The 57547-nt window shown below is 45.0% G+C and carries 57 protein-coding genes and 1 tRNA gene (1 of these 58 cut by a window edge); 19 read left to right on the top strand and 39 right to left on the bottom strand.

The genetic code is table 11. From position 1 onward, the window contains the following. The 8 genes from ureC to NDI42_RS05985 form a co-directional block, all read right to left on the bottom strand. On the bottom strand, window positions 1-481 hold the start of the coding sequence (ureC, locus tag NDI42_RS06020) for an urease subunit alpha (protein WP_190460276.1). 1250 nt of this gene lie to the left of the window's left edge; 481 of the gene's 1731 nt are visible here — the first part of the coding sequence; it begins with the start codon at window positions 479-481; its stop codon lies off the left edge, out of view. Window positions 482-586: 105 nt separating this feature from the next. Next, entirely contained in the window at window positions 587-892 is a 306-nt protein-coding gene (locus tag NDI42_RS06015) for an urease subunit beta (protein WP_190460274.1), read from the bottom strand. A 38-nt stretch (window positions 893-930) separates the two neighbouring features. Then, window positions 931-2622 carry a CHASE3 domain-containing protein gene (locus tag NDI42_RS06010; protein WP_242017873.1) on the bottom strand — a complete coding sequence of 564 codons (1692 nt, stop codon included), beginning with the start codon at window positions 2620-2622 and terminating at the stop codon, window positions 931-933. Window positions 2623-3253: 631 nt separating this feature from the next. Continuing rightward, window positions 3254-4036 (bottom strand): class I SAM-dependent methyltransferase, encoded by a 783-nt coding sequence (locus tag NDI42_RS06005; protein ID WP_190460272.1) that lies wholly within the window; start codon window positions 4034-4036, stop codon window positions 3254-3256. A gap of 9 nt (window positions 4037-4045) precedes the next feature. Beyond that, window positions 4046-4348 carry an urease subunit gamma gene (gene ureA, locus NDI42_RS06000; protein ID WP_190460270.1) on the bottom strand — a complete coding sequence of 101 codons (303 nt, stop codon included), beginning with the start codon at window positions 4346-4348 and terminating at the stop codon, window positions 4046-4048. Window positions 4349-4396: 48 nt separating this feature from the next. Continuing rightward, window positions 4397-5221: an urease accessory protein UreD gene (locus NDI42_RS05995; protein ID WP_190460268.1), complete on the bottom strand. Its 825-nt coding sequence runs from the start codon at window positions 5219-5221 to the stop codon at window positions 4397-4399. 34 nt (window positions 5222-5255) lie between these two features. Next, window positions 5256-7367, bottom strand: a complete 2112-nt coding sequence (locus NDI42_RS05990) for an ATP-binding protein (RefSeq protein WP_199311475.1) — start codon at window positions 7365-7367, stop codon at window positions 5256-5258. Next, window positions 7328-7510 (bottom strand): hypothetical protein, encoded by a 183-nt coding sequence (locus NDI42_RS05985; protein ID WP_348231378.1) that lies wholly within the window; start codon window positions 7508-7510, stop codon window positions 7328-7330. Before NDI42_RS05985 ends, NDI42_RS05990 begins: the two co-directional genes overlap by 40 nt. 481 nt (window positions 7511-7991) lie before the next feature. Here NDI42_RS05985 and fmdA point away from each other — a divergent pair, with 481 nt between their 5' ends. Together fmdA and NDI42_RS05975 are read left to right on the top strand one after the other, a co-directional pair. Continuing rightward, complete coding sequence (gene fmdA / locus NDI42_RS05980; protein WP_190460267.1) at window positions 7992-9179, top strand: formamidase; 1188 nt, start codon at window positions 7992-7994, stop codon at window positions 9177-9179. Between the two features lie 105 nt (window positions 9180-9284). Beyond that, window positions 9285-9560, top strand: a complete 276-nt coding sequence (locus NDI42_RS05975; protein ID WP_190460265.1) for an FmdB family zinc ribbon protein — start codon at window positions 9285-9287, stop codon at window positions 9558-9560. A gap of 25 nt (window positions 9561-9585) precedes the next feature. Here NDI42_RS05975 and NDI42_RS05970 read toward each other — a convergent pair whose 3' ends face one another. The 15 genes from NDI42_RS05970 to holA form a co-directional block, all read right to left on the bottom strand. Beyond that, the gene (locus tag NDI42_RS05970; RefSeq protein WP_190460263.1) at window positions 9586-9999 is read right to left on the bottom strand and encodes a hypothetical protein; all 414 of its coding nucleotides are present in this window, start codon (window positions 9997-9999) and stop codon (window positions 9586-9588) included. A 298-nt stretch (window positions 10000-10297) separates the two neighbouring features. Beyond that, window positions 10298-10867 (bottom strand): HdeD family acid-resistance protein, encoded by a 570-nt coding sequence (locus NDI42_RS05965; RefSeq protein ID WP_190460261.1) that lies wholly within the window; start codon window positions 10865-10867, stop codon window positions 10298-10300. A 212-nt stretch (window positions 10868-11079) separates the two neighbouring features. Continuing rightward, entirely contained in the window at window positions 11080-12417 is a 1338-nt protein-coding gene (locus NDI42_RS05960) for a GIY-YIG nuclease family protein (RefSeq protein ID WP_190460260.1), read from the bottom strand. Between the two features lie 144 nt (window positions 12418-12561). Next, window positions 12562-13125: a Uma2 family endonuclease gene (locus tag NDI42_RS05955; protein ID WP_190460258.1), complete on the bottom strand. Its 564-nt coding sequence runs from the start codon at window positions 13123-13125 to the stop codon at window positions 12562-12564. 92 nt (window positions 13126-13217) lie between these two features. After that, complete coding sequence (locus NDI42_RS05950; RefSeq protein WP_190460256.1) at window positions 13218-13760, bottom strand: Uma2 family endonuclease; 543 nt, start codon at window positions 13758-13760, stop codon at window positions 13218-13220. A 103-nt stretch (window positions 13761-13863) separates the two neighbouring features. Next, a complete protein-coding gene (gene urtE / locus NDI42_RS05945; RefSeq protein ID WP_190418630.1) occupies window positions 13864-14562 on the bottom strand; it encodes an urea ABC transporter ATP-binding subunit UrtE in 699 nt (232 codons plus the stop codon). An 18-nt stretch (window positions 14563-14580) separates the two neighbouring features. Further along, entirely contained in the window at window positions 14581-15330 is a 750-nt protein-coding gene (gene urtD, locus NDI42_RS05940; protein ID WP_190418632.1) for an urea ABC transporter ATP-binding protein UrtD, read from the bottom strand. Window positions 15331-15428: 98 nt separating this feature from the next. Beyond that, window positions 15429-16547, bottom strand: coding sequence for an urea ABC transporter permease subunit UrtC (urtC, locus tag NDI42_RS05935; RefSeq protein ID WP_190460254.1), 1119 nt, complete (start codon window positions 16545-16547; stop codon window positions 15429-15431). Between the two features lie 40 nt (window positions 16548-16587). Continuing rightward, window positions 16588-17748: an urea ABC transporter permease subunit UrtB gene (gene urtB / locus NDI42_RS05930; protein WP_190460252.1), complete on the bottom strand. Its 1161-nt coding sequence runs from the start codon at window positions 17746-17748 to the stop codon at window positions 16588-16590. A 410-nt stretch (window positions 17749-18158) separates the two neighbouring features. Then, on the bottom strand, window positions 18159-19487 hold the full coding sequence (urtA, locus tag NDI42_RS05925; protein ID WP_190460250.1) for an urea ABC transporter substrate-binding protein: 1329 nt from the start codon (window positions 19485-19487) through the stop codon (window positions 18159-18161). Between the two features lie 141 nt (window positions 19488-19628). Next, the gene (gene ureG, locus NDI42_RS05920) at window positions 19629-20246 is read right to left on the bottom strand and encodes an urease accessory protein UreG (protein WP_190460248.1); all 618 of its coding nucleotides are present in this window, start codon (window positions 20244-20246) and stop codon (window positions 19629-19631) included. 143 nt (window positions 20247-20389) lie between these two features. Further along, entirely contained in the window at window positions 20390-21055 is a 666-nt protein-coding gene (locus tag NDI42_RS05915; RefSeq protein ID WP_190460246.1) for an urease accessory protein UreF, read from the bottom strand. Between the two features lie 70 nt (window positions 21056-21125). Next, window positions 21126-21557, bottom strand: a complete 432-nt coding sequence (gene ureE / locus NDI42_RS05910) for an urease accessory protein UreE (protein ID WP_190460244.1) — start codon at window positions 21555-21557, stop codon at window positions 21126-21128. Between the two features lie 47 nt (window positions 21558-21604). After that, entirely contained in the window at window positions 21605-22087 is a 483-nt protein-coding gene (locus NDI42_RS05905; protein ID WP_190460242.1) for a DUF4168 domain-containing protein, read from the bottom strand. 218 nt (window positions 22088-22305) lie between these two features. Beyond that, the gene (gene holA / locus NDI42_RS05900; RefSeq protein ID WP_190460240.1) at window positions 22306-23286 is read right to left on the bottom strand and encodes a DNA polymerase III subunit delta; all 981 of its coding nucleotides are present in this window, start codon (window positions 23284-23286) and stop codon (window positions 22306-22308) included. 34 nt (window positions 23287-23320) lie between these two features. On the opposite strand from holA, the gene NDI42_RS05895 reads away from it, so the two are divergent. From NDI42_RS05895 to cbiE, 3 genes are all read left to right on the top strand, one after another. Continuing rightward, on the top strand, window positions 23321-24103 hold the full coding sequence (locus tag NDI42_RS05895) for a DUF1868 domain-containing protein (RefSeq protein ID WP_190460238.1): 783 nt from the start codon (window positions 23321-23323) through the stop codon (window positions 24101-24103). Between the two features lie 70 nt (window positions 24104-24173). Next, complete coding sequence (locus NDI42_RS05890) at window positions 24174-24791, top strand: cobalt-precorrin-8X methylmutase (RefSeq protein ID WP_190460236.1); 618 nt, start codon at window positions 24174-24176, stop codon at window positions 24789-24791. 114 nt (window positions 24792-24905) lie between these two features. Continuing rightward, entirely contained in the window at window positions 24906-26144 is a 1239-nt protein-coding gene (gene cbiE / locus NDI42_RS05885) for a precorrin-6y C5,15-methyltransferase (decarboxylating) subunit CbiE (protein WP_190460234.1), read from the top strand. A 309-nt stretch (window positions 26145-26453) separates the two neighbouring features. On the opposite strand, the gene NDI42_RS05880 is transcribed toward cbiE, so the two are convergent. Then, on the bottom strand, window positions 26454-27335 hold the full coding sequence (locus tag NDI42_RS05880; RefSeq protein ID WP_190460232.1) for a CPBP family intramembrane glutamic endopeptidase: 882 nt from the start codon (window positions 27333-27335) through the stop codon (window positions 26454-26456). 228 nt (window positions 27336-27563) lie between these two features. Next, window positions 27564-27995, bottom strand: coding sequence for an AbrB family transcriptional regulator (locus NDI42_RS05875; protein WP_190460230.1), 432 nt, complete (start codon window positions 27993-27995; stop codon window positions 27564-27566). A 451-nt stretch (window positions 27996-28446) separates the two neighbouring features. Here NDI42_RS05875 and NDI42_RS05870 point away from each other — a divergent pair, with 451 nt between their 5' ends. Together NDI42_RS05870 and NDI42_RS05865 are read left to right on the top strand one after the other, a co-directional pair. Next, window positions 28447-29487, top strand: a complete 1041-nt coding sequence (locus tag NDI42_RS05870) for a succinate dehydrogenase/fumarate reductase iron-sulfur subunit (RefSeq protein WP_190460228.1) — start codon at window positions 28447-28449, stop codon at window positions 29485-29487. A 10-nt stretch (window positions 29488-29497) separates the two neighbouring features. Continuing rightward, window positions 29498-29689, top strand: coding sequence for a chlorophyll a/b-binding protein (locus NDI42_RS05865; RefSeq protein ID WP_190460226.1), 192 nt, complete (start codon window positions 29498-29500; stop codon window positions 29687-29689). A 96-nt stretch (window positions 29690-29785) separates the two neighbouring features. Here the strand turns inward: NDI42_RS05865 and NDI42_RS05860 are convergent, their stop codons facing one another. From NDI42_RS05860 to NDI42_RS05835, 6 genes are all read right to left on the bottom strand, one after another. Then, window positions 29786-30976: a TRC40/GET3/ArsA family transport-energizing ATPase gene (locus tag NDI42_RS05860; protein ID WP_190460224.1), complete on the bottom strand. Its 1191-nt coding sequence runs from the start codon at window positions 30974-30976 to the stop codon at window positions 29786-29788. A gap of 165 nt (window positions 30977-31141) precedes the next feature. Next, window positions 31142-31546, bottom strand: a complete 405-nt coding sequence (locus tag NDI42_RS05855) for a C6orf136 family protein (protein WP_190460222.1) — start codon at window positions 31544-31546, stop codon at window positions 31142-31144. 123 nt (window positions 31547-31669) lie between these two features. Next, window positions 31670-32239: a hypothetical protein gene (locus NDI42_RS05850; protein WP_190460221.1), complete on the bottom strand. Its 570-nt coding sequence runs from the start codon at window positions 32237-32239 to the stop codon at window positions 31670-31672. A gap of 106 nt (window positions 32240-32345) precedes the next feature. Next, window positions 32346-33599: a DUF4912 domain-containing protein gene (locus NDI42_RS05845; RefSeq protein WP_190460219.1), complete on the bottom strand. Its 1254-nt coding sequence runs from the start codon at window positions 33597-33599 to the stop codon at window positions 32346-32348. Window positions 33600-34252: 653 nt separating this feature from the next. After that, entirely contained in the window at window positions 34253-35215 is a 963-nt protein-coding gene (locus NDI42_RS05840) for an AEC family transporter (protein WP_190460218.1), read from the bottom strand. A gap of 87 nt (window positions 35216-35302) precedes the next feature. Continuing rightward, entirely contained in the window at window positions 35303-37633 is a 2331-nt protein-coding gene (locus NDI42_RS05835) for an IMS domain-containing protein (protein WP_190460216.1), read from the bottom strand. Window positions 37634-37795: 162 nt separating this feature from the next. Between NDI42_RS05835 and pdhA the strand changes: the two genes are divergently transcribed. The 4 genes from pdhA (at window position 37796) to purF (ending at window position 43292) form a co-directional block, all read left to right on the top strand. Then, entirely contained in the window at window positions 37796-38827 is a 1032-nt protein-coding gene (pdhA, locus tag NDI42_RS05830; RefSeq protein ID WP_190460214.1) for a pyruvate dehydrogenase (acetyl-transferring) E1 component subunit alpha, read from the top strand. Between the two features lie 158 nt (window positions 38828-38985). Further along, on the top strand, window positions 38986-39069 hold the full coding sequence (locus tag NDI42_RS05825) for a DUF2887 domain-containing protein (RefSeq protein WP_348231382.1): 84 nt from the start codon (window positions 38986-38988) through the stop codon (window positions 39067-39069). A gap of 253 nt (window positions 39070-39322) precedes the next feature. Then, window positions 39323-41656, top strand: a complete 2334-nt coding sequence (purL, locus tag NDI42_RS05820) for a phosphoribosylformylglycinamidine synthase subunit PurL (protein WP_190460212.1) — start codon at window positions 39323-39325, stop codon at window positions 41654-41656. 145 nt (window positions 41657-41801) lie between these two features. Then, window positions 41802-43292, top strand: a complete 1491-nt coding sequence (purF, locus tag NDI42_RS05815) for an amidophosphoribosyltransferase (RefSeq protein ID WP_190460211.1) — start codon at window positions 41802-41804, stop codon at window positions 43290-43292. Between the two features lie 49 nt (window positions 43293-43341). On the opposite strand, the gene NDI42_RS05810 is transcribed toward purF, so the two are convergent. After that, window positions 43342-43953, bottom strand: a complete 612-nt coding sequence (locus tag NDI42_RS05810) for a chorismate lyase (protein ID WP_190460209.1) — start codon at window positions 43951-43953, stop codon at window positions 43342-43344. A 123-nt stretch (window positions 43954-44076) separates the two neighbouring features. Beyond that, window positions 44077-44157, bottom strand: a tRNA-Leu gene (locus tag NDI42_RS05805). Between the two features lie 190 nt (window positions 44158-44347). On the opposite strand from NDI42_RS05805, the gene accC reads away from it, so the two are divergent. Then, window positions 44348-45697, top strand: coding sequence for an acetyl-CoA carboxylase biotin carboxylase subunit (accC, locus tag NDI42_RS05800; protein ID WP_190460207.1), 1350 nt, complete (start codon window positions 44348-44350; stop codon window positions 45695-45697). A 43-nt stretch (window positions 45698-45740) separates the two neighbouring features. Here accC and NDI42_RS05795 read toward each other — a convergent pair whose 3' ends face one another. After that, on the bottom strand, window positions 45741-46025 hold the full coding sequence (locus tag NDI42_RS05795; protein WP_190460205.1) for a YggT family protein: 285 nt from the start codon (window positions 46023-46025) through the stop codon (window positions 45741-45743). Window positions 46026-46295: 270 nt separating this feature from the next. Here NDI42_RS05795 and psbX point away from each other — a divergent pair, with 270 nt between their 5' ends. Next, window positions 46296-46415, top strand: a complete 120-nt coding sequence (gene psbX, locus NDI42_RS05790; RefSeq protein ID WP_190410189.1) for a photosystem II reaction center X protein — start codon at window positions 46296-46298, stop codon at window positions 46413-46415. 101 nt (window positions 46416-46516) lie between these two features. Here the strand turns inward: psbX and NDI42_RS05785 are convergent, their stop codons facing one another. Then, window positions 46517-46645, bottom strand: coding sequence for a hypothetical protein (locus NDI42_RS05785; protein ID WP_348231377.1), 129 nt, complete (start codon window positions 46643-46645; stop codon window positions 46517-46519). A gap of 23 nt (window positions 46646-46668) precedes the next feature. Here NDI42_RS05785 and NDI42_RS05780 point away from each other — a divergent pair, with 23 nt between their 5' ends. The 5 genes from NDI42_RS05780 (at window position 46669) to NDI42_RS05760 (ending at window position 50856) form a co-directional block, all read left to right on the top strand. Beyond that, complete coding sequence (locus NDI42_RS05780) at window positions 46669-47646, top strand: Ycf66 family protein (RefSeq protein ID WP_190460203.1); 978 nt, start codon at window positions 46669-46671, stop codon at window positions 47644-47646. 103 nt (window positions 47647-47749) lie between these two features. Next, the gene (locus tag NDI42_RS05775) at window positions 47750-48295 is read left to right on the top strand and encodes a TolB family protein (RefSeq protein ID WP_190460415.1); all 546 of its coding nucleotides are present in this window, start codon (window positions 47750-47752) and stop codon (window positions 48293-48295) included. 141 nt (window positions 48296-48436) lie between these two features. Then, entirely contained in the window at window positions 48437-48958 is a 522-nt protein-coding gene (locus tag NDI42_RS05770) for a TolB family protein (protein WP_190460200.1), read from the top strand. Window positions 48959-49119: 161 nt separating this feature from the next. Continuing rightward, window positions 49120-49614, top strand: a complete 495-nt coding sequence (locus NDI42_RS05765; protein ID WP_347269394.1) for a TolB family protein — start codon at window positions 49120-49122, stop codon at window positions 49612-49614. 93 nt (window positions 49615-49707) lie between these two features. Beyond that, the gene (locus NDI42_RS05760) at window positions 49708-50856 is read left to right on the top strand and encodes a trypsin-like peptidase domain-containing protein (protein WP_190460198.1); all 1149 of its coding nucleotides are present in this window, start codon (window positions 49708-49710) and stop codon (window positions 50854-50856) included. Window positions 50857-50955: 99 nt separating this feature from the next. Here the strand turns inward: NDI42_RS05760 and dnaN are convergent, their stop codons facing one another. Then, window positions 50956-52155: a DNA polymerase III subunit beta gene (gene dnaN / locus NDI42_RS05755; protein ID WP_190460412.1), complete on the bottom strand. Its 1200-nt coding sequence runs from the start codon at window positions 52153-52155 to the stop codon at window positions 50956-50958. 446 nt (window positions 52156-52601) lie between these two features. Next, a complete protein-coding gene (gene dnaA / locus NDI42_RS05750; protein WP_190460196.1) occupies window positions 52602-53984 on the bottom strand; it encodes a chromosomal replication initiator protein DnaA in 1383 nt (460 codons plus the stop codon). A gap of 79 nt (window positions 53985-54063) precedes the next feature. Between dnaA and def the strand changes: the two genes are divergently transcribed. Continuing rightward, window positions 54064-54600, top strand: a complete 537-nt coding sequence (def, locus tag NDI42_RS05745) for a peptide deformylase (protein WP_190460194.1) — start codon at window positions 54064-54066, stop codon at window positions 54598-54600. A gap of 39 nt (window positions 54601-54639) precedes the next feature. Here def and argS read toward each other — a convergent pair whose 3' ends face one another. Beyond that, entirely contained in the window at window positions 54640-56397 is a 1758-nt protein-coding gene (argS, locus tag NDI42_RS05740; protein WP_190460192.1) for an arginine--tRNA ligase, read from the bottom strand. Continuing rightward, a complete protein-coding gene (nadC, locus tag NDI42_RS05735; protein WP_190460410.1) occupies window positions 56397-57311 on the bottom strand; it encodes a carboxylating nicotinate-nucleotide diphosphorylase in 915 nt (304 codons plus the stop codon). The genes argS and nadC overlap by 1 nt, the downstream gene beginning before the upstream one ends. Window positions 57312-57547 lie beyond the last annotated feature (236 nt).

Raw genomic sequence — 57547 nt, 5'->3', positions numbered from 1 at the left:
TACCGCCGCCGATCATGGTGGTGATGCCGGATGCGATCGCTACCTCAATTTGTTGCGGACAAATAAAGTGAATGTGGCTGTCAATTCCGCCAGCCGTGAGAATCATCCCCTCGCCAGCAAGTGCTTCGGTTCCGGGGCCAATAATAATATCTATGTTGTCTTGAATATAGGGATTTCCCGCTTTACCAATTTTGAAAATTCGCCCGTCTTTAATGCCAATATCGGCTTTAACAATTCCCCACCAATCTAGAATTAAGGCGTTGGTTATTACTAAATCTACAGCACCAGCAGCGTTAGAAATTGGGGATTGTCCCATCCCGTCTCTGATAACTTTGCCGCCGCCAAATTTCACTTCATCCCCGTAGGTGGTGAAGTCTTGTTCGACTTCGATAAATAATTCTGTGTCAGCGAGACGAACGCGATCGCCTACTGTGGGGCCAAAGGTTTCGGCGTAGGCGCGGCGATCCATGCGGTAACTCATGCTTCACTCCTTTTATTTTTAACACAAAGGTACAAGGGAGGTTAACGCAAAGGTACGCGGAGTTTCTTACCGATATCTTTGGCGTTACGAAAGCGTTTTATAAGTTTATAGCGAACCGTTGATTCTGGCATTGAAGCCGTAGACTTGACGGCTACCTGCAAAGGGTACTAATTCTACTTCTTTTTCATCTCCTGGTTCAAAGCGTACTGCTGTCCCGGCTGGGATATTAAGCCGCATTCCTTTGGTTTGTTCTCTATCAAATTCTAAGGCTTCATTTACTTCAAAAAAGTGATAATGGGAACCAATTTGAATCGGGCGATCGCCTGAATTAGCAATTATTACTCTGAAGGTGGGACGGCCTGCATTGAGTTCAATTTCTCCGTCTTGTACAATGATTTCACCTGGAATCATATTAAACTCCAATCACTTAAGGTTTTTTATTTGCAAAGCTACATGGACGACGTTTGTAAATGATGTAACGAGCTAATATCGTCAACAGATAAATTTGCCGGAGGTGTCACTGGGATTTCAATCCAGAATTCTGTACCTTGTCCAGGTTTGCTAAAACACTTTAGCTCCCCGCCATGCTTATTTACCACAATTTGGTAGCTAGTGGATAGCCCCAATCCCACCCCCTGTCCTACTGCTTTGGTTGTGAAAAACGGGTCAAATATGCGTCCTCTAATCTCTTCTGGTATTCCAGGCCCATTATCAATAATCCGAATCGCTACGCGATCGCCATCAGGGTCTCTATTAGCCTGATTCAATTGTGTATGAATCACGATTCGCCTGGGATGCTGCTTCATTTGGTCTGGGGAAAACTCCACCTCGTATTGCTCAACAGCATCAATCGCATTACTTAAAATATTCATAAACGCTTGGTTTAAGTATCCGGCGTAACACTCTACAAAGGGGAGTGTGCCATACTCTTTAACAATTTCAATAGAGGGACGCGAGGCGGTAGCGTTCAAACGATGCTGCAAAATTAGTAGGGTGCTGTCAATGCCTTGGTGGATATCAACAACTCTCCGAATAGTTTCATTTCGCCGGGAGAAGCTTTGCAATGACAAAACGATTTGTCGGATACGATTAGCACCAACTTTCATTGATATGAGAATTTTGGGTAAATCCTCGGCAAGGAATTCTAAATCAATTGCCTCTGCCAGCTCGATAATCTCAGGATTTGATTGGTCATAATAGCGCTGGTAGAGTTCCAAAAGGTCGAGTAAATCTTGGGTGTATTGAGCGACGTGGGATAAATTGCCGTGAATAAATGTAACTGGGTTGTTGATTTCATGAGCAACGCCTGCAATCATTTGACCGAGGCTGGACATCTTTTCTGTCTGAATTAGTTGGTCGGTTTGAAGCAGTCGAGCTTGAGCCTCTTGTAGTTCTTGCAAAGTTATATTAAGCTGTTCGGCTTGGTTTTGAGATGCGATCGCTCGTTCGCGTAAATCAGCTTCCCGAAATTTTAGTTCTCGATCGAGACGGTCAAACAGAAAAGCTGCTGTAATTGCGCCAATAATGCCAATGATGGCGGATAAACCCAGTGTCATCTGAGTGAGGCTCTGCTGGCGCTTTAAAAGCTGGTTGCGTTCTTTTAGCAGACGCTCTTCCTCTTCCTGAAAAATACTGATTTGCCGACGAGTCTCATCCATTAAGGATTTGCCTTGGAAAAGCAAGTTCTTCAGGGTAGATGGGGAGGTTGTTTCATCGTTGATAGCGTTAAGAGTGTTCTTTAACATCTCCATCCGTTGCTGCGCCTGAATTTCAATCTTCTGGAGTCGTTGACGCTGCTCTTTATACTTAACGCGATCGCTTAGTTTGTCCAATGATTTAGGAATAGTTGCGATCGCTGCTGAATAAGGTTCTAAAAATTCCGGCTGACGAGTGAGACTGTATCCTCGAATACCTGTTTCTGCATCCACCAAAGCATTGAGCAGGCGATGAGTTTCAAAACGTATCTGCTGCGCTTGTTGGACATGGTAATGAGCCTGCACTGTATTCTTTTGCAGCCATGACAACGGGCCAAGCGAAAAAAGCAGACAGCTCACGGGAATAGCCAGGATGATAGTTCCTCGGCAGCGAATTGGCAAATTGAGCCAGACAGAGCGCAACCCTCTAATTAGAAAAAAATTCATGGGTAATTATTCCGGTGCAGTATTCGATACGTAAAGAACAATACAAAAAATTGCCTTCCCTATTAGAAACTTTCCTAGCACCCTGCACAGATGTAACGCTAGAAGATTTCTAGCAAATAGGTATTATATGTGTTCTGACTAATTTAGTTTAGCGGTGAATGTTGCTTATGCGTTTACCCTATGTATCATTTCTGTAACACTTTTATCAGATATTCCTCCGTCAGCAGATTATTCCGGATTTTTTTCAAATCTCTGGGGTGAGAGCATTACTCGTATTTGCTACGCTTATTTCTACCGTCTCATAAGGCGCATTAATTTCCATTTACCCTTTTTTTACAAATATTCCCCTTGAAATCGCGTCAATTTACTATAGCAAGGCTAATTTATTTGTTAGCAATAACTTCTAAAAAACAGTTCTTAAATAATATGAAATTCAAGACAAAGCATTACCCCTGAAACGGTTCCAGTTTATGTCTACAAAAGTCAGTTGATTACCCCCTTTTCAGCAGGTTGGAGGTATGTTATGCGTAGACATCACAAAGGTGAATTTAACTAATATAATTTACTGAAAAATAGCTGGCATGTTTTTTTTGCTCAAACGCCACGCCCTCAACTTACCGCTACAAATTTTCTATATCGGTTTTTGAGCAGAAAGCATCATATGCGAACTCGTTAATTTTTCGCTTTTTCTAGCCTTGTAACTGTTATAAGTTTGGATATTTTTAAAACCTGTCTTTTGAACAAAATACAGCAACTCAGAAGGTTGAATTATGGCAAACTTACTAACTTCAACAAGGTCAACTATTTCTTCAGGATTGTCGTTAAAAATGTTAAACGTTTCTTCTTCTATATCATTGCTGAAAATATCTTCAGCAATAAAAATGCTATTATGAAAGTCTATAGAGTGATTCACGACTAGTTGAATTTTTTTGCCGTTGACAGTTGTTGTCCTCTTAATTTGTGGTTTAAAATTCTTAAGAATCCACAAAAAATTAGCCATAGCCAGGAACATAATACCCCCAGGTTTCAGCGATTGAAACATTCGCTGTAAGGCATCAATTCTGTCTTCAAGCTTTAGCAAGTAGTAAAAAGGGCCATTAATGGCGGCAATAATATCGAATTTTTTTTCTGCATCAATATCACCAAATCCACCAGGCTGTACGGTTACGTTTTCCCAAGATTCTGCTACTTGAGTAGCTTGGAAAAAATAATCTGGATCGGGTTCCATTCCTGTTGTTTCCCAGCCTAATTTGGCAAACTCAGGCAGCATTCGGCCTGGGCCACAGCCGATATCTAGAATTTGTGGCGGATTTGATACATTATAGGAAACAGCTAGCCATTGCAGAAACTCAACTATGGGAGCCGGATCTGTATAGTAGAAGGCTGAATATAAATCGCTTCTTAAATTACTCACAGACACCTTCTAAGAAATTGGATTGTGAACTGTAACCAGTTTTGTGCCATCAGGAAATGTTGCTTCCACCTGCACTTCATGCACCATTTCTGATACACCTTCCATCACATCTTCTCGCGTTAGCAGCGTTGTGCCATAACTCATTAAATCTGCAACAGTGCGTCCATCTCTGGCACCTTCCAAAATTGCCGCAGAAATATAGGCAATAGCTTCCGGATAATTCAACTTTAAGCCTCTTTCCTTGCGGCGTTCTGCTAACAAGGCAGCCGTAAAAATCAATAACTTGTCCTTTTCCTGTGGCGTGAGTTGCATTAATTTCCCTCAAACTCCTCTGCGTTCTCTATGCCTGAAGTGGTTCGTTCAAATCTGCCAAACTCTAGGTATACAGGCAGGACGTTCGCTAAAAGATAGACGCAGCAAATGCCAGATGTCTGTAAACCATTTTCGCACCTGGGCGGTAGAACTACCACGATAGCGACACAATAATCCAAGCGGTAGCCGGGTGACACCTGCTTGGTGGGGTTGTCCTTGCCACAAGTTTCGCGCCTTTTCTACAATTTCCGATGACACCGATTGTCCCACCCAAGCGAGACTGGCGACAACTGGCTGTCCTGCCAAGCCGTGAGGACTGTTGAAGATTTCTTCGCTTGCGGGTAGCCAAAGCCGTTCGATCCAGAGGGGGTGTCCTTGCTGCCAGATTTCGGTATGCGATCGCCACTCTCCAGAGCAAAATCTTTCTCCCCTAGCACTGCGACCAAACCGCGTAATCTCCCAACCGAGCCAGGTTGCTCCTAGAGCTAATTCTACTCTCAAGTCTTGTCGATAAATCGCACCATCAAAAATAATAGTTTCCTGCGGTAGCCACTCCACACCAGCACCAGCATTTACCTCAATTTCAATATTTTGTCTTGCCTGTAGCCCATTACTGCGATAAATTTTACCTGCGGCTGCTGTGGTGATTAAGGTTCGTGCATTGTCTTCGAGGTGCAAGTTGATGGATAAGCGATCGCCTCCCACAACTCCCCCAGCTGTATGCAAAATCACACTATGACAAACCTCTTCTCCTTCAGGATAAAACGGTCGCTGCACCTTCAGGGGCGCTTGATGTTGAGAGTGGATTAGCTGGGTAGTACCTCCCCGTTGAGCGTACACTAAGTTAAGTTTGCCATGCCATCCAGCGTTCATTGTTAATTGCTGATTGCTGATAGATTTAATATTATCAACTGTATTGTTTAATTTCCTGCGGTAACTCAATTACTACTTCTGTTCCCTGTCCTGGTTCAGAAATTATTTTAATTTTTCCTTGATGCTGTTCGATAATCTCATAGGAAACCGTTAATCCTAAACCTACGCCTTTGCCAACAGGTTTTGTTGTGAAGAATGGGTCAAACACCTTCGACTGAATTTTTAAAGGAATACCAGAACCGTTATCTTTGATTGTAATTAAGATTTGGTTTCTTTCCCCAACTTCCGTATTAATAGTAATTTGTTTATTAGGGTGGGGTTTGAGATTTTTTAATTCATCAATGGCATTGACAAGGATATTCATAAAGACCTGATTTAGCTGCGCCGGATAACATTCCACTAATGGCAAGTTACCGTATTGCTTAATCACTTCAATATTGAGACTGTCGCCTTCTATGCTGTCGCCTGAAGAATGTAAGCGATGCTGCAAAATCAGCAATGTGTTATCAATTCCCTCGTGAATATTAACACGCTTGATACCGGATTGGTCGAGGCGGGAGAAGTTTTGCAAGCACTGGACAATCTCCCGAACTCGGTCAGCGCCTGACCTCATTGAACCTATTACTTTAGGCAGATCGGTGGTTAAAAAATCCAGATCAATTGCTTCTGTATGTTCTTTAATTTCCGGATCTGGGTAGCGTTTTTCGTATAGGTTTATGAGTTCAAGTAACTCTTCTGTGTAACCATTGACATAAACTAGGTTGGCGTAGATAAAATTAATAGGATTGTTAAACTCGTGAGCAATTCCCGCAACTAATTGACCTAAACCAGACATTTTTTCAGTTTGAATCAGTTGAGATTGTGCTGTTTTTAACTGAGATAAGGCTTGGCTCAATTGTTCAGCTTTGATAGTTAATTCCTTGTTAAGATGCTCTAGTCGATCCTGAGTTTGCTGCAATTGGTAATTCTTTTTCCAAAGCTCGTGCGTTCGCTTATGCACTCGGTCTTCTAATGTTTGACGCGCTTGCTCTAGTTCCTGAGTGCGTTCTGCAACTCGATGCTCTAGGTTGTCAATTAGAGTTTTGAGCGCTTGGGCCATTTCTTGATAGGCATTAGCAAGTTGACTGAGTTCTCCACCTGCATGAATACCGGGAATTGGGGAACTCAAATCGCCAGCAGCTAGGGTTTTGCTACGTTCTGCTAGTTGGATAATCGGTTGGCCGATTTGTTTGTAAAGTAGATGCGCGATCGCTACTGAAAGCATAATAGCTAAAACCAACCCAACCGCGATCGCGCGGCTGAGGTTGATGGATGCTTGATTAAAATACTTGGAGACAATCTGAATTTTGGCAATTGCTATAGGTTTATCTCCCGAAGTGATGGGAGCATAAATTGTATTCAAACCAGACCCCGGTTCAATTCGATAAACTGGTTCGCCTTTTTTAATTTGCGGTAATACCTGCGACTTTAAATTAGTCGTTTCCCAAGAGTCGATGTTGGCTTGGGCATAGCTAGAAACTAGCGGCTTACCATCTAAAGAAATGATTTTTAGCTTAGTAGTTGGTTGGGAGAAATTGAGAAATTTACGCAACCACACTTCATCTAAATTCTGACCCAAAATCAAAGTTCCGGGTGATTTACCTGTAGCGTCGCTGCGGTAGATGGGCGCTACTGATAGCAGCAACATTTGATTCGATCTAGTATCAATCAATTCCGCCTCAAACTTGCCAGTTGTGGTTAAGGCTCTGACTCGTTCAACCACAGTAGGAATCCGCAAAGCGTCACCCCGCTCTCCCAAAACCTCTCCAGAACTACTAATCACTTCCACCGCATCTACATCGGTAGACAGCAGGAGTTGATCTGATACCTCTTTTTTGATCCAATTCCGATCTTTCTGCCTAATGGCATTAAACAGATCGCTCCAAAGCGCATAGCCTGAGGATAAATTTTGTAACCCTTTCTCAGTAGCAGCTGTGTATCCGCGAAAGGCTAATACTTGATCGTCGAGCCTGGTTTTTTCTAAGTCAACAAGCGGCTGCTGCACAAATCGCCACGCCACAGCACTCAGGAACATGACTGGCAGTAATGATGCTCCAAAGGTAAAAATTAGCAGCTTTGGTTTAAGCTTTTGCAGCCGCTGTAACATTTTCGATTTAACTGGGTGCCGCGTGATGTCGCACGAGGGGTAATATCTTTGAAGGCTTTCCACAGTTTAGCTTCTGTAGGGGTGAAGTGGTTATAGCATTTTAACGAACGATGGCGATCGCTGATTCCTCGATTGTGAACCATCTTGTTTCTCTATGCCATACTAGGTAAAATTTTTCGGCCAATACTCTTGAGTATCCGGATTTCCTAATACCAACTCAAGGTTTAGCCAAAAAATATTCTTATTAAGGTTTCAAAAATACTGGGACTATGGCTCCCTGCAAACTAACTTTAACCGAAAATCCTTTTTCTATTAAACTATTTTCCTGCATACTAGCGAAAAAACAACCTTTTCTTTATATTTTTACTCAGTTTGTTTACTTTTATTAATATAAAAAGTATAAAGTACATTTGTATACTTTACTACAGCCAGATAAAAAATTTTATTTTTAAATATTTTCTGTCAGCTTACCAGCTAAGCATTAATAAAAATTGATGCAATACATAGTTTTATATTTTTTGTGCTTTTTTACAAAAAAGCACAAAAAATATCTCAAACATGATATAAGCTCCAAAACCGTTAACTCTCTCAGGTTAAACCCATACAAAACAAAAGGGAAAGACAATGCCTGAAGTTCTCTTCAAAGTAGACCTAAAAAAGCCATTTACAGAACAGGATATCGTTGGTCATAATCGCTGGCATCCTGATATTCCGGCAGTAGTTTCTGTTAATCCTGGCGATGTATTCCGCATAGAATGCAAAGATTGGACAGACGGACAAATTGGAAACAATGATAGTTCTGACGATGTTCGAGATGTAGATTTGTCAGTTGTTCATGTTTTGAGCGGGCCAATTCATGTTAATGGTGCCGAACCGGGAGATATTCTTGTAGTTGACCTGTTGGACGTGGGAACACTTCCCGATTACGAATGGGGTTTTACTGGTATTTTTGCCAGAGAAAATGGCGGCGGTTTCCTCACAGATCACTATCCAACAGCACAGAAAGCAATCTGGGATATTCAAGGAATTTATACAAAATCCCGTCATATTCCCGATGTGAAATTTGCGGGAATTCCACACCCTGGTTTGATTGGTTGCGCCCCCTCCCACGAACTGTTAGCGAAGTGGAACAAACGAGAAGCTGAACTGGTAGCAAGTGGGGGCCCGGTTTGGAAACCGGAAATTCCTGCTTTGGCAGAATTACCAAACCCGAAAAATGCCATTCTTGGATCGTTGAAAGGTGCAGAATATGACCGAGTGGCGAAAGAAGCAGCACGCACTGTTCCACCCCGCGAACATGGTGGAAACTGCGATATCAAAAATTTGTCAAAAGGTTCGCGGATTTACTTCCCCGTTTATGTTGAAGGCGCGAAACTTTCAATGGGAGATATTCATTTTTCCCAAGGTGACGGCGAAATCTCATTTTGTGGCGCAATTGAGATGGCTGGGTACATCGATCTTCATGTGGAATTAATTAAGGGTGGTGTAGAAAAGTACGCGCTAACTAACCCTATTTTTAAGCCGGGGCCAGTTGAACCTCGTTACTCAGAGTATTTAGTGTTTGAGGGAATTTCAGTTGACGAATTTACAGGTAAACAATATTACCTGGATGCTCACGTTGCTTATAGGCGGGCTTGTTTAAATGCTATTGAGTACTTCAAAAAGTTTGGTTACACGGGCGAACAGATGTATTTGTTGTTGGGTTCGGCACCCTGTGAAGGTCGAATTAGTGGGATTGTAGATATTCCAAATGCTTGTTGTACGATTGCGGTTCCAACGGCAATTTTTGAACGGAATGTTCTGCCAACTTAGTTGAAGGTTAGAAAATTGGAAGGTTGAAGGTTAGAATTTTTAACCTCCAACTTTCCAGCGCTGTTTCAATCCGCTAAAAATGTCTAATACGGAGATTATAAAGTTATGCCACTTTACGAATTTCGATGTGAAAGCTGCGGTGTTTTTGAGGAATGGTTGAAGATGAGTGAAGCGCTTAATCCTAAGCTGTGTCCTACTTGCGATCGCATCTCCAAACGGGTTTACTCAGCACCAGGACTGATTACAACACCTTCGGCTTTACGGCGGCGGGTGGAGCAAAGTGCAGAACCAACGATAGCGAAGCGATCGCAAGCAACAGAACCATCATCCTCTAAGTACCACAATCATCATCATGCACGCCCTTGGATGATAGGTCATTAATTTAGACAAAAGGCAAGCAGCTCAGTTAACTCTCAGTCGCTAATAGCCTTGATATTTGTGCGTGCATGAATGCAATGTCTGGATCGCGTTGAATGGCTTGATAGTAACGCTGCTCTCGGTCGCTTCCCTCTTCTGAAGGAGTAAGCAAGGAACTAGCTTCCTTTAACAGCTCGTCAGCTTTTTGTAATGTTATAGATTCTTTTGGACTTAAGGCTTCGTCAATCTTGACGATAAATTGAGAGAACGGACGCAGCCAGGTAAACCATTCATCTTCGAGAACAAGCCGAAGAAACTCTCCGTTTGACCGAATGCGTCCGTGAGACTGCTCGTAACCCTCACGTTCGGAATCGAGTAGTCTTTTATGAAGGCGCAGTAGTGCAGTACGTACCTCGCGCAAGCGTTGGAATCGAATATTGAGAGGAGGATGAGTTGAAGACATTGATCAGGTTTGCGATCGCTACTCTGTTGATCTTGGCATATAGGCGCTACTCATCGGCGGTATTTGCGGCGCAGGCGATCGCTCTGTACTAATTTTCCTACTAAACCAACAACCAGAATTGTGTCAAGGAAGCAATCGTTTAGCTGTGTTAGACAATTTCTTTTCAATTTACAGCCGACCAAATTTTTGGCTGGTTGAGAATGAGAAGTTAATCAGGATGCGATCGCTTGTGTCGAGATGGCGGGTAATTTTCTTGCAGTGCATTACCCGCCTTACGCCAGATTCCAGAGCTTTAGACTCAAGCAGCTTGGTTAGACTGATTCAAGGCAGAACGCGCATTAAACGACAGCATCACGCGGGAAACCCCTGTGGAGAGAACGCTTGCACCAACTAGCGTCCCAATCAGCCAAGGCGCATTGAAGGGCCACTGGAACCAAATCATTGCACCCAGCACCAGCGTAATAATCCCGTCTGTCAGCACCCATGTCCAATTCTGTTGCGGGCGCACCCGGAATGCCAGGATTAGGTTGAATACACCTTCTGTCAGCAAAAAGCTAGCTAGCAACAGGGTCAGTGTCAGGACACCTGTTAAGGGGTAAAAGAATAGCATCACGCCTGTGGCAATGTAGAGGACGCTCAATAAGAGTTTCCAAATGAAAGCTCCTTGATCGCGGGTTTGAAAGGCATAGACTGCCTTGGCAACTCCTGCGCTAGATAGGATCAAAGCAATCCAAGTCTCAGCGACAATTGTCGAGACGTTAGGCACAGCGATCGCAACTATCCCCAAAACAATCAAGAGAGCGCCAGTTAAGAGCGATCCATTAATATTTTTGTTCTTGTTGATGTCAGTAGAAACGTCGGTTGTCATAAAAATCTTTTTTCTATGCTTGAGTGGGCTATACCTTCACGCTAGAAAATTTCTTAAGAACCGGGTAGAGCCTTAAGGTAGACCACTCTGCTATATCAAGCTCTACCTGCTGATATATGCAATCGCATTTTTCCGTCAATTCATGGAAGCGATCGTATCGTCAAGCTTGCAAACGACTTGAGTCACAATTCACTTGCTCTGGCTGTGTTTGTTTAACTGTTGTTGGTTTGGAGGAGCGAGTATAAGGAATTACGCTGTAACCACACACATAGTTTTATATTGGCATTCTCGTTTGGCTGGAATTTATATTCACCGCTTTTGATTTCTTCTCTAACCTTCTCACTCAGACCACTAAACTTTGATGTGTCTTTCATTAGGTCTTCAAACATACCCACTGGAAGTAATATACTCTCAACTTCTACATCATCCTCGCTGAACAAAATAGTTTCTAATCTAAACCTATAGCCAGACCATCTGATAGTAGGAAGTCTATCTACCGCATTCTGTAAGTTGAGTATTATGTTATCCCGCTGTGGATCGGGATTTTTTTGCCCATAAGTTATCCACCAGTAAACATTATGCCTAACAAAATGCTTACCGTTTGCATTAGTACACACCTCTATTTCTATACCATCCACATCCAAGAACTGACGGGTCATTACTCTAGCTTCACCTTCAGGCATTGGTTCTAATTCCTCCCAGAGTTCGACTTCGACAACATCTTTACGCTGTGGTTTAACAGTTTGAGGGTGATTAGTCAGTTCTATAGGAATAGGATCATCTTCTAATGCACCTAAAGCTGAAGTTTCCTTTTTCGACTCTGGTACATCTGCTAGAAGTATTTCTAGCTGTTGATGACTAAAAGCCATAAGCTCTACACCAGCAACAGTCCTACGAGTCGAATCATCCATAAAGCTAATTAAGCCTTGAGCTGGAGCTAGGTCTATTTTTATACCGTTATACTCGGTTTCCCAGTATCCGAATTTACCTGAACTCTTAGAGTCTGTGTGGTACTCTTTCCACTTCAACACACTAGCTTTTTTGTTGATGTTTTTTAATGTACTCCGTATGCTGCCTGATATTCCACGCTTACCCAAGACAGGGTAAACCAAGTATATTGTTGGCGGTTCTTCGTCAGCGATGGGGTCAAACCCAAATATCATTGTGTTCAATTTGGCTAGCTGCTGAAGGCTCTGCTGTAATGCTATCTCCGCTGGAGTTATTCTTCTAACTGGTGATACTACTTTCGACCAATTCAGTGGTGGCTTGTATAAATTTATAAACTCATTTTCAAGATTTGAAAGAGTGTTTATATCATTACTGCAAACCATCCAGCTAATACTAATGCGATTTTTTCGATTAAACCTTTTTAGCTGATTAAATCTATGGTGTTCTCGCCATCGAGCAACTAAGTTAACTGTTCTACCAATGTAAATGACTTGGCCTTTACTGTCAGATACGAAATAGATTGCTGCACAATTAGGTAGATTACTTTTTTCTAACAAATAAACAAATGGCAGGTCAGACAAGTTAAAGTCTTTTAATGACATTTCAATCCTCTAAGGAAAGTTTCGCTTGCAATGTATAGAAGACTTCGCCCATGAGGTAATCGCTGTATGCTTTCCTAAAAACACATTGTTCCCGTTTAGTATCACACATCATCCCCATTTTTCCGACTACTAAATCAGGTACTCTTACTCTAATAGCCAGCTAAATACTTCACCTATCGTCAAACAGAGTTCATTGGCAAATGAAGGGACGCGAAGCTGCTGTTCTGGTTGGTCAAACACTTCTGGCTGTTGCTTAGGTTGATAAACAAAGATAGTTTGTTCATTTGGGTCAATTAGCCAACCCATCTGTGTTTCATGTTTGAGAGAATGCATAATTTTTTTGATAACTTTTGTAGCGCTTTGGTCGGGAGATAAGATTTCAATTATCCAATCAGGAGCCGCTTGAAATACGTTTGCTACACCGCCATTTTCCTTGCGGGGAATTCTATCCCAAGTGAATATTGCTACATCTGGCACAATTGACCGTCCACCAAACGTATACCGCAGTTCTGGAAATGCCCGTGCAACTTTCTGGGGCTTAACAACAGCATTAACAGCAATAATTAGTTCACCTTGGATGGTGCTATGTTCTCCCTGCGGCATTGGCTTTTGTATAATTTGACTGTCAATGTACTCGCTGGCTGGTTCGGTTTCTGGTAGCTTCAGAAACTCTTCTAAACTAAGAGGTTTAGCGGGTGTTTGTACCATTTGAGGTTACTTCGATTTATGCTGAATGCAAGTGTAGCTATCCAGGGTGAGCATTACCCACCGCAACTATTGAGACTTATCATTACATACCCTCAGCTTGCCCGACGTAACCAGGCAAACACTTGATCAACCGTCAATTCTAATGGGATATCCTGGGGGAAAGGCAAGCGATCGCTATTTCTCAACAGAGCAATCCGATTATCGGGCCATAGGATGATAATTACCCGTTCTGTCGGATCGATCAGCCACCCTAGCTGTGTCCCCTCCTGCAAGCAAGTTTGAATCTTGACAATCAATTTAGTAGTGCTTTGGTCGGGAGAGAGGATTTCAATCATCCAATCAGGCGCACCTTCAACAGCGATATTCTCAGAAGGGACTCGGTCTTGGTGAATAACTGTAATGTCAGGGACGACAGAATTGCTGCTTAGGATACAGCGTAACTCTGGAAAAGCTTTGTAGGATGAGTCCGCTTGGTCAATTGCAGCCGTCAGGCGTTTTTGCAAGATGCTGTGGAAGGCTGTGGGCATAGGTTTTTGATTGGCTTGTCCGTCCACAAACTCCCAAGCTGGTGACTCCTCAATATTCGGCAGCTTTAGGAAGTCTTGCAGTGCGAGGCGTTGCGTAGTGGTAGCCATCAAGATTCGTAAGATTGCCTGTTACAAGTCAATGGTATCGTTTTTAGACAGTCTAGCTGTCCTATTCTGTGCTGTCCTATTCTGTGCAAAGCTAACCGCGCCATTACACTGCGAGAAATCTCTCAATTACATCTTGGCTCAATTCGCTAGTAGAACCAGAGGCAACAATGCCGCCTTTTTGCATTGCATAATAACGATCTGCTTGGCGCACAAAATGCAAGTGTTGTTCTACTAATAAAACAGAAATTCCTGTAGATTCAACAATCCGGCGCACTGCGGCTTCTATCTCCAAAATGATAGATGGTTGGATGCCTTCGGTGGGTTCGTCTAATACGAGTAACTGCGGTTTTCCCATCAAAGCGCGTGCGATCGCTAGTTGTTGTTGTTGTCCTCCACTCAAGTCGCCACCCATGCGCGAAAGCATGGATTTTAAGACTGGAAAAAGGGCAAAGATTTCCTCTGGAATTTCTTGACTGCGTGCGCGATCGCGTCTAGCTTCCAAACCTAGCAATAGATTTTCCTTCACTGTCAAACGCGGAATAATTTCCCGTCCTTGGGGAACATAGCCAATCCCCAGCTTTGCTCTTTGATCGGTCGAGTTGGCATTTATCAAATTACCTGCAAAAGTAATCGTGCCTGTGCGGGGCTTTATCAACCCCATAATTGTCTTGAGCAAAGTAGTTTTACCAACGCCATTGCGGCCAATTAGACAAACCATTTGTCCCGCAGGTACGCTCAAATCTACATCCCAGAGAATGTGACTTTCACCGTAGTAAACATTTAAACCAGTAATTTGCAGCATTTGAATTTTAATTCAACATCAAGACACTAATTGCTGTCCCAAATAAACTTCAATCACGCGAGGATCATTCTGCACTTCCTCAATGCTTCCTTCACACAAGACTGAACCCTCGTGCAGTACCGTAACTTTACGAGCAATTTGGCGGACAAATTCCATATCATGCTCAATCACAAGAATAGAATGACTTTGAGCTAGAGCTAGAAGTAAATTACCAATGTTTTCGGTTTCTTCATCAGTTAACCCAGCCACAGGTTCATCAACAAGCAACAAATCAGGAGATTGAGCGACTAACATCCCAATTTCCAGACGTTGCTTTTCTCCGTGAGAAAGTAACCCAGCAAGAATATCTGATTTAGCCGTCAACCCAATGGTTTCTAGCAACGCGATCGCTTTGCTATGTTCAGCACTAGAGGGACGACTAAATAGGGTAAAGAGAGCATTTTTATTGTGATTGCAAGCGATTTCTAAATTTTCGCGTGGTGTTAGATTCAAGTAAATGCGGGGGGTTTGGAATTTGCGGCCAATTCCCAAACGGGCGATTTGATATTCTGAGAAAGCTTTAACATTTCTCCCCTTGAATAGCACTCGCCCTTCTGTCGGTTTTACCTTGCCAGTGATGACATCCAGAAATGTTGTTTTACCTGCACCATTGGGGCCAATTACCACTCGCAATTCTCCAACATCCATGTTGAAATTGAGGTTGTTTAGTGCTTTAAATCCATCAAAACTAACAGTTACATTTTCAGTTTCTAGTATTTTATTGTTCATATTTTTTAACGCAAATTGATGCAAAGGAAGGTGCAGAGGTTGACAGGGAATAAGCAATAACTTTGCACTTACCTCTGTTGTCCTTTGCGGTAAAAAATTTACTCATCATTCTGAGTGCTAATTTCTGCTTCCAGGCTAGGATATGTGGCGACTTGTTTACGGAATCCCAAGAGCGATCGCATTCTATCTAAACCTTGATAACGGAGCCAGCCAATCAAACCATCGGGAAGAACTGTCACCACAATTAGGAATAAGGCACCTTGGAAAAATAGCCAACTATCCGGATATTCTTCGCTCAAGAAAGTCTTGCCGAAGTTGACCACCAGCGTTCCTAATATTGCGCCTACCAAAGTGGCACGACCTCCCACTGCTACCCAAATTACCATTTCAATCGAAAAAGCAATATCCATCGCTTTCGGTGAAATTAAACCTGTTTGGATAGTAAACAAGGCACCAGAAATTCCTGCTAAAGCAGCGGAAATTGCAAATACAATCACTTTGTATCCGGTAGGGTTATAGCCAGAAAAACGCACTCGGCTTTCATCATCTCGAATAGCAATTAGCAAGCGTCCAAAACGATCCTTTGTCAACCACCGACACAGGACGTAAGATGCCACTAAAAACAAAACTGTGAGAGTGTATAAAACCAGCTGTGTCTTACTATCACTGACAGTTGACCCCAAAATAGTTTTGAAGTTAGTTAAACCATTGGTGCCGTTAAAAAGTTTTTGCTGCCCGTTGAAGAAATTGAAAAAAACAATTGTTGCTGCTTGAGTTAAAATCGAAAAGTATACGCCGCGAATGCGGTTGCGAAATACCAAATATCCTAAAATTGCGGCTAATATAGCTGGGATTATTACTACAGCCGAAGCAGTCAAGCCAAGCGAGTAAAACGGCTGCCAAAACCAAGGCAACTCCGTCACCCCATAAAGTGACATAAATTCTGGTAAACCGCCATTCAAAGGCGCTAATTGCAAATGCATCCCCAAAGCGTAACCGCCAAGGGCAAAAAACACCCCATGCCCCAAACTGAGCATACCAGTGTAGCCCCAGATTAAATCAATACCCAAAGCAGCGATCGCTAACGCCAAAAAACGCCCCAGCAAAGTGAGACGAAACCCAGAAAGAACCGCTGGCATCACCAAGATTAAGATAAGAGCGATCGCCACGACCACTCCTACCTCTATTAATACTAACTGGCCTCCTTTCTTTCTCATTCTTCGCGTCCTTCGCGCCTTCGCGGTTTTTTAGATTTTTCTAAGCATCAACCGTGCGTCCCTTCTGGGGAAAAATTCCCCCCGGACGCACTTGAAGAAAAGCAATAATCAAAGCAAAAACCATCACCTTCGCCATACTTGTCGTAGCGAAAAATGAAAAGAAATCCGAAAGCGGTTTAATGGGAGCAAGCCACAGCGCCAGAGTATTAGAACCGATGAGATAGTTTGCCATACCGATCGCGATCGCAGCAACAATACTACCCACCAACTTACCAACACCGCCCACAACTACGACCATAAACGTATCGACAATATAATTCTGCCCAGTATTTGGCCCCACAGAACCCAGCAAACTAATCGCACAACCAGCAACACCAGCTAATCCCGAACCCAACGCAAAAGTCAGTGCATCCACTTTCTCTGTAGGAATTCCTAAACAAGCACTCATACTGCGATTTTGCGTCACTGCCCGAATTCTCAAACCCCAAGACGAACGTTGTAAAAACAAGTAAATTCCGGCAATACAAAGAATCGTTAGCACGATAATAAAAAGCCGCGCATATTGCAACTGAAAGCTACCTAACGGCAACCCACCTCGCAGCCAACTAGGAGCCGTTACATCAACATTTTGAGCGCCGAACCATGCCTTAGTCACAGCCAGTTTATAACTTTCTCCCAAAAGTTTACCTATTCTCGCAGCAATTTCCCACGAAACAGGTAACATTACCACTATTACCCAAGGGCGAATTCTTTCAAAATCTGCGCGACGAGACAGAACCTTCAAAGCGCCGAAAAACAAAATACAAAATACACTAATTTCAATTATCAGCACCCAGTTAACGCTGCGGACAAACTGTTGCAAAATCAGGCTAACACCCCAAGTTGCCAACAGTGTTTCTAGAGGTCGTCCGTAAAGATAACGAATTACCCCACGCTCCAGAATTAATCCCACAGCAGCTGCTACCAAAAAAGCCAAAATTAGGGCAAAAAAGATATAAAGTTCAAACCAAGGTTTTCCCAACATCTTGAACCCATTTTGCACAATATAAGTTGTGTATGCTCCCAGCATTATTAACTCGCCGTGAGCTAAGTTTATGACACCCATCAGCCCAAATACAATGGCTAAACCCAGCGCCGCAATTAGTAAAACAGCACCAATGCTAATCCCGTTAAATATGGCATCTAACACTACTTGCAGCACTAGCTTTCTCCCAATTAATTGATTTGCATCGCCTTTGTTGCAGCTTACCTTTTTACATAAGCAGGTGATAGGTATCTAACTTCACTTCTGGTAATTGGTAATAAAGAATCAGCGGACTATACTCATTACCAGCCTGAAAGACTTACAGCTATTTTCACCGCTGAATAGTTTTTCTTGGATGTACACTTACTAATTAAAACTGCATTGCATATAGCCTATTGCATAAAGCATATTATTCCAGATGCAAATTTCAGCGGGTAATACATGGAGATTAAACAATCACCTATTCCCATGAAAAAAAACGCAATTACTACCTCTGCTTAAATTTATTAGCTTTTTTAGCTGTCCTTTATCCTTTTACTGAAAGCAATAGATAAGAATAAAGGACAACAAGCTAATAATTGGACAGCTTAGGCTTTATATTTACCACCTTTTTTCAAATCAGTCCAGTCACAGGCATATCCCTTAGTTTCAGCGACAAACTGGTTCCAGGGAACAGGAGATACTGCTTTCGGTGACTCGTAGACAATCTTAAATAGACCGTCATCCGCAACTTCACCAAGCCGCACAAACTTGGCTAAGTGATGGTTATTTTCCAGTGTCACTCTGCCTTCTGGAGCATCGAAGGTTTGACCTACAGCAGCCTTTTTAACCGCTTCTATATCGTCAGCCGTTTTTGCTTTCTCAACAGACTGCTTCCATAAATAAACAGCAATGTACGCTGCTTCCATCGGGTCATTTGTTACCCGATCGGACCCATATTTCGCTTTAAAGGCTTCGACAAACTTTTTATTAGCAGGAGTGTCCACAGTTTGGAAGTAATTCCAAGCAGCGTAATGACCTTTGAGATATTCTGTACCGATTGCTTTAACTTCTTCTTCGGCAATACTTACAGACATTACCGGATATTTATCTGGGTTCAATCCTGCACCTTGCATCTGCTTGAAGAAAGCGACGTTACTATCACCATTAAGAGTATTGAAAATTACTCCGCCCTCTGGCAGTGCTGCTTTTATTTTGGTGATGATAGGCGTAACTTCTGTATTACCCAAAGGTAAGTAGTCTTCACCTGCGGTTTCGCCGCCTTTGGCTTTTAATTGCTCTTTAATGACGGTATTGGCGGTGCGAGGGAAAACGTAGTCGGAGCCTATGAGGAAGAACCTTTTACCTTTATTTTGCAACAACCAATCAACCGCAGGCTCAATTTGTTGATTTGGGGCAGCGCCAGTGTAGAAGATATTATTAGAACACTCTTGTCCCTCGTATTGTACGGGATACCAGAGCATATGTTTTTTCTCTTCAAATACTGGCAGTACAGCTTTACGACTTGCAGAAGTCCAACACCCAAAAACGGTAACAACTTTATCTTGATCAATTAATTTTCTGGCTTTTTCTGCAAAAGTAGGCCAGTCGGAGGCACCATCTTCTTGAATAGGTTGAATTTGTTTGCCTAGTACGCCGCCAGCTTTATTAATCTCGTCAATTGCTAACATTTCGGCATCGACGACACTTTTTTCGCTAATTGCCATCGTACCGCTGAGGGAGTGTAAAATCCCGACTTTAATGGTGTCTCCTCCACCAGCAGCGGCTACGGTAGTCGCGCCGGGAGAGGGAGAAGCAGCTGTTGGACTGCTGGGATTAGTGGTGGAAGTCCCACTGCAAGCCTTGAGAAGAATACTGGTTCCTAGAGTGGCAGAACCGTATAGAAGAAATTTACGTCGCCCTAATCGCTTTGCCATACCAATCCTGTACTCCTGGCTTCATCAGCCCAATGATAGAGAACATACACAGCTAAGGAGTGATATTAGAGCGATGGTCTAGGAAAACATTGTAGTCTTGGATACAAAATCCAGATTTTTAACAATCATTGAAGGGTAAGTTCAGGTTGCTGTTTGGGGAATTTCTCCCATATTCAAACGGATAAACTTTAAAACAGCGTCTAATCCTTGCTGAGTCTTCAAATTTGTAAATATAAAGTGTTTTTCCCCGCGCATTCTCTTGGTGTCTCGTTCCATGATGCCCAAATCAGCTCCCACTAAAGGGGCAAGGTCAATTTTGTTAATTACCAGCAAATCTGACTTGGTGATGCCGGGGCCTCCTTTGCGGGGAATTTTGTCACCTGCTGCAACATCAATTACGTAAATTGTCAAGTCTACAAGTTCGGGACTAAAGGTTGCAGCTAAGTTGTCGCCGCCACTTTCTAAAAATACTAGGTCTAAATCTGGAAATCGCTGTTCCATCTGTTCGATGGCGGCTATGTTCATGGAAGCGTCTTCGCGGATGGCGGTGTGGGGACAACCGCCAGTTTCTACGCCGAGGATGCGATCGCTTTCCAATGCTTGACTTTTCACTAAAAACTGTGCATCTTCCTGGGTATAAATATCATTGGTGACGACAGCAATGTGGTATCTCTGCCGCATCGCCTTACACATCGCCTCAACTAAGGCAGTTTTTCCCGAACCCACTGGCCCTGCTACGCCAACCCGAAATGCACTCATGGGATTGCTAATCGCTAATGGCTAATGGCTAATTTTACCAAGGCAATTAGCTATTGCATACCTCAAACGCCACGCCCCGCGCACAACTCTGGCTCCCGAAGCTACGATAGAACTCAATTACCGTTAAGTCAGTGCCATTTACGTTAACTGCGAAATAGTCGCGTGTACTGGGTTTCGTGTGCCATACTCGCCAGCGCTAATCCCCAGCCACAACTACTGAGATCGTCATCCTCTAAAGCTAAAATTTCATTGGTAGCATCACCTATAGTGGGATGCAGTTCAAAGAGTAGCTGTTGCCCAGCGGTTTGTCCCAGGGGAATCAGTTTCACTCCAGATGCGATCGCATTCGTCGCCCAACTGTGTAAATATCCCAACATTGCTTGCTTTAGCTCAATTTGCCACTCTTGTGCGGCGATACCGAAAGCGATCGCATAATTACAAGGATTTCCCACAGCATCGGCCATTAACTGCACCTGCGGCTGTAGTTCCAGAAATAATTTTAAAAGCGATCGCCCCATCTGCCAACTTTGCTCTCGCAATTCTTGGGTTTCTTTAGCAGCAGATAACCAAGCATTCCAGTAACTTAAAGCCTCCAAATCGCCAGCTTCTGCACCTCGATAGGCGCGGATCGCTATCGCCGCCTCCAACCGAATTGCCCCATAGCGGAGTTCCTGCTTTAGCCAGTCTCCCAGATGCCGATTATCAATTACACCAGCCTCAACTAGCGTTTCCAAACCTTCGGAATAGCTATAGGCACCCACTGGCAATGCTGGACTAGCAAGCTGTAACAGACACAGTAAATTGCTCATTGGAAATTGGAAAATTGGGAATTGGAAAAAAGTCTTACCTAGTCCCCAGCCCCCAATCCTCAGTTCCTTTTTAATGCCCGTAAGCACCTGGTTCAGGTTGAAAAGGTGCGATTTCCTCTCGTACCTCCACCCCTATATGTTCCAGCATTGCCTGCAAAACTGGGTCAGGAGATAGTCTTAAATAGGTGAGAGCAATTTCTATCGGTACGTGCCGATTCCCCAGATGATAAGCCGCACGCAGCAAATCTAGGGGGTGTTTAGCTGTCACCGTGAGAACTGGTTCCGGTTTAGCAGCAATTCTCACCACAACATCACAGGTTTCAGATTGGAGGAGATCGCGATCGCGCAGCACAGTCCCTCTAGGTAAGCGTAGATACAAAGCTTCACCTGAAGGCGTTTCAAAGCGATAGCGGCTGCGGGTACGCTCCTCGGCTGTCAGAGCCAGAGTAAAACTAACTTCTACATCAGGCTCGGCACTCAAGCGTTGCGTTATATTTAGCATCGCTTAAAAAGATAATGACAAAAGAAAGAGATTCTCAAATATCGCCCTTAGTTAGATTGCAGACGAAGCATTTCATTTTGAATCCGTGTTTGTAGATCCTTATCGCTCTGCGCTGCAATGGTAACTTGGTTGAATCGTTCATTTGTCAGACCATTGCTCTGGATAATCTTTTGCGACTGCTGACAGTAATTTCTGGCAATTGCCTGAGCATTTCGAGGCAGCGATCGCAATGTATTAGGTCTGCCGCAGATAATATTCGGAGGGCTGCCCACAAGTTTCTTAATGTCATTATAGGCAGATTGGCGACCAGGCTCCATCGCCAAGATAGCTCTGGCAACTTTAGTTACTTCCTCATTAGTAACATTAGAAGCTTGAGCGTATGCCACAGAATTAAACTCTACAGTATGGTAGCCCCCGGAGATACCCGGTGCGATTCCCAATAGCAGGCTTAGGGTGGCGAAAGTTCCCACACTTAGGCATTGGGATAAGACTCGATTCACGTAACGGCGGGAACAGAAGGAAGTCATCATGATCTAGTGCAGCCAAAAATAGGAAACTAAAGCAGTACGTGCATTACATTTTCTGAACTATTTTAAGGGTGAGAAGTTCCAGGTAAAGAGGAAGCATTTATAAATTATTTCCTAAATTTCACAGATGCACTTTCAGATGCCAGATTTAGGGTGTGTGAGTCCAAAGCTGTAACACACGTTTATGGAGAGATATTTTAAGGGTTTTGGTGCGTTACGTTTCACTGATACACCAGGCAGAGTTCTATGATTTTAGTTTGTAGAGTCGAGAGGGGATCTGCGCCTCGCTTTAGGCTAACTTCAAGATCCAGCAGTAAGGGTAATGTTAAACTAAGTTGCCGACTTGATAAGGGGTTGACTTCTTTTCGCAGAATGTAAACTCGATTTGGGTTGCCTATCTCTACCGCAGTAGCGATCACTCTTTCATCTCGCTCCCCATCCTCTATCATAAGTTTGACCCATAACCAGGTGCGAAATTGACCAATCAAAGTAGCTACAATCTTCAAAGCTGGTTCATTGCGACCGATCAAGTCAGCAACCAAACCGGAAGCTTTAGCCGCATTTCCCTGAATAATTGCCTCTGCCAACTTCAAGCTATTATGGGTGGTTGATGTTACCAGAGCAGCAATAACATCAGCATCAAGTGCTTTTGCATCTGTCCCAGCATAGCAACTTAACTTTTCCAGCTCATTCCAAAGCTGCCTGGTATCATTTCCCACAGACTGTGCTAAAAGTTCGGCACCAGCCTGAGTCAGTTTTACATCGACTTCTTGGGAAACTTGCCGCACTCGTTTTAGCAACTCTTCTGTTTTCCAAGGTGGAATGAGAGAAAATTCTCTAATCTCAGCATACTGTTGCAGCAACTTGGTGGATCTGAGACGACCATCAGGTTTAGTTCGCGTTGTCAGTAATAATACTGACGACTCAGGAAGCACTGGTATAGTCCGCTCCAACTCAGTCAGCAGGTCTTCAGAACATTGCTGGAATATAGTTGTATCAGTCAACCATACCAGACGCGAACCGGTGAGCATAGGAGGGGTCATCGCCTGGTTCAGTCCGGTGATGGCAGCATTGGCTTGATCGGGGGAAATTTTGTCATAGTTAAAGCTAGCCCATTGCGGATCGACAAATCGATGCAAAAGGAGATTAACGGCTTTTTCTAAGGCAAAATCATCTTCTCCCCAGTAAAGGTAAATTGGCATTACAGCATCTTTTAAAAGAGCGAGGATATCAAAATTGGACGAGAGTTATCAAATTTATTTAAATCGGGTAGCCCGACTACCGCTACCTGCTACCTACCAGTCCCAAGTACAACATATACAGGAGTCTCCGAAGTTTAAGCCTGATGAATCTGGCGAAAGACAGCCAGTGCCTTTCCCAGGCTATACGGTAATCACGCCACCTTGGGGGGATGATTCGGAAAATTCTACGTTTTACGAAACCTTGAAGGTATGCCAAGACCAACTATTGCAGCAGTTTGACTCCGGTTTCTTGGTACCAGTACCTCCGGAAAGCTTTCACTTAACTTTAGCGGATTTGATTTGGGACAGTGCTTACAGACACGCGAATCAGAAGCCAGCGTTTGAGGAACATTTGCGCTCTGCAATTGGTAAAATCTTTGAGCAGTCTAAGCCGTCAATCAGTTTAGGGCATCCTTTACGCTGGCAATTGCTGGGGTTGATAGTGATGCCTCGCGCGATCGCTGTGGGTTTACTACCCAAGGACGAGGAAACCTACGAAAGAATTTTGCAGTTTCGCCGCTGTATTTATCAAAATCCCGGTCTGATTGCTTTGAGGGTTGAACAGCAATACCGTTTTACTGCCCATATTACACTAGGATATTTTGGGAATATTTCACCCGATTTGGATCGCCAAGCTTTATGCAATAAGCTTTCGGAATTTAACGATCAATGGGTAGAAAATTACCAAGAACTGTTGGCACACCGCGCAGAACTGAGGAAGTTTGACGATATGACCCACTATTACCGCGGCCCTGACTGGCCTGTTTTAGAATTTTAAGTTGTCGGGGCGGGTTTTAAGATAACCTTAGCATCTGGCAACAGCAAATCTTCCTTAGACCCGCCCCTGAATGAGCCTTTTAAATCATCCTATTTTGGAGCAGAGTTTCGCAGTTATTGACCGAGAAATCGGCGAACATAACTTTAGCCCCGCGGAGTATGCGATTGTCCGGCGGGTGATTCATACTACAGCTGATTTTGAGTTTGCAACATTGATTCGATTTAGCCCTGGGGCAATTGAGAATGCGATCGCATCTCTCCAGCATCGCGTGCCTATTATCACAGACGTAGGCATGGTAAAACAGGGAGTTGCTGGGATGGTATCGAAAACTTTTGGCACCCCGCTAATTGCCGCAGTTGAAGAAGCACCCGTCCCACTTCCCGGTAAGACGCGCACTGAAACTGGTTTGATGCACTGCTTTGAGTTATTTCCCAACGCGATTTTTGCTATCGGGAATGCTCCCACCGCTTTACTAGCTCTTTGTACTGAGTTGCCAAAAGCAGCAGTACAACCAGCTTTGGTAATCGGCGCACCTGTGGGCTTTATCTCCGTGCTAGAGTCAAAAGCGGCACTCGCTAACACTCCCGTACCCCAAATTCGCATCGAAGGGCGCAAGGGCGGTTCACCAGTCGCTGCTGCTATCGTTAATGCTCTGCTCATCTTAGCTTGGGAGGGTTATGAGAGTTAACGCACAGAGACGTGGAGAACCCAGGGGGAAGGAATATAAGCTCTGTATTTCTTTTTTTAGTTTTTGCCGACCCCCTTTTGAAGGGGGACATAGGGGATCGCCTTGTGCTTTTCTATGACTGTACACGTTGTTGGAATTGGCTTGGATGGCACAGCAGGACTAACACAAACTGTGCGGCAGATTGTGGATCGGGCTACGCTGCTAATTGGAAGCGATCGCCACCTCTGTTACTTTCCCCACCATCCAGCCCAACGTTTGCTACTAGGAGATTTAAAAGCAGCAATTGACAAAATTCGCAATTGCTTGTACAGTGCTTCAGAAATAATTGTGGTATTAGTCAGCGGCGATCCGCTATTTTTTGGATTGGGACGGCTGCTACTTGTAGAACTTCCAGCAGAACAATTAACTTTTTACCCGCATCTGAGTTCGATTCAACTGGCTTTCAATAAAATAAAAGTGCCTTGGCAGGATGCGCGGGTAATTAGCGCTCACGGGCGATCGCTTGACGAGTTAACTGTAGCACTGCAACAAGGCGTGGAGAAGATTGCGGTGCTGACAGATGGGACGAATACGCCAAATGCGGTCGCACATCTGTTACTTGCCTTAGATTTACCCAGCAATTACCAATTCTGGGTATGTGAAAATCTCGGCGGTGTCGATGAACAGGTTCAATGTTTTGCGATAGACAGCCTGCTGGATAAAACTTTTGCACCCCTGAATGTGGTGGTATTACTACGTGTAGAGGCGGATGAATTGCCTCTAAATTTAGAATCCTTGCCGATGCTGGGATTACCAGATCGGAGTTTTTTGAGTTTTAGCGATCGCCCAGGTTTGATGACTAAGCGCGAAGTGCGTATTCTCGTATTAGGAGAACTAGCACTACAGCCAAAGCAAATTATCTGGGATATCGGTGCCGGAACCGGATCGGTTTCTATCGAAATTGCCCGTTTGTTCCCCACGTCTCGCGTGTATGCGATTGAGAAAACCTCTCCTGGCACCAGTTTAATCCAGAAAAATTGCGATCGCTTCCAAGTAGAAAACGTAATTTCTATTCATGGCGATGCACCAGAAGCTTTATCTCAACTTCCACCGCCCAATCGCATCTTTGTCGGTGGTAGCGGCGGCAATTTAACTGAAATTCTCGATACCTGTAATAATCAGCTAACTTATAGTGGTGTTTTGGTGCTGGCACTAGCAACTTTAGAACATCTTAATACAGCTTTGGATTGGCTTTCCCGTCACAGTTGGGATTACCAGTTGTTGCAAGTGCAGCTATCGCGTTCCGTACCTGTGGGAAACTTGACGCGGTTTTCGCCTCTTAATCCAGTGACGATTTTAACTGCAACTCGTTGAAGGCGCGATCGCTCATCCAGAAAGCACTTCATCCAAGACTTGCTGGAATTCTTCCACAGAACCAATAAGAATCGCCCGTGTGAAAAGCGTTTTCAGCACGGATGGATCGTTTATCCCGTTAATCCTCTCGACAATCGGGAAAATATTCCTCTATGACTTCTTTCTAGAGACTATCGTAATCAGTAGATTGCTCGGTCATACGTTTTCAACTGCCGAAGCTGAATCATAAATTGTGGCTGACTTGCGATCGCTTCCCCTAAAACTTCAATCTCAGACTTTGTTTACTCTAGATTATTTCAGCTTGTCGGCTCAGTTAAATAACACCCAGAGAAGGCCTCCAGTTCCCAATACACACAGAATTCCCATCCCACCAGCTAAGGGTTTTTCTCCTAAACCAGTCATCCAAGCTGGAACTTTACCCGTGTAAGTAATCAACCCAACGGTATCCAAACTAGCTATAACCCAAATCCAACCCGCGTGTAGTCCCCAAGGCAACCCCAGACTACCACCATCACAAGCACGAGCTAATACTAATACCATCCCCATCAGCCACAATCCCGGCAGCTGGGGTAGAGTTTCTTGCTGTTCCCAAACCAGATGTAGCAGAGCAAAAATTAAGCTGGAAATTACTGCCGCTACCCAAACTGAATAATCTTGCTCAAGGGAAGTAAGCAAAAATCCCCGAAAAATTAACTCTTCAATTCCACTTACCAACAATCCTATTAATAGTGTCGGTAGCACGATAGATCCCACTACCGATCCAATTTTGGGCGACTGAATCTCTACCTCTGGAGAGCTTTGATCTTCTTCCCAGTGCCAATTTATCCAGCCTAAGGCTTTTTCTATGCCAAACACCACCACCAGGCTTAGCACAGCCAAGCCTAAGCCTTGTCCCAGTGAAACTAAAACTGAAGCTTTCCAATTCAAGCCGTAATCTGAAAAAGGCATCCCCTCCACCAAAGAAGCACCCCACACAATCAGTGGAGCAATTAAGTAAAGCGAAGCTAATAAAGGTAGCTTTTGCTCTACTGCCAATGGCTTAGGGGGTTGCCATTTCAGAAATTTTGCCAGAGGAATCGCCACTGGCAACCAAAGAACTAGCCAAACAAGGAAAAAAGCGATCGCTTTCCACACAGCGGCTGCTTCTGCAAGTAACGCCAGCAACCGCTTTATTTGGTCAAAAATAACCATTGTCAAGACAGCTTTTATTGGCACAAGCTTAACATCTTAAGGAAAGCGAAAACACTGCCTTGTATACTTTCGGAGGGCGAGCATAAACCCACGCAGCTACTATGCAATAGCCCTCCGATGTATTAGCAAAACACTAGACAATCCCCTTTAAGGAAAGCCAGTTAATTTTCTTTCAGATGAAATAGCTTGTTTTGTCAAAAGCACCCCTAGACCAGTAACTATTACTGCCTAAGATTCCTCATCTTCCTCGTCTTCAGTATCTTCCTCCATATCTTCCGCTGCCCGGGCTTTATCGCCATCCACCTGAATTAAGTGAATATGCTTGTAGCCCAGCTTAATTTCAAACTCATCACCAGGCTTTAATCCCATTGCCTCAGTGTAGGTTGCACCAATAACAATTTGACCGTTTTTGTGTACGCTTACACGATAGGTTGGTTCGCGTCCGCGACCATCTTTTGTTCCTTCTGGATCGAGAGGAACACCTTTAGCACCCAAAACTGCGTCATAAAAGTCTGTTAAGTTGACACGAGTCTGGTTGTTCTTAGTCACGGTGTAATAGCCACAGCGTTTTGCTGTTTCTCGCCGTGGTAAGTTTGAAAGCTCTTTTACTTTTTGAAGCAGTGCTTTCCCTGTCAATGGAGATGTTGCGGTTTCAGTCATCGTCTTACAAAATACACTTCAATCTACAGTATAGTAAAGAGAGTCTTCTGCCAATATTTGAGTACATAAAAAATATATATTTAACTTACTCAGCCCAACAAACGATTTTTACAAGGTGAGTCCTCAAGTTCATGTCTTGCTGCAAAATTTGGTTGTTCGGTAACAGTTGAGGTTCTTACTACCACTTGTCAAGTCATTTAAGGAGCGACTAGAGACGAGAGACTAAAGACTCTATAATTTTATAAAGTCTAAAGTGTAAAGTATACTATTACCGGAAATCTATCTTTGGGATGACAAAGCGGGGATTGATCTGTTTTGTCTTCATTGCTCTGGACATAAAAAATAAGAGCTGCACACCTAAGTCAACCTATGTAAAACAAAGTTGTGCTTGCCTACACAGTGCTGATTTCAGTCTTAGACTAGAAGATGAGAGAATGAAGAGCCTTTAATCATGCAAGTCCTTTTTAAGGTCATTAGGCAGGAGCAAAATTCTCCTCCTCAAGTTCAGACTTACACACTGGATGTTGATCCCGGCAACACAATTCTGGATTGCTTAAATCGTATTAAGTGGGAGCAGGATGGAAGTTTAGCTTTTCGCAAGAATTGTCGCAACACAATTTGCGGCAGCTGCGGAATGCGAATCAATGGTCGTTCTGCGCTAGCTTGCAAGGAAAATGTGGGCAGTGAACTGCAAAGGCTGCAACAGATAGCGGCAAGTGCTACAACCTCAGATACGACGAGAAATACCTCAGATACCATCCCAGAAATTACCATTGCCCCAATGGGCAATATGCCTGTAATTAAGGATTTGGTGGTAGATATGCACAGCTTTTGGGATCACCTTGAAGCTGTTGAACCCTATGTCAGCACTGGTGCAAGGCAAGTCCCGGAACGAGAGTTTCTGCAAACACCCGAAGAGCGAGAGAAACTGAATCAAACAGGCAATTGTATTTTATGCGGTGCCTGCTATTCTGAATGCAATGCCCGTGAAGTGAACCCAGATTTTGTAGGCCCCCACGCTTTAGCTAAAGCTTACCGGATGGTGACGGATTCTCGCGACTTTGAAACAGAATCTCGTTTGGAAAAATATAATCAGGGGACTCAGGGCGTTTGGGGCTGTACCCGTTGTTTTATGTGCAATACGGTTTGTCCGATGGATGTTGCCCCAATGGATCAAATCGGTAAAATTAAACAGGAAATTCTTGACCGGAAGGATGCCCAAGACAGCCGCCAAGTTCGCCACCGGAAAGTATTAATTGATTTGGTTAAGGAAGGCGGTTGGATTGATGAACGCCGATTTGGGCTGCAAGTGGTGGGTAACTCTTTTCGAGATATTAAGGGGTTAATCAGCTTGGGGCCACTGGGTTTAAGAATGCTGGTTCGGGGTAAGTTCCCTTTGGGATTTGAGCCGTCCGAGGGGGCGTTGGTAGTGCGATCGCTTATTGAATCTGTTCAAAGTCTGGAATCTCAACCAACATCTGACCAATATTAAACTAAAAGCGATGAATCCTGAAACTACTCCGACACCAAAACAAACGCCAGCAGAAGATTATAACAGTCCAGAACCTGCTTTTGGCTTTTCACCCTACGCCGAGCAACTTAACGGACGCTTCGCTATGGTAGGGTTTGTTGCTTTGTTAATACTGGAATTTTTCACCCATCAGGACTTTTTCACCTGGCTAGGACTGCGCTAATAGCTTACTCGTAAAGTAGCAAATAGCAAATCGAGGCAGATACTCTAGAATCTAGAGTATCTGCCTCCATCCCTAAATTTGCCTAGATTAATTTTCTCAGCTTACCTTAACCGCATCCGCAAACCGGATTTTCAGATAATCATTCTCCATCTTGGCCCCGGATGGTTGTAAAGCCGCCAGTGCTTGCGGCAATACCAAATTTCGCCGATGGTTGCCAATGGTAATATTTAATTCATCCCCAGTTTTACTCAATTGAACTTGATCCTTGGCAATACCAGGTAAATACAGTTCCAAACTGTACTGGTTTTTTTCTTGGACAACTCTCAGAGTCGTTTCCTTGTAATATACCTGAGTCGGGTCTTCGTCCTTATATAGCGTTTCCTTCAGCCGTTCTAAGGCATCCAAACCGCACATTTCCTCAGAGTAAAGTGGAACTTCCTTCACAGGCAATGGATGGAAATTTTGGTGAATATCCTGCCGATATTGCTGCTGATTCTCCTTCCAACGTTGAAAGAAGGGGTCAGTCACTTGCTCTGGTATAATCCGATTTGCCACCACCAAATCTGTAGCAACGTTGTACAAACTTAAATAAGCATGGGCCCGAAGAGACTCTTTAATCACCATTTTTTCTGGATTGGTGACTAAGCGCACCGAAGTTTGAGTATTGTCAGTTAATACTTTTTCCAACGCTTCAATTTGCTCGTAAAATTCATAGGGAGCATCCATAACCTCTTTATCTGGTAAAGAAAAACCTGCAAGTGGTCTAAAAATGGGTTCAACCAAAGGTCTTAGAGCAACTGATATTCCTTGTAATGGCTTATAAAAACGTCTCATATACCAACCGCTAACTTCCGGTAAACTTAGCAGTCTTAGCGCAGTTCCAGTGGGAGCTGAGTCAATAATGAGTACATCAAATTCGCCTTCATCGTAGTGGCGCTTCATGCGAACTAAACCGAAAATTTCATCCATCCCAGGTAGAATGGCTAATTCTTCCGCCTGTACGCCATCCAATCCCCGCGCCTGCAAAACCTGGGTGATATAGCGCTTGACAGCACCCCAGTTGCCTTCCAATTCCATCAGCGCGTCTAGTTCTGCTCCCCACAAGTTGGGGCGAACTAAACGCGGATCGTGTCCTAATTCTAGGTCAAAACTGTCGGCAAGAGAGTGGGCGGGGTCGGTGCTAAGAACTAAGGTTTTATAGCCGAGTTCAGCACAACGCAAGCCCGTTGCAGCTGCTACAGACGTTTTGCCAACGCCCCCTTTCCCTGTCATTAAAATTACACGCATTGATAATTAAACCCCGCTTGAAAATTGCTTATATTTATTTACTTTAGCGGGTTTTCTCTAAGTACAGGTATTCTTGAAGATTTTGATTCCTTAGTTTAAATGCTAAATGAAATTTATTTACTTTACTACCTTCTATAAGCCGTTATAGTAAATTTACTCTAAAAATTATTCATTTTTATTCCCTTTAAGGGATAAACCGGGGATATGCTGCTTTAGGACATCGAGGCGGGAACATTTCCAGTAGTCAATATGAGAATTAATTAACCCATCGGAGTTGACTTTTAATTCGCTCCAGCCGGGAACAGCAATGCGTGGTTTCCAGGGAAGCGGGGTGTTCCAACTTAATGTCCACTCCATGTTTATTGTGTCTCCTGACTGGCGAATGTCGTGTAAATCCATCTTGACGGCAATAAAAAAGGTGTTGATAAAGCCAATCATGGCTTTATACTTCCCAAGACCACGAAATTTGCTGAGGGGATCTTGGAAAAAGATATCTTTTGCATAGATGCTGAAGGTCTGGTTTTCTGGGAATCTCTGATAGTCTTCTTTAAGAATTTGAAGGATGCCCATAAGATAAAAAGTATGATTAGAAGTTATACCTAGTTTGCTAAAACTCTCTAGAGGATAGGGTTTGACAATCCAAAATCCGCTCCCCCTACATTTTTAGGGGGAATTCCAAAATCTAAAATGGTGTTAAGGTTCCACTTCTGGCCACAGGCGTTCTAATTGACGTCGCCAAGCTGCCAGCACTTGTTCACGAGCTTCAGCGCCTAGATCCATTTCACCCATTAAACCTTCTTCATAAAACCGATCTAAGGTTTGGAGTGTTGCTTCCAGAGTTTGTCCCTGTTGTTTGGCAGCAAGGATAATTTGACTGATGCGAGTTTCAATGAGCTGGTTAAAGCAGTCAGATAAACCTGTTTGATGCAGAGAGACCAGTCGCGCGATCGCTCCTGAAAAATCCTCTCCACTTAAAGTATCGAGATTGTGCTGAAACACGCCCCATAACACCTCTTGATGCAGGGCATAGCGGCTTTCCTGGGTATTATCAAAGTTGGCTTCTAAGAGCTGTTCCAAAAACGGTTGAGCTTCTTGAGCGGGTGCGATTGGTACAAGAACTCGCAACCAAGATCCATCGTCGGATAGTAGCACCAACAGCCGCATTTGGGGCGTTTCTACTTGCCACAATCCGGGTGCGGTTGCCTCAATAGCTTCTGCACCAAATATTTCTGTAAGGTTAGCGTTGATTTGTTCAGGTTTCATAATTTTCTAATAATAATCCCCCAACTTGCGTCGGGGGAAACTTCTCAAGACATAGAACTGAAGAAGGAAGGGAGAATTAATTCATTTTTGTTCATCCCTCATCCTTTTAAGTCAACCATTCGGGAACGGCTTCTTCTTTAGTGTTAGTATTCCGGCTAGGAGTTTCGCGGGTGAACTTCATGTGAACCGAGCGGGTTTGCTCGCCATCAGCCGCGACAGCCATGATCGGATAGTCAATCAACCCATCTTGGAAGGACATTTGGAAGCGGAAAGTACCATCTGAATTCAGCTTAATTGGACGACCGCCAATGGTAACGGTAGCATCAGGCTCGGTAGCACCGTAAACAATTAGCTCAGCATCGGCAATTAACCAGAACTGACGCGGACGCATAGGTATTGCGGAAGCAGAGAAGCCAGCACCCGACATTCCAACACCGGACATGGTAAGACCAGAGGTGGTGGGAACTGCCCACATACCAACGCCAGAGGGGAAGACGTAGGAGCTGATGGCTTGTTCTGCGAGGGATACTTGCTGCATGGAACCGTACAGCGAACCTGCTACGCGCTGAGCTTCGGTGGTCTGAGCCATGCCGAAGATTTCGTCGTAGATTGGGTTGCCAGTGGCGGGGGCGGCACCGTAGCCAGTTGCTGCCATTGACATTTTCTTGGCTGGAGGAACCAATTCGAGGAAGGTTTTGCCGCGCAGATCTTCTTCCCAGTCCAGAGTGATGAATTGGTCTTCAATCCAGTCGCTAGGATAAACGGGAGGAACGCGCACGGGAGCGGAACGAGCTAAGACTAAAAAGCGACCATCTGCACAGCGGTAGCCGATGTCTACAACGTAGTCGCGATCGCTCACGGGCATCGGCAAATACCATTCCCGCGCTAACTCGTCGCAAGGATATTCCTGAATGCTGTGTGGGCTTTGGTATTCGAGGCTCATGTCTGTGACATCGTACAGTCGCAGAGCTAGTTGTTGTCCCCCCTGACGGCGCAAGTCTTCTTTATGCTCGTTGGGGATATCCCAGTACGTGTAAGCCCATTGCGGATCGCGAGGCATCAAGACAACGCGGCTTTCACCGTAACCACCAGGTAAATCTCCTAATCCTTCGTCTACGGATGCCAGCGTACCGCCAGTCCGGTCTTCCTGACCAAGTTCAAATTTTGCTGCTTCCACTTCTTCTTGTGCCTCCAGTGTGCGAGATGGACTGAGAGAAATCTTGGTGCGTTGAACTTCTTGAATTGATGCCAGCAGTTGGTCTTTCCGCATCCTGCTGTATCGAGAGATGCTGCATTCACTGGCAACTTTGCGGAGTTGCCGCAATGTCATCTCTTCTAGGGGTGGGCGTTCTTTTGCCATAACGTATTGTCTCCGGTAGTTTCTTTCGGCAGGTAGGTTACTCCTCTAGAGACTGGTTAACGAAGCGCACAAAGTGCAGTTTCGCGTCTCTTCAACTTCGGAAAGCTGGGCAATTTTGCCTCTTACTGAAATCCGTAACGTCTTTTAGTTGGTTCCGGTCTTGAGCGAGTCGATTTTTCCTTTTAAGTAGCAGGATTTTCAAACGACACCTTGAAGACTTACTTGCTTTCCATCTGAATTGAGAAGCGAACTGGCCGCCAATGTTTTCAGAAATGTGCTTTCCACATTTCTTTGGGATCGCGGGATCGCTTTGTTAATCTTATGTTGTAAAAAATCCCTGGTTAAATCAAGGGGTTTCTGGGCCGATTATAGGTATATCTACGAAGTTATGGGCAACCTGGGGATCGAATTGTCATAGATTTATGACAATTGGCGGGATCTGGGATCAACTACAAGGGGGCATTTGCCTAAATACTTTCTAGGTAAGGCAGAAATGTCACGATTGCCTGACAAATAACCGAGCAACCGGGTTTCTAGCTTTGGCGTTAATATTTATTCGATTAAGACAAACCTAACCCCCAACTCTTTCGCTTAAAGGGAAAAGGAGGTTAACAATTCTGAGATATTGGCTTTGGCGTAACGGGTAGCTGGATTTACTGTCCAAACAAAACTACCCATACAGGAATCATCAGCAGCATCAATCCTGTACTCACGACAATACTGCTGGCGATTAAATCTCGGTTAAGGTTGTACTCCTCTGCCAGGATCAGACCAGCAAATGCTGTAGGCATACCCGACATCAGCACCATTGCTAAGCGGGGTTCGCCCGACAAGCCGCAAAGTGTTGTCACAATTCCGATCAGTGTTGGCAGAACGACTACTTTTAAAATGGCAGGTAGCACAGCCGTCTGAAAACTCTTCCATCCCTGAATCTGAGCCAGTCGCATACCCATCAGTACAAAGGCTCCAGAAATGACAAACCCTACAGAACTTTGTAGTCCTGATTCAATGGAGGAAGGCAGTTTAATTGAGTGAGTGACACATCCTGTTATGAAAGCCCACAGGGAAGGAACAGTTAAAACGTCTCGAATTTGAATCCACCAACTATTACCTACAGATAGTCGCCCAAAGTAACTGGCTAAGAATAAGCCTAGCCCGTAAGTCCCAAAGATGTTTTGAGTGACGCTGTAGAAGACAGCCAGACCAACAGCTTGAGTACCAACCAGAGTGGGAGCGATCGCTAACCCTACAAAACTTGTATTTCCTAACATTGCCGCTAGGATAAAACTGCCCTGAGTAGACCGATCTAAATCAGGTAAAAAATATTTTTTATGTTCGCTTTCTGGTGCAACTAATTTTTTCCAAACCCGCAAACTCAGCCATGCCAAAGTGAAACCCAATATTAAAGCTCCCACTGTAATACTTGGTGCCAGTCCAACATTTTGAGAGAAATTGGTGCGACGAACCAGCGCTAGAATTTCTAACGGCACCCCAACCCAATAGAGAGTACGACCCAGAAACCTAGGCAAAGCGGTGGGAAGAAATCTAAATAAGATTAGGCCCAGCCCTGTCCACAGGATTAAAGGTGTATAAGCGTGAAACAGGGTTTCCGTCATTAGTTATTAATCACGAGTTAATAGCTAATGTTTGAACAATTAGCCAGTTTCGCCTTAGCAGTTAACAATCCTTCAACGGACAAGTGACTATTTCAGCACAGTCATATCCTTAATCAGCCACTGACCATCTTTGCGTACCAAGTCATAACGGACACGCAGACTTTCATCGGAAGAATTGACTTTATTTTGCTCACCGGCTCGATAACTATCTACGGCTTCATTCACCTGTGCATCTACGCTAGCTTGATCTGGGTTAGTATCCCTTGTCTGAACAGATGTTACTTCGACCTTGTGCTGGTACTTCCGATAGGAGTTGCTGTTTTTAACGGTTTGGGCGTTTCTCTGCCAGCGAGACAAAGCTGGATTAACTAAGATTTGCTGTAACTTATCAACGTTATGCTCTGAACCAAAAGCATCTGCTTTACTTGATAGCCAAATCTGAATTACTTGTCGAGCAGTTTCCTCGTTTAGAGGGCCACTTGGAGCCATTAATTGACTACCAGGTTGCGGAATAGGTATAGGAGGAGCAGCCAGTTGTACCCAAGGTTGCTCTCCCACTAATTCGGGTTCCGAGAAACTGCCGAGGGTTTTTTGTAGCCAATTGAAAGTAGCGACTAAGAGCATTAATAAAACTCCCGCGCCTAGGATTCCGGCAATTAAGAGTAAAATCAACCGTCCCGATTTTGGCGATCGCAACTTCGATGTTCTGCTGGCGCGACGAGTCGATAAATCTCCCCCACTTGGCGATGCTTTTGAGCCAGAATCGTTTCTACGTAAGCGACTGGCGAAAGTGGCGTTTCTGGCTTCTGCTTTGCCATTATTGCGCCGCACTGAAGAATCGCCACCCAAGCCTATATCTTTCCTGTCGGTTTCCGGCGACGGTATAACAATTCGCTCTGCCGTCGGTAGAGGAGAACCACCATTTGCCTGCGGACGATCGATTGTAGCAGTCATACTTGCCAGTCGAGAGGCAGCAGTAGGTTCCAAGGGAGGTGATATATAAGAATCTTCGGCATTTTCTCTTGTCTCTTCCCTCGAAGCTCCGTTATTGGAACTTTCTGCCCCCACAGGTTTCCGGAATCCTGGCGGGTCGCTCACACTCCGTCCAGGTGGAGCAGCCGCGTAAGATACTTGCTGAGTCGGCATTACCGCCCACTCGTTGGTCACATCTTCTTCTACTGGCAACTCTTCTAAGTAAGCCTGAACTTGGTCATCTGCAAAATAATCCTTCAAAGAAGCCCGCACTGAAGCCAAGTCTCGGAAGTGGGGAAACACTTCTGTTTGCAACCAGCGCTCTCCGTAGAGACACAATCCTGGTAATAAATCTGGCGCACCCTGAGAATGTTCTCGAATAAAGGCCAGAGGTTCATACTCTTGGCTGAGTTCCAGAGCGCGACTGGCTTCTTCTGTTTGACCTAGTAGCAGCGCACACACTGCCTGTTCCAGATGTACATCCTGACGCTTGCCCAAACGCATCAGCATCTGCTTGGCTTGTCTAATCAGGGCGGGCTGTCGTTCGGCAAAACCCCGCCCTAATAGGGCATAAACTGCTAAATAAGTGGCAACTGCCGAAGGACGACGAGCTTCTGCTTCAAATAGGTTCTGCTGTTCAGATGCAGTTAAGTAACTACGCAGCTGCTGGATGAAGCGGAGAAAGTCATCAATACTTAGCCCAGATTGATCTTCGCCTGTGCCATCAATTCCGCCGCGTTCTTGCAGCATTTCTTGCAGATGCTGCAATCCTTTGCGGCGTTCGGCAACCTTTTCCTCACTAGCCGAGAGTAATTCCAAGATGCGATAGGGACGCAACTTATAGAGATCCGCTTGAATTTCACCTCTCACGCTGGCAAATAACCCCTCTCGCAACAGTAATTCTTGACCAGTTTCCAGAGAGGTAGCAGCATTTTCATATTGACCTTGCTGCCATTGCTCTCTACCTAGTTCCAGACAAGCCAGCGCCAGAGTCAAAACAATATCTGGCTGCACCAGTTCCGGGTCGCCCAAACGACCTTTTTCTAAACTGATGCTGGCGCGGCTGAGAAAGGGTCGTCCCAACTTCAGCACCAGTTCGTATTCTCCCAGCTCTTGCAAAATCAGCAGCGCCCCCACAAACTGCTCGCTTTGAATTTCGACGCTGGGGGTATAGGGGTCAACATCAGCTTTTGCTGGTGCTTCGTTTATTTCGGTACGAGGCTCCACATTGCCAAGAAAGGTGGCATCGTAGGCGGCACGCTGTTCTGGATCGCACAGAACAGTGTAAGCTTCGTCTAACAGTTGTTTCCTGGCGGCGATCGTAATCTCGGAATATTCGCGCCGAGGAAGTTGCAGAGCGCGATCGCGATAAGCTTGCTGCAACTGTTCAGCTGTAGCCTGAATTGGCAGGCCCAGAATCCGGTAGTAATCGAGCGGAATTCTCACAGTCTACTTCCTCAGCCCCAAGCGACTAAATTAATATCTATAATCAAACATAAACTATAGAATAGTGCGATAATTATACCCCTTAGCTTCTATAGTAGAAGCGTATCTTGGTACATAAAAACCGCCCTTCAACCAATCAAGTTAAGTTTATCCCTAAAATCAATGGTTCAGGAACGCATTTTACCCGTCTTTGATACCGCTCAAACTCAAATCACCAAAGAGGAAGGATTGCTCCTTTACGAGGATATGGTCTTGGGGCGGTCGTTTGAGGACAAGTGCGCCGAGATGTACTACCGGGGCAAAATGTTCGGGTTTGTCCATCTATATAACGGTCAAGAGGCTGTGTCAACTGGTGTTATCCAGGCGATGCGTCCCGGTGAGGATTATGTTTCCAGCACCTATCGCGACCACGTTCATGCCTTGAGTGCTGGGGTTCCAGCAAAAGAGGTGATGGCTGAGTTATTCGGTAAAGCTACTGGTTGTAGCAAAGGGCGCGGCGGCTCAATGCATATGTTCTCATCTGAGCATAAGCTACTGGGAGGTTATGCCTTTGTTGCCGAAGGAATTCCTGTGGCTACTGGTGCGGCTTTTGCCAGCAAATACCGTCGCGAAGCCTTGGGCTATGCGGGTTCAGATCAAGTAACTGCTTGCTTTTTCGGCGATGGTGCTGCAAATAACGGCCAGTTTTTTGAATGTTTGAATATGGCAGCGCTGTGGAAATTGCCGATTTTGTATGTTGTGGAGAACAACAAGTGGGCAATTGGCATGGCGCACGAACGAGCGACCTCTGTACCAGAAATTTACAAGAAAGCTCATGCCTTTGGCATGGCGGGGGTCGAGGTTGATGGCATGGATGTCTTGGCTGTGCGGGCTGTTGCCAAAGAAGCTGTTGCCCGCGCCCGTGCTGGTGAAGGCCCAACTCTAATTGAAGCCCTTACCTACCGTTTTCGCGGTCACTCTCTTGCCGACCCTGATGAACTTCGTTCTAAAAATGAGAAGGAATTTTGGTTCGCCCGCGACCCAATCAAAAAGTTGGCGGCGCATCTCACAGAGCAAAACCTGGCAACTCAAGAAGAACTCAAAGAAATTGATCGGAAAATCCAAGCCGTTATCGACGATGCGGTTAAATTTGCCGAAAGCAGCCCAGAACCCGACCCCAGCGAGTTATACCGCTACATTTTTGCCGAAGATTAACGCTTGAGTTAACAACTTTTAATTAAAAATAAGGTAGGCAATGTCTACCTTATTTTTTTCTAATAATTGCTGCTTCTACATAATAGTTAATAATCATTAGATTGTCTTAATTAGTAAAAAAATAATATTCATATTGGTTCTCATAAGAATCGAATATTGTGAGAACAGATACAATTTTCTATCAACTATTTAAAACCTTACCTAGTCTCTTATTTGAACTTATCGGGGAGCTACCAACATAAGTTCAAAACTACCAATTTTCCTTACAAGGAATCAAAAAACTGTCTCGCACCTTCAATAGTGTATTTCTGCCCCCAAGCTTCTACCAAGTAAGAGGCACCCTTGATATACCAGCATTTAAGCCAGTTGAAACTGACTTTAGCTCTTAGCTAAAACTTTAGTTCAGCGCCATTCGCGTATAGAGTAGCGAACCTAGAGCAAAAGTAATGGGAAAATATCGATACAATTAAGCGTGTTACGCCTTTCATGGGTTCTATGTCTACAATCTCCTCTGCTCCCTTTTCCCCTGAAGAAATCGCCGCTGAAGGTATAAAGCCGGAAGAATACACAGAAATTGTCCAACGGCTAGGCCGTCATCCTAATAAAGCTGAGTTGGGAATGTTCGGTGTAATGTGGTCGGAACATTGCTGCTATAAGAACTCACGACCGCTATTAAAGCAATTTCCCACAGAAGGCGATCGCATTCTCGTCGGGCCAGGAGAAAATGCTGGTGTTGTAGACTTGGGCGACGGGCTGCAACTGGCGTTTAAAATAGAATCCCACAATCACCCCTCAGCTATTGAACCATTTCAAGGAGCAGCAACAGGAGTAGGTGGTATCCTCCGGGATATCTTTACAATGGGTGCGCGTCCCATTGCTTTGTTAAACTCCCTCCGCTTCGGTTCTCTAGAAGATGCCAAAACACGACGACTCTTCAGCGGCGTGGTATCGGGAATCTCACATTATGGTAATTGTGTCGGAGTCCCCACAGTTGGCGGCGAAGTTTACTTTGACCCAGCTTACAGCGAGAATCCTTTAGTCAATGTTATGGCTCTGGGGTTGATGGAAACCCCGGAAATTGTGATGTCTGGTGCTGCTGGAATAGGTAATCCAGTGCTTTATGTCGGTTCTACCACTGGACGCGATGGTATGGGTGGCGCAAGTTTTGCAAGTGCCGAACTCAGTGATGAATCGATGGATGACCGTCCAGCAGTGCAGGTAGGCGATCCTTTTTTAGAAAAATCCCTGATTGAAGCTTGTTTGGAGGCGTTCAAAACTGGCGCAGTGGTAGCAGCACAGGATATGGGTGCGGCTGGGATTACTTGTTCTACCTCAGAAATGGCAGCTAAAGGTGGCGTTGGGATTGAACTGGATTTAGATAAGATTCCAGTGCGGGAAACTGAGATGGTGCCTTATGAGTATCTGCTGTCAGAATCCCAAGAACGGATGCTGTTTGTATCTCACAAGGGGCGGGAACAAGAGTTAATTGATATTTTCCACCGTTGGGGGTTGCAAGCTGTAGTCGCCGGAACGGTAATTGAGAAACCGATTGTGCGGATTCTCTTCCGAGGCGACGTGGCGGCTGAAATCCCAGCAACGGCGTTGGCTGATAATACGCCAATTTATCATCGCGAATTATTGACAGAAGCACCAGAGTATGCACAAAAGGCTTGGAAGTGGACAAGCGAATCTTTGCCCACTTGCACGCCAGATGGCATTGAAATCCAAGGCAACTTCAAAACTTGGAATGATATCTTGCTTCAGTTGTTGGATACACCTAGCATTGCCTCTAAGCGTTGGGTTTATCGCCAGTATGACCATCAGGTGCAGAATAATACTGTGATTGTGCCTGGGGGTGCTGATGCAGCAGTAGTACGAGTCCGCTCGGTGGAAGCTAACAAAGGGGGCAATATAGGTGTTGCTGCAACGGTAGATTGTAATGCCCGCTATGTGTATCTCGACCCCTACGAAGGCGCTAAGGCAGTGGTGGCGGAAGCTGCGCGTAATCTGAGTTGTGTGGGAGCAGAACCCCTGGCAGTGACAGATAATCTGAATTTCCCTAGTCCAGAAAAGCCGATAGGTTACTGGCAATTAGCGGAAGCTTGTCGGGGAATAGCAGAAGCTTGTCGGGAGTTGCAAACGCCTGTCACTGGCGGCAACGTGTCTCTTTACAATGAAACTTTGGATAGTGAGGGCAAACCTCAACCTATTTACCCGACTCCAGTTGTGGGGATGGTGGGGTTGATTCCCGATATTACCACCATATGTGGGCAAGGTTGGCAAGAGTCGGGAGATTTAATTTATATTATCGGACGGCGTTTGGATTCATCAGAGGGTATAATGCTGGGCGGTTCGGAGTATTTGGCGACAGTTCACGGTACTGTTGCTGGAAAACCGCCAGTGGTAGATTTTGAGTTGGAACGTAGGGTGCAAGCTGCTTGTCGCGAGGGAATTCGTCACGGTTGGGTTCGTTCGGCGCATGATTGTGCTGAGGGAGGGGTGGCGATCGCTCTCTCGGAATCTTGCATCACCAGCAATCTAGGAGCCGAGATTAATCTTACTTCCCAATCTTCCTTACGTTGGGATGAAATTCTTTTTGGCGAAGGGGGAGCAAGAATTTTAATCTCTGTATCGCAACAACACCAAGCAATTTGGGAATCCTATTTACAGGAGCATCTGGAAGATAACTGGCAACAACTTGGTCGGGTGGGAAATCCAGACTCCTCTTTATGGGTTTTTACGACCTCAAGCCAAACCTTAATAGAAGTTAGCATGAATGATATGAGCGATCGCACTCATAATGCTATTCAACGCCGTCTGGCAATTTAACTCTTGCCCTTTGCTTACTTCGATGCACCGCTCACCTGATAACTATAGTTATAGGTGAGCGACATTAGGTTAAGGTTATGCGATTATTAAGGATTATTAAGCCTGGTTAGTCTTTCTGTGCTGCAATTAGGAGCCAACTTCTCAAATGATTCCCAACCATTCCCTCGATAGTAATGCTTATCTCGCCCAGTCGGACTCAGATGGACAGCGCCCGGATAAGCCAGAGGAAGCCTGTGGTGTTTTTGGCGTATACGCACCCGGACAAGATGTTGCCAAATTGACCTACTTTGGTCTATACGCCTTACAACACCGAGGACAGGAATCGGCAGGAATTGCCACTTTTGAAGGCAACCAGGTGCATTTACACAAAGAAATGGGATTGGTGTCCCAGGTATTTAATGAAACAATCTTGAATCAATTGCCTGGAGATTTGGCGGTTGGTCATACTCGTTATTCCACCACTGGCTCTAGTCGCGTCGTGAACGCTCAGCCCGCTGTTGTGGAAACTCGTTTAGGAAAACTAGCTCTGGCACATAATGGGAATTTAGTCAACACAACTCAACTGCGCGAAGAGTTGTTGCGGTGTAACTGGGACTTAATTACCACAACAGATTCAGAAGCGATCGCTTTGTCTATTGCCACAGAAATTAATGCAGGCAAAGACTGGTTAGAAGGAGCAATCTGCGCCTTTCGCCAGTGCAAAGGCGCTTTTAGCCTAGCAATCGGGACACCAGATGGCTTAATGGGGGTACGCGATCCTAATGGCATTCGCCCCCTAGTAATTGGCAGCATGGGTACCAGCCCCCAACGTTACGTACTTGCTTCTGAGACTTGTGGGTTAGATATTATTGGTGCGGAATACGTGCGGGATGTTGAACCGGGCGAATTAGTTTGGATCACCGAAGAAGGCTTGGCTTCATTTTTCTGGGCGGAACAACCCAAGCGGAAGCTGTGCATCTTTGAAATGATTTACTTTGCCCGCCCAGATAGCATTATGCACGACGAAACTCTGTATAGCTACCGTCTGCGCCTAGGTCGTCAACTGGCAAAAGAATCCCCCGCTGATGTCGATGTAATCATTGGTGTACCAGATTCCGGCATTCCAGCTGCTATTGGCTTTTCCCAAGCATCAGGCATCCCCTACGCCGAGGGTTTGATTAAGAATCGTTACGTCGGGCGTACCTTCATCCAGCCGACTCAGACAATGCGCGAGTCTGGCATCAAGATGAAGCTTAACCCTCTTAAAGATGTCCTAACTGGTAAACGAATCATAATTGTTGATGACTCCATCGTGCGGGGAACCACCAGCCGCAAACTTGTTAAAGCCCTCCGAGATGCTGGCGCGACTGAAGTTCATATGCGAATTTCTTCCCCGCCAGTGACTCACCCCTGTTTCTACGGCATTGACACCGATAACCAGGATCAGTTGATTGCTGCAACAAAGTCAGTAGCAGAAATTGCCGAACAAATTGGTGTAGACTCACTGGCTTATCTCAGCTGGGATGGAATGCTGAAGACGACAGGCGAAGATACTAATAGTTTCTGTTCTGCTTGCTTTACTGGCGACTATCCGATAGCCGTTCCGGAGCAAGTAAAGCGTTCTAAGTTGATGCTGGAAAAATCTGCCACCTGTTAGTCATTAGTCATTAGTCATTAGTTTTTTACTGATGACTAATGACTATTAATTAAATGGGCTGCGACAATCCCAAGTATTTCGTCAAATAAGGGGAAAAAACTTCGTAAATTAGGGTTAAGGGCTTTCCGTGGTGCCAAAAAAGGTAATGGCGACCCCAAAACGGGCCAGCTTGTTCAAAAGCGGACTCTAACGCAGGTGAGTGACCGCAATAAATCCCCTGGACATCCCGATACAACTCGGTTCGCAACCGCGCCAGACTTGCCCAAATTGGCAAAGACCGATTTTGTAAATATTCATCTACATGGCTGGCTTCCCACCAGGAGGTAGCATAAGCCAATCGTTGCCCAGAAGCGGTACGCAGCCACACTTGCCGTCGCAACCTTGGCCCCGGCACCGCTTGGATTTGGTCTGGTGCGCCATCGGCATCCATGCCAACTAGGGACATATCAATTACGTCAACTTCTGTTGGTTCGCCAGTCAGAAGTTGTAGGTGCCGGGTAGGAGATCCATCGCCCAGCAAAAGCATTTGCCATGCTGGTGCTAGCTGAGTGTGGGGCAATCCTTGTTGCACTACTTCTTCCTCGCCCTGCCAAATCGGGTTTAGAGAGTACCAAGCTGTCGGCAGCGCAACACTATTTGTAGGTCTAACAGTAGAAGTCAATTTTATTTACAAAACTTCATTATCTATATGAAATGATACAGAATTCTGCTCAGGAGCGCATCCCCATAAAAAATTATGAGTGCTGAGTTTAATCAAAACTCAACACTCAACAGTAACCAATAATGCGGATGGCGAGACTCGAACTCGCAAGGCAAAGCCACACGCCCCTCAAACGTGCGCGTATACCAATTCCGCCACATCCGCTCGGAGATTTATCTATAGTAGCATCTTCTATGCTAATTTCATTCTTCTTACAGCAAAGGAGAGTTTTACGCCCAAGAATGCAAAGTTAAAGAAGCGATCGCTATATTCTACTGAGATTAAAGGCGACATCCTGAAATAATTAGGATCGTAGGTTATGATAGCTCTCCCCATTTCTATAAAAAGTTAGAAGATGCGTTTTTCCAAAATTTTGATTGCCAACCGAGGGGAAATTGCTCTCCGTATTCTCCGTACCTGTGAAGAGATGGGGATTGCTACTGTTGCGGTTCACTCAACGATTGACCGCCACGCCCTCCATGTCCAGTTGGCGGACGAAGCCGTTTGCATTGGCGAACCTGCCAGTAGCAAAAGTTATCTGAATATTCCGAATATCATTGCGGCGGCTTTAACGCGCAATGCGATCGCGATTCACCCAGGCTACGGTTTTTTGGCAGAAAACGCCAGATTTGCGGAAATTTGTGCCGCCCACCAGATTTCTTTCATCGGCCCTACGCCGGAAGCAATTCGGGCAATGGGCGATAAATCCACCGCCAAAGAAACCATGATTCGGGCTGGGGTTCCGACTGTACCGGGAAGTGAAGGACTGTTGCTTTCGGAAAAAGAAGCACTAGGGATCGCCGATAAAATTGGATATCCCGTTATGATCAAAGCCACCGCTGGAGGTGGCGGACGAGGAATGCGCCTGGTACGCGAACAAAGCGAACTTGTCAAACTCTTCCTAGCTGCACAGGGAGAAGCCGAAGCTGCGTTTGGCAATGCAGGTGTCTATATGGAAAAATTTATTGAGCGTCCTCGCCACATTGAATTTCAAATTTTAGCCGATAGCCACGGTAACGTCATTCACCTGGGGGAACGCGACTGCTCCATCCAACGCCGCCATCAGAAGTTATTAGAAGAAGCTCCCAGCCCAGTTCTAGACCAACAAATGCGCGAAAAAATGGGTAATGCTGCTGTTATGGCTGCTAAATCTATTAACTACACCGGAGCTGGTACAGTAGAGTTTCTTCTCGCGCCTTCTGGGGAATTTTACTTCATGGAAATGAATACCCGGATTCAAGTCGAACATCCAGTTACAGAAATGATTACGGGATTAGACTTGATTGCAGAACAAATTCGCATTGCTCAGGGTGAGAAATTGCAGCTTACCCAAGACCAGGTAGTTCTCCGGGGTCATTCTATCGAATGCCGGATTAACGCGGAAGACCCGGATCACAACTTCCGCCCTCATCCAGGACGGATCAGTGGTTACTTACCTCCGGGTGGCCCTGGCGTACGGATGGATTCCCACGTCTATACTGATTATGAAATTCCGGCCTATTACGACTCGCTGATTGGTAAGTTAATTGTTTGGGGAAGCGATCGCCCGACAGCCATTAAGCGCATGAAGCGGGCTTTGCGGGAGTGCGCCATCACAGGTCTGCCAACAACTATCGCCTTCCATCAAAAAATTATGGAAACCCCAGAGTTTTTAGAGGGCGAGGTTTATACCAATTTTGTCGAGCAGTTAATGCAGAGGCAATAAATAACATTAGTAGGGTGGGCAAAAAGCCCACTCTACTCTAGACCTAATGCAGCATTGTAAGTAGCCCCTGTTGCCCCAAGAATATTTCTCGGATCAAGCTAAAAATACCCACCCAAATAATCGGGGTAATATCCACTCCCCCAATCGGCGGTACAACTTTACGCAACGGCACTAAAAAAGGTTCCGTAGGCCAAGCAATCAAATTGAAGGGAAGGCGATTCAGGTCTACCTGGGGATACCAGGTAAGAACAATCCGGAAGATAAACAAAAAGGTCATTAAGCCCACAAGCGGGCCAAGTATCCAGCTAGCAAGCGTGACAGCGTTCATTGGCTCTTAATCTTTGGAAATTTCCAACGGTAAAAATTTCTATTTTGTTAGCTACCTGTCGTGCAATTGGTACGACAAGACAGATAATTTAAACTTTTGTAACTAAGTCTCTCATTATTCTAACGCAGCACTGTCCTCTGGTGCTGCGTTAGATTCCCAAAGGGCTGTAAAAGACCTTCAAGAAAATCAAGTGACCAAAAGGGTTCTCAAGGTCATAACATATCGTTAAAATTGATCAAAAGAAATCGTTGTAAAAGAGAGCGAAGAATAATGACACCTTCATTAGCGAATTTTTTGTACAGTCTGCTCTGGGGTGCTGTAATTGTGGTTATTCCGGCAACAGTAGCCCTGATCTTTATTAGCCAAAAGGATAAAATTCAACGTTCCTAGCTTTTGGGAGCAACCTGAAACCTCAGTTTAGCGAAAATTATTATTGTAGAGAGGCTTTTTGGAAAGCCTCTCTACATATAAAAAAACTGAGATGTTATATGTTAGAGGGAAGCTACTGCTGCCCTTGGAGACAAGTTAATCTCTGCGCGATCGCTCTCCTGCTGACCCAGGATACTAAAAATTAGAATTCCCAACCCGCGTAGCAATTTTTTCGGTGAACTAGCTAACATAGATTTGTCTTGGGAAAACACCAATGGTAAACTTCGGGCTTAATTCAGCCAGTATTCTGGGTATTTTTCTGGCAGTGGCAGGAGCAGCCCTGTACTTCCTGCGCTCCGTGCGCCCAGAGCTAGCGCGAGACCACGATATTTTTTTTGCAGCCGTCGGTCTGTTGTGTGGCTTTATTCTCCTGTTTCAGGGATGGCGGCTAGATCCGATTTTGCAATTCGGTCAGTTTCTATTGACTGGCTCAGCTATCTTTTTCGGATTTGAAAGCGTTCGGATGCGCGGAATAGCTACGGAGCAAGCAAAGCGGGATACGCCGATCGTAGAAGACGATCGACCAGTTAGCCGCGTGTATAGAGCCGAGTTCGATGAAATCGAACCGATGGAAGAGCGACCTGTAACTCGCCGCATCAGAGGAACGCAAGATTCCCGCAGCAGCCGCGAAACCTATGAGGATGAACCGCGTCGTCGTCCCAGCAGTCGGGGAACGCAAAGACCGAGTTCAACAGAGCGATCTAGTGAAACCGGAACTGGAATATCATCCAGAACGCGCAAAACATCGCGTCGCCCCCGTCCAGAAAGTCGCCCAACCGAACAGCCTGGTGGTTGGGAAGTTACAGATACTTGGGAGGACAAGCCAAGTCGTCCTAGCCGTCCAGAAGGTCGTCCGACAGAAAGGATTGATGATTGGCAAGCAACAGATACCTGGGAAGAAGATAAACCAATCCGTACCAGCCGTCCGGAAAGTCGTCCGACAGAAGAAACTGATGATTGGCAATCAACAGATACCTGGGAAGAAGATAAACCAATCCGTACCAGTCGTCCTAGCTCAACGCGATCGCCACGTCGCGATACTGATTCAACTAAGCCAAAAAGAACTCGTCCGCCGAGAGAATCATCACGACCGCCTTCTGGCGATGTAGAAGCGACACCAGCTGACTATGTGGAATACAAACCCATAGACTTTCCGGATGATGAAGGCGACAACTCAGGAAATTTTGCCTGAAAATGACTTAGTAAGGGCGATCGCTAGTAGATCGCCCAAAGTCCTGAGAATATTCCCGTATAACTACATTTGCCAGCAACTAGGCATTGAAGTGAAAAGATTGATGTGCCGCCTGAAAATCCATCCCTGGGTAAGGCGGAGTATTTGGTTAAGTATGCCTTTGTTAGCCGTAGCCTGTACCCCAGTCAATCGCACGCTAACGCCAGCTACCCTGAACAGTCGTTATACAGATGAACAACCGACATTAAGCGGCAATGGTCGGTTTCTGGCGTTTGTGTCTAACCGCGATGGTGGGCGGCAAATTTGGATGTACGACTTGCAAATTCGCCAATTTATAGATTTGCCGAACTTGAATAAAAGGGATGCGATCGCAGAAAATCCCAGCCTCAGTCATAACGGTCGTTATATAGCCTACATCGCCAGCGATCAAGGTCGCCCAGAATTAGAACTCTATGACCGCAGCACTAGATCGTCACAAATCTTATCCATTGGCTATCGCAGCTGGGTAAGAAATCCTAGTATTAGTCCAGATGGTCGTTACATTGCCTTTGAAAGTAGCAGTCGCGGTCAGTGGGACGTTGAGGTGCTAGACCGGGGATCTAATATTGAATTAGATATCCCCGATGGCAGCCCATCTACCTCGCCTTGACACAGTCACCCAGCGATTAAAATCGTGGCTATAAAAACTAAGTCCGGATGGTGCGCGGGCTTAAATTAAGACTTGTGAAACCTTTGTAGGTAGGTTTCCTCTGTGTAGCTGCGACTAGAAGTCGCTATGTGCAAAATGTCAATGAAATGTTGCATTTTTCTATCAGCAGTTATCACCTTACCAGGTTTGCTGAGCAGCTGTAGTGGCTCAGGTCGTTTGATGAGCTTTCCTTTCGATTCAGCAGGGCGAAGTTTAAATAGTCCTGCTTCAGAGTTAACACCCCAACTTGCCAGTCGGTACATTGTGTTTATTTCTGATCGGCGTAGCACTCAAGACGTTTATCTTTTTGATACGGTGGATCGGCGTTTGATTGATTTACCGGGTTTAAATGCCTTGGATGCGATCGCTTCCCACCCCTCTATATCTGCTGACGGTCGTTACATTGTTTTTGCCGCCAGTCGTCAAGGTCGTTCGGGAATCTACCTCTACGATCGCGAGACTCGGCAGTTACGCAATCTTACAGAAAACTTACAAGCAGAAGTGCGAAACCCTACAATTAGCGCCGATGGCGGTACTATCGCCTTTGAATCCAGTGAAAATGGTCAGTGGGATATTGCAGTTTACGGCCGTTCTGGGGAACCCCTGATTCCACCATCTCCATAATGATGCAGGACTTAGGCAAATACCTCCGACGAATAAACTCGCCCGCTAGACCAACGAAATCGCGACTAGCAGGTTTAGAAAATGTGAATATATTTATAGCCCGCCCAGGCGGGCTTTGTCTGTTCGCCTTTGGCTTTAGTCGTTCGCTACTTTGGTTAACAATTCTGTTAGGCTTAAGCCTGACTGGTTGCCTTGACACCCAGCTATTCAACCAGCCGCAAATACTCACGGGTGGCATCAACAGCCAAACGCCAGATGAACATCCTGCCTACAGCAGCGACGGGCGTTATCTTGCTTTTGCCTCTGACCGCAATAACAATCGAGACATCTTTCTCTACGACTTGCAGGAACGCCGTCTCGTTTCTATCCCAAATTTAAATCGCCGCGACTCCAGACAGGATCAACCTGCTCTTAGTGCTGATGGTAGATTTATCGCCTATGTTTCTAGCGAACGGGGTAAAACTGATATCTTTGTTTACGATCGCCAAATCCAAAGATCGCGATTGCTCACCAGCAACATCCGAGGGTCAGTGCGCCATCCCACCATTACCGGAGATGGGCGTTATGTGGCTTTTGAAAGTAGTCAGTTGGGTCAATGGCATATTGCGATTGTCGATCGGGGTACTCAGGCAGCATCCGGATTTCAACAACAATAGAAGATGATTGAAATAAACCGGAAGCCGCTAGCGATACACGCGATCGCTATCAAATATGTTAGAACAATCAAAAAAGCTTAAAAAAACTAACGAATGAGTACCAAACTCCTGCGTAATGCAACTTCGGGAATCGTCGCTGCCGCAGTTGCCATTGGTGCTAATGCGATGGGAGCGATCGCTCCCTTTGACTTTATTGCCCCAAATAGCGCCTTTGCCCAAGACGTTGACGAAAGAACTAATATTCAGGTTTATAAAAAAGCCAGTCCTGCTGTAGTTTCGATTGACGCGGGTGATGGCACTGGCAGTGGCAGCATCATTAGCCGAGACGGCCTAGTTTTAACCAATGCCCACGTCGTGGCACAAGCTCGTCGTCGCACCTTGAGCATAATTCTTGCAGATGGTAGAAGACTTCCAGCAGATATTGTTGCTTTTGGTAATAATGGTCTAGATTTAGCCGTTCTAAAAATTCGCGGACAGAATAATCTACCTACAGTCGCCTTAGCTCGTCCCGGCTCAGTCCAAGTAGGACAACGAGCTTATGCTATTGGTAATCCCTTTGGGCAATTTCAGGGAACCTTTACTGTTGGGATTGTCAGCCGCATCGACAAACAGCGAGGATTAATTCAAACAGATGCAGCCATCAATCCTGGTAATTCTGGAGGGCCACTACTGAATAGCCAGGGACAGCTGATTGGCGTGAATACTGCTATTTTCACTAGCGGTCGGACTGCTGGCAACATTGGCATTGGTTTTGCTATTCCTGTAGACCGAGTGCAACCTTTTCTGACCGCAGTTCGCCAAGGACGCGCTTCCACTACCTCGACTCGCCAACGACCAACTTCCCCTGTTAAACCGCCTCAGCAAATCTCATTAAATGGTACTTTCGTCAACGCTGCACTCAGTAAAGGTGACAATGTTTTACCAGTAGATAATAGCTTTTTTGATCTCTACATTTTTCAGGGAAGAGCTGGAACGCGGATTAGGATTGACATGATCAGCCAGCAGCTAGACCCATACTTGATTCTCCTCGACCCGAATGGTAATGAGCTTGCTCAAGACGATGATGGCGGCGGTAATGGAAATGCTACTATTATGGCGACACTGCCAGCAAATGGCACTTACTTGGTGATTGCCAATTCCTCCGGGGGAGGAGAAGCTGGGGCTTATCGCTTACGCGCGATCGCAGCATCTGGTCGTCTTTCTCCACAGCGACGGCCGCGACGAGGATTTATTATCCCGTAAGTAGAGATAAAGAAATCTAAGCTATAGAAACCCAGTTTTTTAGAAAATCGGGTTTCTATAGCTTAAGCAATTTTTACGTTTAATTAAAGTCACCTACTGCTAGACGCGAAGCTGGACTGGCATCACTAAATAAGTCATTTTCAAACCCCCAAGAGGTGTCAGAATCACAGGACTATTGCCTGTATTCATGTGTATTTGAATTTCCGATGATTGTAGCGCCTTGAGTCCATCTCTCAGATAAGTGACATTAAAGGCAATTTCTAAACTATTGCCCGCTATCTGTGCAGGTAGAGACTCGCGCCCACTACCGACATCCTGGGCTTCGACAGATAGGGAAATTTTCTGGTTGCTGCTGTCTATGGTGAACTTGACGATATTATTTTTTTGGTCGGCTAGCACCGCAATTCGCTCCAAAGAATTGAGCAACTGACGACGCTCGATGGTTATTTGTCGCTCGAATTTTTGCGGAATTAGCTGACGATAAGCGGGGAATTGTCCCTCTAAAGTTCGGCTGGTTATTCGCTGATCTGCTAACTCAAAAACGACCTGTCCTTGGTCAAGATGGAGAGCGATCGCGCTATCCTTACCGCTGGAGTCCGCTTCCGCCGACTGGCGCATCCCTAACATCCGTTCCAGTTCCCGCAATGCTCTGGCTGGAATGGTTATCTCTCTCTTGTTCGCCTCAGCCGATGATACTGCTGTATCCTCATCCACTTCACTCTGGTTACTCGTCTGCACAACTGATAAACGATGACCATCTGTGGCAGCAAATTCAATTGCTTCTTGCTGGAATGTTAGGTGAACCCCTGTCAATACCTGTTTAGTTTCGTCGGGACTGGTGGCAAACAACGAACCCCGCAATCCCTCAATTAAAGCTGCGGCTGGTAAATAAGCCGTTTCGCCATTTTCAATTACTGGCAGTTCTGGAAACTCTTCTGCTCCCATTCCCCGGACTTTATAGCTTCCAGAGGTAGAAGTCAGGGTGGCGATAATGCCTTCGCTGTTCGTTTCTCCGGCCCCTTCATCTTCGAGAGTAATCGTTCCGTCGGGCAAACGGGAAACAATATCGTTTAACAGCTTTGCGGGTAGGGTGAGTATCCCCGCCTCTTCCACTTGTGCCGGAAAGCTTGTTTGGATGCCAAGGCTGAGATCAAATGCCGTCAGAGATACACGCTGAGTCTCTTGATTGGCTTCCAGCTTGACGTTTGCTAAGACAGGGTGTGTCGGGCGTGATGGCACTACTCGACCGACGATAGAAAGATTGGTACTGAGATCGTTTTGGGAGCAAACCAGTTTCATAGGAGTTCGATTTTCGAGTTGTTGAGTCAAACACAATAACTCGCTTACTCTTGGCACAGATGCAGATCGTACCATTCCTGCCCTAAGCAATCCAGTTGAAACTGCAAAAACAGCGATCGCGAATACTAATCCTAAATTAAATTAATTTTAGAAGAGTAGTAGTAGGGGCTGTGGAAAATGTGGAAAACCTTGCTAATTCTTTTGTCTGTATTAGTTTGAGCTATGTCTAGCCTGTGGAAAATTTGTGGAAAAGTAGCAGGGGTTTTCCACACAGTATTTATACTTATTTAAAGTTTTCCCCTACAGTCACGGATTTTTCACTGCTTTACCACAGAGTTTTCCACAGAAAATAGGAGTTTTTCCACAGGCAAATTTTAGCTTAATAAATCTTTACAATTTTTCTAAAAAAATTCAGTTAACTAAGGTGGGTAACGTCAGCTAGATAGTTAAGATTGATTCTGGTTTCTGCACAGCATATTGATGCGATCACTTAGTTGACGTAGTGTCTTCGCTACATCGGGATCGGTATTTTGCAACTGAATAATTTTGTCGCAGCTATACATTACAGTCGTGTGATCTTTACCCCCAAATTCCTCACCAATTCTGGGTAAACTAAGATTCGTGTGGTGGCGCATCAAATACATCCCAAGTTGTCGCGCCCAGCTAATTTCTCGACGACGAGAATTGCCTTTTAAGTCTTCAATAGAAACATTAAAAGTTTCTGCGATCGCTATCATTACCGCTTCAGGAGAAACTGCTACTTTTTCAGCAGGTGGATTCAAAACTGGCGCAATATTTTCAACTGTCATTGGCAACCCAGAAATTGAAATATAAGCCACAGCCCGAATTAAAGCACCTTCTAATTCTCGAATATTTGAAGTATAATTTGTAGCAATATATTCAATTACTACTCTGGGCAAACGCATATTTTCATACTCTGCTTTCTTCTGCAAAATCGCCATTCTAGTTTCTAAATCTGGGCGTTGAATATCTGCAATTAAGCCCATAGAAAAACGAGAACAAAGGCGTTCTTGCAACCGTGGAATTTGATTAGGAGGACGATCAGAAGCTATAACTACTTGCTTTCCAGCTTCATGTAAAGTGTTAAAAGTATGAAAAAATTCTTCCTGAGTATATTCTTTACCTTCAATAAATTGAATATCATCAACTAATATTACATCCGCAGCTCGGTAATGTTCTCGAAAGCTTTGCATACTGTCTTTACGGATAGCTGCAATCAGGTCATTAGTAAACTGTTCTGTAGATACATAAAATATTTTAGAATCTGGACAAATTTCTAAACGGTAATGACCAATAGCCTGCATTAAGTGAGTTTTGCCTAACCCAACACCGCCGCACAAAAACAGAGGATTAAATTCACGCCCTGGAGATTCAGCTACTGCTAAAGAAGCAGCGTGAGCCATACGATTATTGGAGCCAACAACAAAGCGTGAAAAAACATACTTGGGATTTAATTGTATCGGTCTAGGGCGGTTGCCAGGTAAAATCTCTGGAATACTGGTTTCAATGGGCAAAGACCAGGAAATCTCAGCATCCCCAGTGTTAGAAGTTTGATTTCCTGGGTTCACTGTGATATGAATTTCCACAGGCTTACCCAAAATATCTTGCACGACATCAGCAATGGTTTTGATGTAATATTTTTGCAACCAATTCCGAGCAAAGGGATTAGGAGTGCAAATCACCAAGCAGTTATTTTCCAGCTCCTGGGCGCTGGCGGTTTTGATCCAAGTTTCAAAGGTAGGACGGCTCAGTTGTAGCTGTAGACGCTCCAGTACCTGACTCCAGAGCTGTTCAAGAGAAATATCCACGGCTCACCTCTACCGCTTTGTGCAGAATAGTATTATCCATTCTTGTTGTAGCGATCGCTATTTTCAACCAACAAAAGCCATGACTGAAATCCTGCAAATCGCTCAGCTAGGCAATGCCATACTCCGCCAACAAGCTCAAAATATTGAAAATGTTCGTGATGAGCGGATTCAAAAGCTGATTGACAATCTAATTTCAACCGTTGCTCAAGCTAATGGGGTTGGGATTGCAGCACCCCAGGTAGCTCAATCTTATCGCTTGTTCATTGTCGCGTCTCGTCCCAATCCCAGGTATCCTAATGCTCCGGAGATGGAGCCAACTGCTATCCTCAATCCTAGAGTTATTGGTCATTCAGATGAGGTTGTGAAAGGTTGGGAAGGCTGTCTGAGCATTCCGGGGATTCGTGGGTTAGTTCCCAGATATCGGGCGATAGAGGTAGAGTACACCAGCCGGAATGGCAAATTGCAGCGGCGAGAATTTACAGATTTTGTTGCCCGCATCTTTCAACATGAAAACGATCATCTTGATGGAATTGTATTTTTAGATCGACTGGAAAGTACACGAGATATCATCACTGAGCAGAAGTATCAACAGCAAATTGTTCAACAACCGAGTTAATTGCGGCTGTTGATGTCAAGTTTGCGCGATCGCTTCCTCCTACATTCTTTCTAACACTGGAATCCCCAGCAACGATAATCCCAGCTTCAGAGTTCTAGCAGTTAAATCGCACAGCAATAACCGAGATGTCCGTAGAGGTTCCTCCGCTTTTAGCACGTTACACTGATCGTAAAACTGATTGAACTTCTGGCTTAGTTCAAATAAGTATTGACAAAGACGATTAGGTAGCAAATCTTGCTCAACATCACTGAGGACTTCGCTTAACTGTAATAAATGTTTTGCTAAAGTCAATTCTGCTTCTTCCTGCAAAAGAATTTTGGCATCTGCTCCCAACTGTTGGAAGTCAATATCACCTTTACGGCTAATCCCCTGAATTCGGACATAGGCGTAAAGCATATAAGGAGCCGTGTTACCTTGGAGAGCCAGCATTTTGTCGTAACTAAAGACATAATTACTGGTGCGGTTTTGGCTCAAGTCAGCATATTTGACAGCACTGATACCAACAACTTTGGCAGTGTTGGTAATGAATTCTTCCGTTTCTGAGCGTCCTTCTTCCTTGACTCTAGTTTCGAGATCGGCACGAGTACGCGCGATCGCTTCATCCAGCAAATCCCGTAATCGCACTGTTTCCCCAGAACGTGTTTTTAGCTTCTTGTTATCTTCCCCCAGCACCAAACCAAAGGGAACGTGGACAATTTTAATATTTTCTGGAATCCATCCTGCCCGACGAGCCACCTGAAACACTTGAGCAAAGTGATTCGCCTGTCCAGCATCAGTAACGTAGATAATCCGCTCAGCCTGACCCTGTTCAATCCGGTAGCGTAAAGCCGCCAAGTCGGTTGTAGCGTAATTGTAGCCGCCATCAGTCTTTTGCACAATCAGCGGTAGCGGCTCACCCTCTTTATTAGTAAACCCTTCTAAGAAGACACATTTAGCCCCATTGTCTTCAACTAGCAAATCCAATTTACTCAGGTTTTCTACTACTGAAGGTAACAACGGGTTATAGAAAGATTCACCCCGTTCTATCAACTGAACATCCAGCAGCTTGTAGATAACTTCAAACTCTCGCCGTGACTGTTCACACAGCAAATTCCATGCCCGTAGAGAGTCTTCAGCACCACCCTGCAACTTTACTACTTCTTGCCGCGCCGTCTCCTGAAACTCTTTATCTTCATCAAACCGCTGTTTTGCTTTCCGGTAAAAAGCTACCAAATCCCCCAAATCCACTGCATTAGCAATAGTTAAAGCTTCTGGGCAAACTTCCCGCAAATAGGCTATGAGCATCCCGAACTGAGTTCCCCAGTCGCCTACATGGTTCAACCGCAGAACGTCGTGACCACGAAATTCTAAAATCCGGGCGATACAGTCCCCAATAATAGTGGAGCGCAAATGACCAACGTGCATTTCTTTGGCAATATTGGGGGCGGAAAAATCCACGACTGTTCGCTGAGGATTTTTTGCGTTGCTGACACCCAGCCGAGGATCTCCCTGAATCTCACGCAATTGCGCTTCCAAGTATTCTGGTTTCAGGGTGAAATTGATAAAGCCAGGACCAGCTACGACTGGAGGCTGAGACAAATCGCTTACATCTAGATTCTGAACAATTTTTTCCGCGATCGCTCGTGGTGGCTGACCTAACTTTTTAGTTAGAGATAAAGGAGCATTCGATTGAAAATCGCCAAACTTGGGATTGCTAGCACTTACCAGCATTGGGTCTATTCCAGCATAGTCAGTCCCAAAGGCGGCGATTAAAGCCTGCTCAAATTTAGTTTTCAGTTGTTCAAGAGTCGAGTTCATTAGGGTTTTGCCGAAACCTCAGGCAGTATGCTTGTTTCCTCCATCGTACTAACGTCTATGTTCATACTCAAATCCAACCAAGTTGAGCGAGTAATAGGGGCGCTGCTGGAAATGTAATCTACGCCAGTTTCAGCGACAGCCCGGATGGTTTCTAAAGTAACGTTGCCAGAGGCTTCAATTTTGATCCGCTTGTTGTTCTGGCGAATCATCTGCACTGCTTGCTGCATCATATCCAGGGGCATATTGTCCAGCATGATAATATCCGCACCGTGCTGTAATGCTTCTTGTACTTGTTCTAGAGTTTCAGTTTCAACTTCGATGGTGAGCGGATAGGGGATTCTGGAACTAATTTGAGCGATCGCTTCTGCAATGCCCCCAGCCACAGCGATGTGATTATCCTTAATCATCACACCGTCATCTAGCCCCATGCGGTGGTTAATCGCTCCTCCCACCTGCGTTGCGTACTTTTCAAGTATTCTCAGCCCTGGAGTCGTTTTGCGAGTATCCACCAGTCGCGCTGGCAAATCTGCAATTTGGTCAACGTATTTACGAGTAAGGGTAGCAATCCCACTCAGACGCATTCCCAAGTTTAGGGCAACTCTTTCTCCTATAAGTAACGCCTCTAGTTGACCGTGAAGGCGGGCCACCACTTGCCCTCGATGGCATTGCTCCCCCTCCGCAACAATAGGGACAAAGCTTACATCGTCGCTCAAATGCTGGAACACCCGTGCTGCAATAGGTAATCCTGCAATAACTCCCGACTCCTTAGCAGTCCATTCTGCTTGCCCGACGCGCACTTCGCCGCTTAACAAGCCTTGGGTCGTGCGATCGCCCCGACCGATATCCTCTAATAGCCAGCCGCGTATCAGCGGGTCTAAAACTATTGATGTAGGCAAAGTAGCGATCGCGCTCACAACCCTTTTTTCCTTAACTTCTACAGTCTTCCAAAAATAATTTAGCCCAAATACCTCTCTAGGAGCGACTTCTGAACCACAAAAAAATTTTTCCCAAAAAGTTGACACATTGGGGAGAGAGTAGCTATAGTAATAAAGCGGTCGGGAGAGACGAGCGAAAGCGAGACTCAACTGAGCGAAGAGAACCTAGAAAAAATAATAGTTTGAAAGCCAGAGTAACACAATAACCTCGTCAA

Origin of the sequence: Funiculus sociatus GB2-C1, from assembly GCF_039962115.1 — a bacterium.
GTDB classification, from domain to species: Bacteria; Cyanobacteriota; Cyanobacteriia; order Cyanobacteriales; family FACHB-T130; genus Funiculus; species Funiculus sociatus.
The sequence above is the reverse complement of the archived record's forward strand: the minus strand, read 5'-3'. Positions and strand labels throughout refer to the sequence as shown.

Bases quoted from the DNA above. Each gene is read 5' to 3' on its own strand.
- NDI42_RS06015 (WP_190460274.1), bottom strand. From the start codon at position 892: ATGATTCCAGGTGAAATCATTGTACAAGACGGAGAAATTGAACTCAAT.
- NDI42_RS06010 (WP_242017873.1), bottom strand. From the start codon at position 2,622: ATGAATTTTTTTCTAATTAGAGGGTTGCGCTCTGTCTGGCTCAATTTG.
- ureA (WP_190460270.1), bottom strand. From the start codon at position 4,348: ATGCAACTCACGCCACAGGAAAAGGACAAGTTATTGATTTTTACGGCT.
- NDI42_RS05995 (WP_190460268.1), bottom strand. From the start codon at position 5,221: ATGAACGCTGGATGGCATGGCAAACTTAACTTAGTGTACGCTCAACGG.
- NDI42_RS05990 (WP_199311475.1), bottom strand. From the start codon at position 7,367: ATGTTACAGCGGCTGCAAAAGCTTAAACCAAAGCTGCTAATTTTTACC.
- NDI42_RS05985 (WP_348231378.1), bottom strand. From the start codon at position 7,510: ATGGTTCACAATCGAGGAATCAGCGATCGCCATCGTTCGTTAAAATGC.
- fmdA (WP_190460267.1), top strand. From the start codon at position 7,992: ATGCCTGAAGTTCTCTTCAAAGTAGACCTAAAAAAGCCATTTACAGAA.
- NDI42_RS05975 (WP_190460265.1), top strand. From the start codon at position 9,285: ATGCCACTTTACGAATTTCGATGTGAAAGCTGCGGTGTTTTTGAGGAA.
- NDI42_RS05970 (WP_190460263.1), bottom strand. From the start codon at position 9,999: ATGTCTTCAACTCATCCTCCTCTCAATATTCGATTCCAACGCTTGCGC.
- NDI42_RS05965 (WP_190460261.1), bottom strand. From the start codon at position 10,867: ATGACAACCGACGTTTCTACTGACATCAACAAGAACAAAAATATTAAT.
- NDI42_RS05960 (WP_190460260.1), bottom strand. From the start codon at position 12,417: ATGTCATTAAAAGACTTTAACTTGTCTGACCTGCCATTTGTTTATTTG.
- NDI42_RS05955 (WP_190460258.1), bottom strand. From the start codon at position 13,125: ATGGTACAAACACCCGCTAAACCTCTTAGTTTAGAAGAGTTTCTGAAG.
- NDI42_RS05950 (WP_190460256.1), bottom strand. From the start codon at position 13,760: ATGGCTACCACTACGCAACGCCTCGCACTGCAAGACTTCCTAAAGCTG.
- urtE (WP_190418630.1), bottom strand. From the start codon at position 14,562: ATGCTGCAAATTACTGGTTTAAATGTTTACTACGGTGAAAGTCACATT.
- urtD (WP_190418632.1), bottom strand. From the start codon at position 15,330: ATGAACAATAAAATACTAGAAACTGAAAATGTAACTGTTAGTTTTGAT.
- urtC (WP_190460254.1), bottom strand. From the start codon at position 16,547: ATGAGAAAGAAAGGAGGCCAGTTAGTATTAATAGAGGTAGGAGTGGTC.
- urtA (WP_190460250.1), bottom strand. From the start codon at position 19,487: ATGGCAAAGCGATTAGGGCGACGTAAATTTCTTCTATACGGTTCTGCC.
- ureG (WP_190460248.1), bottom strand. From the start codon at position 20,246: ATGAGTGCATTTCGGGTTGGCGTAGCAGGGCCAGTGGGTTCGGGAAAA.
- NDI42_RS05915 (WP_190460246.1), bottom strand. From the start codon at position 21,055: ATGAGCAATTTACTGTGTCTGTTACAGCTTGCTAGTCCAGCATTGCCA.
- ureE (WP_190460244.1), bottom strand. From the start codon at position 21,557: ATGCTAAATATAACGCAACGCTTGAGTGCCGAGCCTGATGTAGAAGTT.
- NDI42_RS05905 (WP_190460242.1), bottom strand. From the start codon at position 22,087: ATGATGACTTCCTTCTGTTCCCGCCGTTACGTGAATCGAGTCTTATCC.
- holA (WP_190460240.1), bottom strand. From the start codon at position 23,286: ATGCCAATTTACCTTTACTGGGGAGAAGATGATTTTGCCTTAGAAAAA.
- NDI42_RS05890 (WP_190460236.1), top strand. From the start codon at position 24,174: ATGAGCCTTTTAAATCATCCTATTTTGGAGCAGAGTTTCGCAGTTATT.
- cbiE (WP_190460234.1), top strand. From the start codon at position 24,906: ATGACTGTACACGTTGTTGGAATTGGCTTGGATGGCACAGCAGGACTA.
- NDI42_RS05880 (WP_190460232.1), bottom strand. From the start codon at position 27,335: ATGGTTATTTTTGACCAAATAAAGCGGTTGCTGGCGTTACTTGCAGAA.
- NDI42_RS05875 (WP_190460230.1), bottom strand. From the start codon at position 27,995: ATGACTGAAACCGCAACATCTCCATTGACAGGGAAAGCACTGCTTCAA.
- NDI42_RS05870 (WP_190460228.1), top strand. From the start codon at position 28,447: ATGCAAGTCCTTTTTAAGGTCATTAGGCAGGAGCAAAATTCTCCTCCT.
- NDI42_RS05865 (WP_190460226.1), top strand. From the start codon at position 29,498: ATGAATCCTGAAACTACTCCGACACCAAAACAAACGCCAGCAGAAGAT.
- NDI42_RS05860 (WP_190460224.1), bottom strand. From the start codon at position 30,976: ATGCGTGTAATTTTAATGACAGGGAAAGGGGGCGTTGGCAAAACGTCT.
- NDI42_RS05855 (WP_190460222.1), bottom strand. From the start codon at position 31,546: ATGGGCATCCTTCAAATTCTTAAAGAAGACTATCAGAGATTCCCAGAA.
- NDI42_RS05850 (WP_190460221.1), bottom strand. From the start codon at position 32,239: ATGAAACCTGAACAAATCAACGCTAACCTTACAGAAATATTTGGTGCA.
- NDI42_RS05845 (WP_190460219.1), bottom strand. From the start codon at position 33,599: ATGGCAAAAGAACGCCCACCCCTAGAAGAGATGACATTGCGGCAACTC.
- NDI42_RS05840 (WP_190460218.1), bottom strand. From the start codon at position 35,215: ATGACGGAAACCCTGTTTCACGCTTATACACCTTTAATCCTGTGGACA.
- pdhA (WP_190460214.1), top strand. From the start codon at position 37,796: ATGGTTCAGGAACGCATTTTACCCGTCTTTGATACCGCTCAAACTCAA.
- purL (WP_190460212.1), top strand. From the start codon at position 39,323: ATGTCTACAATCTCCTCTGCTCCCTTTTCCCCTGAAGAAATCGCCGCT.
- purF (WP_190460211.1), top strand. From the start codon at position 41,802: ATGATTCCCAACCATTCCCTCGATAGTAATGCTTATCTCGCCCAGTCG.
- accC (WP_190460207.1), top strand. From the start codon at position 44,348: ATGCGTTTTTCCAAAATTTTGATTGCCAACCGAGGGGAAATTGCTCTC.
- NDI42_RS05795 (WP_190460205.1), bottom strand. From the start codon at position 46,025: ATGAACGCTGTCACGCTTGCTAGCTGGATACTTGGCCCGCTTGTGGGC.
- psbX (WP_190410189.1), top strand. From the start codon at position 46,296: ATGACACCTTCATTAGCGAATTTTTTGTACAGTCTGCTCTGGGGTGCT.
- NDI42_RS05785 (WP_348231377.1), bottom strand. From the start codon at position 46,645: ATGTTAGCTAGTTCACCGAAAAAATTGCTACGCGGGTTGGGAATTCTA.
- NDI42_RS05780 (WP_190460203.1), top strand. From the start codon at position 46,669: ATGGTAAACTTCGGGCTTAATTCAGCCAGTATTCTGGGTATTTTTCTG.
- NDI42_RS05775 (WP_190460415.1), top strand. From the start codon at position 47,750: ATGTGCCGCCTGAAAATCCATCCCTGGGTAAGGCGGAGTATTTGGTTA.
- NDI42_RS05770 (WP_190460200.1), top strand. From the start codon at position 48,437: ATGAAATGTTGCATTTTTCTATCAGCAGTTATCACCTTACCAGGTTTG.
- NDI42_RS05760 (WP_190460198.1), top strand. From the start codon at position 49,708: ATGAGTACCAAACTCCTGCGTAATGCAACTTCGGGAATCGTCGCTGCC.
- dnaN (WP_190460412.1), bottom strand. From the start codon at position 52,155: ATGAAACTGGTTTGCTCCCAAAACGATCTCAGTACCAATCTTTCTATC.
- def (WP_190460194.1), top strand. From the start codon at position 54,064: ATGACTGAAATCCTGCAAATCGCTCAGCTAGGCAATGCCATACTCCGC.
- argS (WP_190460192.1), bottom strand. From the start codon at position 56,397: ATGAACTCGACTCTTGAACAACTGAAAACTAAATTTGAGCAGGCTTTA.